Annotated in this window: 52 protein-coding genes, 2 tRNA genes and 1 other annotated feature (1 of these 55 only partly in view); of the genes, 22 read left to right on the forward strand and 32 right to left on the reverse strand. The window is 61.2% G+C overall.

The features are described 5' to 3' along the window. Positions 1–198 precede the first annotated feature (198 nt). From Q0063_RS05605 to Q0063_RS05620, 4 genes are all read right to left on the reverse strand, one after another. Positions 199–1167: a tRNA-dihydrouridine synthase gene (locus Q0063_RS05605; protein WP_297870995.1), complete on the reverse strand. Its 969-nt coding sequence runs from the start codon at positions 1165–1167 to the stop codon at positions 199–201. Then, positions 1164–1556, reverse strand: a complete 393-nt coding sequence (locus Q0063_RS05610) for an arsenate reductase family protein (protein WP_297870996.1) — start codon at positions 1554–1556, stop codon at positions 1164–1166. The genes Q0063_RS05605 and Q0063_RS05610 overlap by 4 nt, the downstream gene beginning before the upstream one ends. Before the next feature lie 43 nt (positions 1557–1599). Further along, positions 1600–2691 carry an aminopeptidase P family protein gene (locus Q0063_RS05615; RefSeq protein WP_297870997.1) on the reverse strand — a complete coding sequence of 364 codons (1092 nt, stop codon included), beginning with the start codon at positions 2689–2691 and terminating at the stop codon, positions 1600–1602. Positions 2692–2851: 160 nt separating this feature from the next. After that, the gene (locus tag Q0063_RS05620) at positions 2852–3142 is read right to left on the reverse strand and encodes a hypothetical protein (RefSeq protein ID WP_297870998.1); all 291 of its coding nucleotides are present in this window, start codon (positions 3140–3142) and stop codon (positions 2852–2854) included. 99 nt (positions 3143–3241) lie between these two features. Between Q0063_RS05620 and Q0063_RS05625 the strand changes: the two genes are divergently transcribed. Further along, positions 3242–3490 carry a helix-turn-helix domain-containing protein gene (locus Q0063_RS05625; RefSeq protein WP_297870999.1) on the forward strand — a complete coding sequence of 83 codons (249 nt, stop codon included), beginning with the start codon at positions 3242–3244 and terminating at the stop codon, positions 3488–3490. Between the two features lie 74 nt (positions 3491–3564). On the opposite strand, the gene Q0063_RS05630 is transcribed toward Q0063_RS05625, so the two are convergent. Together Q0063_RS05630 and Q0063_RS05635 are read right to left on the reverse strand one after the other, a co-directional pair. Further along, the gene (locus Q0063_RS05630; protein WP_297871000.1) at positions 3565–4017 is read right to left on the reverse strand and encodes a hypothetical protein; all 453 of its coding nucleotides are present in this window, start codon (positions 4015–4017) and stop codon (positions 3565–3567) included. Between the two features lie 4 nt (positions 4018–4021). Then, positions 4022–5626 (reverse strand): CTP synthase, encoded by a 1605-nt coding sequence (locus Q0063_RS05635; protein ID WP_297871001.1) that lies wholly within the window; start codon positions 5624–5626, stop codon positions 4022–4024. 485 nt (positions 5627–6111) lie between these two features. Here Q0063_RS05635 and Q0063_RS05640 point away from each other — a divergent pair, with 485 nt between their 5' ends. The 7 genes from Q0063_RS05640 to Q0063_RS05670 all read left to right on the forward strand — a co-directional run bounded on the left by Q0063_RS05640 (position 6112) and on the right by Q0063_RS05670 (position 13538). Further along, positions 6112–7143: an ABC transporter substrate-binding protein gene (locus Q0063_RS05640; protein WP_297871002.1), complete on the forward strand. Its 1032-nt coding sequence runs from the start codon at positions 6112–6114 to the stop codon at positions 7141–7143. A 148-nt stretch (positions 7144–7291) separates the two neighbouring features. Continuing rightward, a complete protein-coding gene (locus Q0063_RS05645; RefSeq protein ID WP_297871003.1) occupies positions 7292–8245 on the forward strand; it encodes an ABC transporter permease in 954 nt (317 codons plus the stop codon). Continuing rightward, the gene (locus Q0063_RS05650; RefSeq protein WP_297871004.1) at positions 8238–9032 is read left to right on the forward strand and encodes an ABC transporter ATP-binding protein; all 795 of its coding nucleotides are present in this window, start codon (positions 8238–8240) and stop codon (positions 9030–9032) included. Before Q0063_RS05645 ends, Q0063_RS05650 begins: the two co-directional genes overlap by 8 nt. Before the next feature lie 156 nt (positions 9033–9188). Next, positions 9189–9433 (forward strand) — a binding site (T-box leader). A 292-nt stretch (positions 9434–9725) separates the two neighbouring features. Then, complete coding sequence (locus tag Q0063_RS05655) at positions 9726–10754, forward strand: ABC transporter substrate-binding protein (protein ID WP_367180339.1); 1029 nt, start codon at positions 9726–9728, stop codon at positions 10752–10754. 97 nt (positions 10755–10851) lie between these two features. Next, positions 10852–11730 (forward strand): fumarylacetoacetate hydrolase family protein, encoded by an 879-nt coding sequence (locus Q0063_RS05660; RefSeq protein ID WP_297871005.1) that lies wholly within the window; start codon positions 10852–10854, stop codon positions 11728–11730. Between the two features lie 103 nt (positions 11731–11833). Next, positions 11834–12772, forward strand: a complete 939-nt coding sequence (locus tag Q0063_RS05665; RefSeq protein WP_297871006.1) for an ABC transporter permease — start codon at positions 11834–11836, stop codon at positions 12770–12772. Then, positions 12765–13538, forward strand: coding sequence for an ABC transporter ATP-binding protein (locus tag Q0063_RS05670; RefSeq protein WP_297871007.1), 774 nt, complete (start codon positions 12765–12767; stop codon positions 13536–13538). Before Q0063_RS05665 ends, Q0063_RS05670 begins: the two co-directional genes overlap by 8 nt. A gap of 120 nt (positions 13539–13658) precedes the next feature. Here Q0063_RS05670 and Q0063_RS05675 read toward each other — a convergent pair whose 3' ends face one another. The 3 genes from Q0063_RS05675 to Q0063_RS05685 all read right to left on the reverse strand — a co-directional run bounded on the left by Q0063_RS05675 (position 13659) and on the right by Q0063_RS05685 (position 16348). Continuing rightward, on the reverse strand, positions 13659–14543 hold the full coding sequence (locus tag Q0063_RS05675; protein ID WP_297871008.1) for a hypothetical protein: 885 nt from the start codon (positions 14541–14543) through the stop codon (positions 13659–13661). 321 nt (positions 14544–14864) lie between these two features. Next, entirely contained in the window at positions 14865–15569 is a 705-nt protein-coding gene (tsaA, locus tag Q0063_RS05680; RefSeq protein WP_297871009.1) for a tRNA (N6-threonylcarbamoyladenosine(37)-N6)-methyltransferase TrmO, read from the reverse strand. Between the two features lie 347 nt (positions 15570–15916). Continuing rightward, positions 15917–16348, reverse strand: a complete 432-nt coding sequence (locus Q0063_RS05685) for a hypothetical protein (RefSeq protein ID WP_297871010.1) — start codon at positions 16346–16348, stop codon at positions 15917–15919. Between the two features lie 626 nt (positions 16349–16974). Here Q0063_RS05685 and Q0063_RS05690 point away from each other — a divergent pair. Together Q0063_RS05690 and uvrC are read left to right on the forward strand one after the other, a co-directional pair. Next, positions 16975–17238, forward strand: a complete 264-nt coding sequence (locus Q0063_RS05690) for an HPr family phosphocarrier protein (protein ID WP_297871011.1) — start codon at positions 16975–16977, stop codon at positions 17236–17238. A 74-nt stretch (positions 17239–17312) separates the two neighbouring features. Then, positions 17313–19136, forward strand: coding sequence for an excinuclease ABC subunit UvrC (gene uvrC / locus Q0063_RS05695; RefSeq protein WP_297871012.1), 1824 nt, complete (start codon positions 17313–17315; stop codon positions 19134–19136). 91 nt (positions 19137–19227) lie between these two features. On the opposite strand, the gene Q0063_RS05700 is transcribed toward uvrC, so the two are convergent. The 4 genes from Q0063_RS05700 to Q0063_RS05715 all read right to left on the reverse strand — a co-directional run bounded on the left by Q0063_RS05700 (position 19228) and on the right by Q0063_RS05715 (position 21147). Beyond that, on the reverse strand, positions 19228–20103 hold the full coding sequence (locus tag Q0063_RS05700) for a YitT family protein (protein ID WP_297871013.1): 876 nt from the start codon (positions 20101–20103) through the stop codon (positions 19228–19230). Between the two features lie 247 nt (positions 20104–20350). Then, positions 20351–20659: a sigma-70 family RNA polymerase sigma factor gene (locus Q0063_RS05705; protein WP_297871014.1), complete on the reverse strand. Its 309-nt coding sequence runs from the start codon at positions 20657–20659 to the stop codon at positions 20351–20353. A gap of 66 nt (positions 20660–20725) precedes the next feature. After that, positions 20726–20962 (reverse strand): hypothetical protein, encoded by a 237-nt coding sequence (locus Q0063_RS05710; RefSeq protein ID WP_297871015.1) that lies wholly within the window; start codon positions 20960–20962, stop codon positions 20726–20728. Next, the gene (locus tag Q0063_RS05715; RefSeq protein WP_297871016.1) at positions 20959–21147 is read right to left on the reverse strand and encodes a hypothetical protein; all 189 of its coding nucleotides are present in this window, start codon (positions 21145–21147) and stop codon (positions 20959–20961) included. Before Q0063_RS05715 ends, Q0063_RS05710 begins: the two co-directional genes overlap by 4 nt. Before the next feature lie 99 nt (positions 21148–21246). Between Q0063_RS05715 and Q0063_RS05720 the strand changes: the two genes are divergently transcribed. The 4 genes from Q0063_RS05720 to Q0063_RS05735 all read left to right on the forward strand — a co-directional run bounded on the left by Q0063_RS05720 (position 21247) and on the right by Q0063_RS05735 (position 24295). Next, positions 21247–21322: transfer RNA gene (locus tag Q0063_RS05720), tRNA-Thr, on the forward strand. 9 nt (positions 21323–21331) lie between these two features. Beyond that, a tRNA-Tyr gene (locus tag Q0063_RS05725) sits at positions 21332–21415 on the forward strand. Between the two features lie 843 nt (positions 21416–22258). Further along, positions 22259–23014 (forward strand): helix-turn-helix domain-containing protein, encoded by a 756-nt coding sequence (locus Q0063_RS05730; RefSeq protein WP_297871017.1) that lies wholly within the window; start codon positions 22259–22261, stop codon positions 23012–23014. A 393-nt stretch (positions 23015–23407) separates the two neighbouring features. Further along, positions 23408–24295 (forward strand): tocopherol cyclase family protein, encoded by an 888-nt coding sequence (locus tag Q0063_RS05735; protein ID WP_297871018.1) that lies wholly within the window; start codon positions 23408–23410, stop codon positions 24293–24295. A 102-nt stretch (positions 24296–24397) separates the two neighbouring features. Here the strand turns inward: Q0063_RS05735 and Q0063_RS05740 are convergent, their stop codons facing one another. The 10 genes from Q0063_RS05740 to Q0063_RS05785 all read right to left on the reverse strand — a co-directional run bounded on the left by Q0063_RS05740 (position 24398) and on the right by Q0063_RS05785 (position 36329). Then, entirely contained in the window at positions 24398–25216 is an 819-nt protein-coding gene (locus Q0063_RS05740) for an SWIM zinc finger domain-containing protein (RefSeq protein WP_297871019.1), read from the reverse strand. Positions 25217–25260: 44 nt separating this feature from the next. Next, entirely contained in the window at positions 25261–27045 is a 1785-nt protein-coding gene (locus Q0063_RS05745; protein ID WP_297871020.1) for a DUF2201 family putative metallopeptidase, read from the reverse strand. Positions 27046–27052: 7 nt separating this feature from the next. Beyond that, the gene (locus tag Q0063_RS05750; RefSeq protein ID WP_297871021.1) at positions 27053–28111 is read right to left on the reverse strand and encodes an AAA family ATPase; all 1059 of its coding nucleotides are present in this window, start codon (positions 28109–28111) and stop codon (positions 27053–27055) included. 334 nt (positions 28112–28445) lie between these two features. After that, positions 28446–29606, reverse strand: coding sequence for an alanine racemase (gene alr, locus Q0063_RS05755; protein ID WP_297871022.1), 1161 nt, complete (start codon positions 29604–29606; stop codon positions 28446–28448). A gap of 212 nt (positions 29607–29818) precedes the next feature. Next, on the reverse strand, positions 29819–31186 hold the full coding sequence (locus tag Q0063_RS05760) for a Na+/H+ antiporter NhaC family protein (RefSeq protein ID WP_297871023.1): 1368 nt from the start codon (positions 31184–31186) through the stop codon (positions 29819–29821). 131 nt (positions 31187–31317) lie between these two features. Then, on the reverse strand, positions 31318–32541 hold the full coding sequence (locus tag Q0063_RS05765; RefSeq protein ID WP_297871024.1) for a PLP-dependent aspartate aminotransferase family protein: 1224 nt from the start codon (positions 32539–32541) through the stop codon (positions 31318–31320). A gap of 152 nt (positions 32542–32693) precedes the next feature. Then, complete coding sequence (locus Q0063_RS05770; RefSeq protein ID WP_297871025.1) at positions 32694–33863, reverse strand: UxaA family hydrolase; 1170 nt, start codon at positions 33861–33863, stop codon at positions 32694–32696. Positions 33864–33867: 4 nt separating this feature from the next. Beyond that, the gene (locus Q0063_RS05775; RefSeq protein WP_297871026.1) at positions 33868–34170 is read right to left on the reverse strand and encodes a UxaA family hydrolase; all 303 of its coding nucleotides are present in this window, start codon (positions 34168–34170) and stop codon (positions 33868–33870) included. After that, positions 34167–35456 carry a nickel-dependent lactate racemase gene (gene larA, locus Q0063_RS05780; RefSeq protein WP_297871027.1) on the reverse strand — a complete coding sequence of 430 codons (1290 nt, stop codon included), beginning with the start codon at positions 35454–35456 and terminating at the stop codon, positions 34167–34169. Before larA ends, Q0063_RS05775 begins: the two co-directional genes overlap by 4 nt. Before the next feature lie 204 nt (positions 35457–35660). Beyond that, positions 35661–36329, reverse strand: coding sequence for a GntR family transcriptional regulator (locus tag Q0063_RS05785; RefSeq protein ID WP_297871028.1), 669 nt, complete (start codon positions 36327–36329; stop codon positions 35661–35663). Between the two features lie 912 nt (positions 36330–37241). On the opposite strand from Q0063_RS05785, the gene Q0063_RS05790 reads away from it, so the two are divergent. Both Q0063_RS05790 and ilvC read left to right on the forward strand, forming a co-directional pair. After that, a complete protein-coding gene (locus Q0063_RS05790) occupies positions 37242–37949 on the forward strand; it encodes a FadR/GntR family transcriptional regulator (RefSeq protein WP_297871029.1) in 708 nt (235 codons plus the stop codon). 331 nt (positions 37950–38280) lie between these two features. Then, positions 38281–39279 (forward strand): ketol-acid reductoisomerase, encoded by a 999-nt coding sequence (ilvC, locus tag Q0063_RS05795; protein WP_297871030.1) that lies wholly within the window; start codon positions 38281–38283, stop codon positions 39277–39279. Positions 39280–39426: 147 nt separating this feature from the next. On the opposite strand, the gene Q0063_RS05800 is transcribed toward ilvC, so the two are convergent. Then, the gene (locus Q0063_RS05800) at positions 39427–41625 is read right to left on the reverse strand and encodes an ATP-binding protein (RefSeq protein ID WP_297871031.1); all 2199 of its coding nucleotides are present in this window, start codon (positions 41623–41625) and stop codon (positions 39427–39429) included. A gap of 53 nt (positions 41626–41678) precedes the next feature. Further along, a complete protein-coding gene (locus Q0063_RS05805) occupies positions 41679–43853 on the reverse strand; it encodes a GAF domain-containing hybrid sensor histidine kinase/response regulator (protein ID WP_297871032.1) in 2175 nt (724 codons plus the stop codon). 282 nt (positions 43854–44135) lie between these two features. Here Q0063_RS05805 and Q0063_RS05810 point away from each other — a divergent pair, with 282 nt between their 5' ends. Then, entirely contained in the window at positions 44136–46175 is a 2040-nt protein-coding gene (locus Q0063_RS05810) for a methyl-accepting chemotaxis protein (protein ID WP_297871033.1), read from the forward strand. Further along, entirely contained in the window at positions 46172–46615 is a 444-nt protein-coding gene (locus tag Q0063_RS05815; protein WP_297871034.1) for an FMN-binding protein, read from the forward strand. The genes Q0063_RS05810 and Q0063_RS05815 overlap by 4 nt, the downstream gene beginning before the upstream one ends. Before the next feature lie 322 nt (positions 46616–46937). On the opposite strand, the gene Q0063_RS05820 is transcribed toward Q0063_RS05815, so the two are convergent. The 7 genes from Q0063_RS05820 to Q0063_RS05850 form a co-directional block, all read right to left on the reverse strand. After that, complete coding sequence (locus Q0063_RS05820) at positions 46938–48527, reverse strand: methyl-accepting chemotaxis protein (protein ID WP_297871035.1); 1590 nt, start codon at positions 48525–48527, stop codon at positions 46938–46940. Positions 48528–48677: 150 nt separating this feature from the next. Further along, positions 48678–49913 (reverse strand): extracellular solute-binding protein, encoded by a 1236-nt coding sequence (locus Q0063_RS05825; RefSeq protein ID WP_367180340.1) that lies wholly within the window; start codon positions 49911–49913, stop codon positions 48678–48680. Between the two features lie 49 nt (positions 49914–49962). Further along, positions 49963–50259 (reverse strand): hypothetical protein, encoded by a 297-nt coding sequence (locus Q0063_RS05830; protein WP_297871036.1) that lies wholly within the window; start codon positions 50257–50259, stop codon positions 49963–49965. Positions 50260–50296: 37 nt separating this feature from the next. Then, the gene (locus Q0063_RS05835) at positions 50297–51157 is read right to left on the reverse strand and encodes a 4Fe-4S binding protein (protein WP_297871037.1); all 861 of its coding nucleotides are present in this window, start codon (positions 51155–51157) and stop codon (positions 50297–50299) included. Between the two features lie 3 nt (positions 51158–51160). Further along, positions 51161–51313, reverse strand: coding sequence for a CD1871A family CXXC motif-containing protein (locus Q0063_RS05840; RefSeq protein WP_297871038.1), 153 nt, complete (start codon positions 51311–51313; stop codon positions 51161–51163). Then, positions 51294–51896: a TlpA disulfide reductase family protein gene (locus Q0063_RS05845; RefSeq protein ID WP_297871039.1), complete on the reverse strand. Its 603-nt coding sequence runs from the start codon at positions 51894–51896 to the stop codon at positions 51294–51296. The genes Q0063_RS05840 and Q0063_RS05845 overlap by 20 nt, the downstream gene beginning before the upstream one ends. 67 nt (positions 51897–51963) lie before the next feature. Then, a complete protein-coding gene (locus tag Q0063_RS05850; protein WP_297871040.1) occupies positions 51964–52458 on the reverse strand; it encodes a hypothetical protein in 495 nt (164 codons plus the stop codon). A 47-nt stretch (positions 52459–52505) separates the two neighbouring features. Here Q0063_RS05850 and Q0063_RS05855 point away from each other — a divergent pair, with 47 nt between their 5' ends. The 4 genes from Q0063_RS05855 to cas8c all read left to right on the forward strand — a co-directional run. Next, a complete protein-coding gene (locus Q0063_RS05855; protein WP_297871041.1) occupies positions 52506–52856 on the forward strand; it encodes a hypothetical protein in 351 nt (116 codons plus the stop codon). After that, entirely contained in the window at positions 52853–54979 is a 2127-nt protein-coding gene (gene cas3, locus Q0063_RS05860; RefSeq protein ID WP_297871042.1) for a CRISPR-associated helicase Cas3', read from the forward strand. The genes Q0063_RS05855 and cas3 overlap by 4 nt, the downstream gene beginning before the upstream one ends. A 373-nt stretch (positions 54980–55352) precedes the next feature. Next, entirely contained in the window at positions 55353–56015 is a 663-nt protein-coding gene (gene cas5c / locus Q0063_RS05865; RefSeq protein ID WP_297871043.1) for a type I-C CRISPR-associated protein Cas5c, read from the forward strand. Beyond that, on the forward strand, positions 56012–56733 hold the 5' portion of the coding sequence (gene cas8c / locus Q0063_RS05870; RefSeq protein WP_297871044.1) for a type I-C CRISPR-associated protein Cas8c/Csd1. 1027 nt of this gene lie beyond the right edge of the window; only the first 722 of its 1749 coding nucleotides appear in the window; it begins with the start codon at positions 56012–56014; its stop codon lies beyond the right edge, outside the window. The genes cas5c and cas8c overlap by 4 nt, the downstream gene beginning before the upstream one ends.

Consider the following 56733-nt stretch of genomic DNA (forward strand, 5'->3'; position numbering starts at 1 on the left):
ACAGCCTGGGCGCAAAAAACAGCCTGGGCGCAAAAAACAGCCTGGGCGCAAAAAAACAGCCTGGGCGCAAAAAAACAGCCTGGGCGCAAAAAAACAGCCTGGGCGCAAAAAACAGCCTGGGCGCAAAAAACAGCCTGGGCGCACAAAAAAGGCCGGGACAGAGCCCGGCCCCTGCAGATTCGTTTTTCGTACGGAAGGCTACACCAGTTCCCCCGCGCTTTCCTCCCGCAGGGGCAGGGTCTGAAAAATCTCGGCCTCGATGCGCTCATAGGCCTCCGGCCCCCGGGAACGGCGCAGCCGCCCGCCCAGCCGCTCGCCGCCCCCAAACAGGTGAATCAGATAGAACCAGACTTCCTTCATCCGCTGGGAGGCCGGATGCTTCTGCCCGTACAGCGCCTGATATCCCTGGTACAGCGCCGCCGTAAAGGCCTCCAGCTCCACCCGGGAGGCGGGCGGTCCGCCCCGGAGCTTCCTGGGCAGGGCCGGGTCCGCCACGGCCCCCCGGCCAATCATCACCGCCTCCAGCGCCGGAAACCGGGCCTCCAGGGCCCGGACCTCTCCAGGGGTTCGCAGGTCCCCGTTGTAGCACAGAGGGATTCTGCCCTCCGCCATGGCCAGGGAAACCGCGTCCAGATGGAGGGGGCCCCGGTATTTCTCCGGCCTGGTCCGGGGATGAACGGTGAGGCAGGCGATGGGGTAGCGATTGTAAATCTCCAGCAGCCGGGGGAACTCCTCCGGGCTGTCATATCCCAGCCGGGTCTTCACCGACACCGCCGCCGGCAGGGGCCGGGAGAAGACCTCCTCAAAAAAGCGGTCCAGCCCCTCCGGGTCCCGGAGGAAGCCGGAGCCCTTTCCCTTGGCGGCAACGGTGCCGGAGGGGCAGCCCAGATTCAGGTTCACCTCGCCATAGCCCATGTCCGCCAGTATCTCCGCCGCCCACAGAAAGTCCGATGCCCGGCGGGTCATCACCTGGGGCACCACAGGCAGCCCCCGATTTACCTCTGGGTCCACCTCCTTCCGGTGCCGGTCTGTCAGAATGTGCTGGTCCGTGGGGGAAAAGAAGGGGATGAAAAACCGGTCCGCCCCGCCGAAAAATTCCTGCCACGTCCGGCGGAACACGGATTTGGTGATGCCGTCCAGAGGGGCGAAGTCTACCCGGGAGATCATCGCGAAGCTTCTCCCCATTCGGGGGGGTGGAACCCCACGCGGGAAAAAGCCTCTTCCCACTCGGCGGGCCGGAACCCCGTGAGGACAAATCCGTCCCCCACCAGAATAGGCCGCTTCACCAGCATCCCGTCCGTGGCCAGCAGGGCCAGCTGCTCCTCCTCGGACATCCCGGGCAGCTTGTCCTTCAGACCCAGGGCCTTATATTGGAGGCCGCTGGTATTGAAGAAGCGTTTCAGAGGCAGGCCGCTGGCAACCCGCCAGGCCCGCAGCTCCTCCGCCGTGGGATGATCCTCCTTGATGTCCCTGAGCTCACAGGGCGCGCCTTTTTCCTCCAGCCACTTTTTCGCCTTCTGGCAGGTGGAGCACTTGGGATAGTACACAAACAGCATGGCTCTTTCCTCCTTCATTTTCGCATTCCCGTTTTCTGCCGGCTCACAGAATCAGCAGCTCCCTGGGGGCCTTTGTCAGACTGCGGCTGCCCTCCGGGGTAATCTGAATCACGTTCTCGATGCGGACGCCCAGCTTTCCGGGGATATAAATCCCCGGCTCCGCCGAGATCACCGCCCCCGCCGGCAGGGGGCTTTCGTTGGTGGGGGAGGCGTTGGGGGCCTCGTGAATCTCCACCCCCAGGCTGTGGCCGAAGCTGTGGGTGAAGTATTCCCCATAGCCCGCCTCACGGATGACCTCCCTGGCGGCGGCGTCCACCGCCTTTCCGGTGACGCCGGCCCGGGCGGAGGCAATGCCCGCCTTCTGGGCGGCCAGAACCGTCTCATAGACCCGGCGCATCTCCTCCGTCGCGCTGCCCACCGCCACGGTGCGGGTCATGTCGGAGCAGTAGCCCTGATAAACGCAGCCAAAGTCCATGGTGACAAACTCCCCGGCCCGGATTTCCTTCTCCGAGGGAACCCCGTGGGGCAGGCTTCCGTTGGGCCCGGAGACCACAATGGGGTCAAAGGACATGTCCGACGCGCCATGGCGGAGCATCAGATACTGAAGCCTGGCGGCAATCTCCTTTTCCGTCACGCCGGGGCGAATCTCCTTCAGAATCTCCTCCAGGGCCCGTTCGGCAATGCCCTGGGCAGCCTCCATGGCGGCCAGCTCTCCCGCGTCCTTGCTGTGCCGGAGCTTTGTCACCAGGTCCGAGGCGGGGACCATCTCACAGGGGAATTTCCACTGGGCCATGGCCTTCTGAAAACGGCCGTGCTCCCGGACGCTCATCTCCGCGTCCTCAAAGCCCAGGCGGCGGATGCTTTTCAAAAAGACCAGGTCATGGAGCTGAACCGTCAGGCCCCGGCCCGTTTTGGTCTCCCGGAGCTCCGCGTTCTCCAGACAGCGGCCCGCCGCCTCGGTATACCGGGCGTCGGTGAAGAAATAGGCGGGTCCCTTCCGGGGCACCAGACAGGCGGCGTCGCCGCCGGGGGTGAAAAAGCCGGCGGCATAAAACCGGTTGGCCTGGCCTGTGAGCAGCACGGCGTCCAGGTCCTCCGCCGCCAGGGCGGCCTGTATGACTTTGATGTGATTCATAGCGGTCCCTTCCTGTCATGTTTTCATTGCCGGGGACGGACTTTGCGCCCGGCCCCTGTTATAGAGGGGCGCTGTCCCCTCCCGTTCTTCCGGGCCCTCCATGCTTCCGGCATACGGGCGGCCCCCGCATAAAAAATATACGCTTTGGACACCCCCGGCCCTACCAGTCGTGGCGCGAGCTTCCGAGCCAGTTTTCCTCCAACACATCCATGACCCGTTCAATCTTCCAGAAGCATTCCGGGTCGTCCAGGGTATCGTCGTCCAGCGCACGGGCAATCATCTCCAGCATCCGTACCGCTCTGGAATCCACCGCCCTGTAAATATCCTGCATCACCCCGGCCTGCTTCATGTAGGCCAAAACCGCCTCGCCAATGGACAGCGCCAGCATCGTTTCCCGTGTACGCCGCTCCCGATCGTCCAAATCCTCAAGCAGCACAAAATCGGAACCCATAAAAAGCCCTCCTTTTTGACATCCTGTGAATGTCATTTGTCCCTACAGGATATCATAAAATATCCAAAATGACAATCACTAAATGTCAAGGATGTTTTTATGTACAAGAATTATGCCCCAGATGGGAAACATAATCTTTGCGGCTCCCAAGTAGCCGCCTTGCGCAAGGCAAGAACGCCGAAGCTGTCCCAGCGGGGCCTGGCGGATCTGCTCCAGCTGGGCGGTCTGGACGTGGACAAAAACGCGGTTCAGCGCATTGAGAGCGGAGAGCGCTTCGTCACGGATATCGAGCTGAAAGCCCTGGCCCAGGCGCTGGGCGTCACAGTGGAAAAATTATTGGAACCGTAGGAGCTCCGGAAATCCGGGGCTCCTGCTGTTTTATTCTCCCTGCACAGCATTCCCCTTCGGAGAACGGAGGGCCCTCAGCGCGGGAGGGACTCCAGCCGGGCAAGGATCTTCTCCCGGTATTCCGCATGACGGGGCATCCCGCCCCCCAGCCCGCCCCGCTTGGGCAGCTGGAGCCGGAGAAAATCCCCGTTCCGGAAGGTGATGGAGCAGTTGACCGCGCCCATGATGGCCTTTTTGATTTCGCAGTGCCGGATATCTTCGAAGGGGAAGCACACGCCCACGTCCTCGGCCACCGTCTTCCGGGAGTCCCTGATTTTGGGATACGCGGCGGTCAGATATTGCCGTTCCTCGCATTCAGCAACCAGCAGATACTGCCCGGTGACGCCGATATACACGTCAAAATAGGATGTTTTTTTCTTGTTCACCTGCAGGGTGATGCCGTGAATGCCCGCCTGGAGAATCTCCCCCTCTGGCAGGCAGTCTCCCAAAACACGGTTCATGTTGGCCTCGTCAAATATACCTGCCATACATTCAGCTCCTTTCCGTCTCCAGCGCCGCCCTGACAAATCCGCAAAACAGCGGATGGGGCCGGTCGGGCCGGCTCTTGAACTCCGGGTGAAACTGAACGCCCACAAACCAGGGGTGGGCGGGAAGCTCTACAATCTCCACCAGCCGTCCGTCCGGGGACAGGCCCGCCAGAGCCAGGCCCTTTTCCTCCATCACGGTCCGGTATTCGTTGCTGAACTCGAAGCGGTGGCGGTGCCGCTCGCTGATTTCCGCCGTCCCGTAGAGCACCCGGCTCCTGGTCCCCTCACCGAGGATGCAGGGATACCGGCCCAGACGCATGGTGCCGCCCTTGTCGGTGACGCCCACCTGGTCCGGCATCAGATCAATGACGGGATGGGCGGCGGTCCGGTCAAACTCGGAGGAATGGGCGTCTGTCAGGCCGCAGACGTGGCGGGCAAACTCAATGACAGCCATCTGCATCCCCAGGCAGATTCCAAAATAGGGGACCCCGTTCTCCCGGGCGTATTTGACAGCGGCAATCATGCCCTCCACGCCCCGCTCTCCGAAGCCGCCGGGCACCAGCACGCCGCCGCAGCCCGCCAGCCGCTCCGCCGCATTCTCCGCCGTCAGCTCCTCGGAGTCCACCCAGCGGATGGATACCACGGCGTCGTTGGCGGTGCCGGCGTGGTTCAGGGACTCCACCACCGAGAGATAGGCGTCGTGAAGCTGGGTGTACTTGCCCACCAGGGCGATTTCCACCCGGCGGCGGGCGTTCTTCTCCCGCTTCACCATGGCGGTCCACTCCCGCAGATCCGGCTGGTGGGTAATCAGGCCCAGCTTCCGGCAGACCGCCTCGTCCAGGCCCTCCTTCGCCATCAGCAGGGGAACCTCATAGAGGGTTTCGGCGGTGGCGTTCTGAATCACGCAGTCCCGCTCCACATTGCAGAAAAGGGATATCTTTTTCCGCACATCATCGGATATGGGGGCGTCGCAGCGGCAGACCAGAATGTCCGGCTGAATGCCCAAGGAGGACAGCTCCTTTACAGAGTGCTGGGTGGGCTTGGATTTCAGTTCCCCGGTGCCGGGGACCTGAACGACAAGGGGAACGTGGATGAAGGCCACGTCTCCCCGGGGCCGCTCCGCTCCGATCTGTCGGATGGCCTCCAGAAAAGGCTGGGATTCAATGTCGCCCACGGTGCCGCCGATTTCGCAGATCACCACATCCACGTCTTCCTCTGCCATGCCGTAAACCCGGCGCTTGATCTCGTCGGTAATGTGGGGAATAATCTGGACGGTGGCCCCCAGATAGTCTCCCCGGCGTTCCCGGTTCAGAACGGACCAGTAAATTTTTCCGGAGGAAATGGAGCTGTTGCCGGAAAGGTCCTCGTCCACAAAGCGCTCGTAGTGGCCCAGGTCCAGGTCGGTCTCCGCCCCGTCCCCGGTGACAAAAACCTCGCCGTGCTGATAAGGGCTCATAGTGCCGGGGTCCACATTGATATAGGGATCGAATTTCTGATTCCGCACCCGGACCCCCCGCTGCTTCAGCAGCCTGCCCAGCGACGCGGCGCAAATGCCCTTTCCAAGGCCGGACACCACGCCGCCGGTGACAAAAACGTATTTGGTGGACATGCCGGTTCCCCTCCTTTGAATATCAGTATATCCCATTTCTGTCAAAAACACGGTTTAATATAGCACCAGTCCCCCCAGCTTGTCAACGGATCTTTGCCGGCATCCAGGGCCGCTGCCGGCCTTTCCGGCCGGACATGTTCTCTTTTCTCCGGCAGAGTGCATGACCTGCCGCGCCATTTTCGTCAGATTTTGTAAAAAACGCCCATTGACTTTATCCGTTTAAAGCTGTATAGTACAAAAGCAGAACAGGCCGGAGCGCAGAGAGGAGAGCATTTTATGAATACAAACATCATCGCCGCCGCTCTCACGGGTACGTATTTCCGCTTTATCAAGGTCCGCTATGCGGGCCGTTTTGAGCGTGGAAAAAAGGCGTCCGGCTGAACAGGTGCGTTTTTGCTGATGAAAAGCGGCTCTGTTTTCGGACAGGGCCGCTTTTTATAATGAATTCCCGCAAATCACTTGTAAATTTAAGGAGATTGGTAACGATGAAGAAGAAACTGCTTGCATGGATCCTGGCCGGCGCGCTGGCCCTGAGTCTGGCCGCCTGCGGCGGCAATTCCGGCGGAGACTCTGCCGGTTCCGGAGCTTCCGGCGACGCCGGGACCCAGGAGCCCGCCGGCCCCGCCCCCTCCGACGCCTCCGGCGAGACCTACACGGTGGGCATTTCCCAGTATGTCGTTCACGACGCGCTGGACGCCGCCACCAAAGGCTTTCAGGACGCGCTGAACGAGCTGCTGCCCGGTCAGGTGACCTTCGACTATCAGAATGCCGCCGAAGACACCGCTAACTGCGCCACCATCGCCAACGCCTTTGTGGCCGACGGGGTGGACCTCATCATGGCAAACGCCACCCCGGCCCTTCAGGCCGCTGCCGCCGCCACCGGCGACATCCCCATTCTGGGCACCTCCGTCACGGAGTACGGCGTGGCCTTCGGCATTGAGAACTTCTCCGGCACCGTAGGCGGCAACATCTCCGGCACCTCTGACCTGGCCCCCCTGGACCAGCAGGCGGCCATGATTCAGGAGTGGTATCCCGACGCCAAAACCGTGGGTCTGCTCTACTGCTCCAACGAGGCAAACAGCCAATACCAGGTGGACACCGTCCAGGGCTATCTGGAGGGCCTGGGCTTCGCCTGCACGCAATACCCCTTCGCTGATTCCAACGATATCGCGGCTGTCTGCCAGACCGCCGCAGACAACAGCGACGTACTCTATATTCCCACAGACAACTCCGCCGCCGCCAACAAAGGCAATATAGACAACATCTGCCGGGGCAACATCCCCGTGTTCTGCGGCGAGGAGGGCATCTGCGCCGGCTGCGGCGTGGCCACCCTGTCCATCAGCTACTATGACATCGGCTACAAAACCGGCGAAATGGCCGCTCAGATCCTCACCGGCCAGGCGGACATCTCCACCATGCCCATTGAGTACGCCCCTGAGTTCGTGAAAAAGTACAACCCCACCATCTGCGCCGACCTGGGCGTGGCGGCTCCCGCGGACTACGAAGCCATCGGCTGACCGGCTGTCCTTCCGGCGGACGGCGGAGCTTCCGGGCTCCGCCGCCTGCCGGGGCGTCCTCTCAATTAGGGGTCGGGAATGAGGAATGTCGGTTTCTGAAATTCCTGATTCCTGACTCTTAATCTCTTATTCTGAAAGGGGTTTTCCTATGCTCAACTTCATCGGCGCGCTGCCGGGGGCCGTCTCCCAGGGGCTCATCTGGGGCCTGATGGCCATCGGCGTTTACATCACCTATAAAATTCTGGACATTGCCGACCTGACGGTGGACGGCTCCTTCTGCACCGGCGGCGCGGTCTTCGTGGTGCTGTTCGGCCAGGGGGTCAACATCTGGGCGGCGATGCTGGCGGCCCTGCTGGCAGGGATGCTGGCGGGGCTGGCCACCGGCCTGCTCCACACCGCCTGCGGCATCCCGGCCATTCTGGCGGGCATCCTGACCCAGCTGGGATTGTGGTCCATCAACCTGGCCATTATGGGCATGAAGGCCAATGTAGCCATCAATGTCACCAACCCGGACAATCTTGACCGGCTGCTGGTGTCCCTGCGCTTTGTCCAGGACGTGGCCAAGGGAAACCGGCCCTTCATCCGGCACCCCATTTTGGTGGTGGGCCTGTTCACCGCCGCCGTCATCGCGGTGCTGTACGCCTTTTTCGGCACGGAGCTGGGGGCGGCCCTCCGGGCCACCGGCGCAAACCCCAACATGGCCCGGGCCCAGGGCATCAACACCGACACCGGCAAGGTGCTGGGCCTGATGATTTCCAACGGCCTGGTGGCCCTGTCCGGGGCTCTGCTCAGCCAGTATCAGAGCTTTGCAGACTCCAGCATGGGCAAGGGCGCCATTGTCATCGGCCTGGCGGCGGTCATCATCGGTCAGGTGGTCTTCGGCAAGGTCTTCCGGAACTTCGCTCTGAAGCTGCTGGCGGTCTCCATCGGCGCGATCATCTACTATATCGTCATTCAGGCGGTGGTAAGCCTCAGCAACATCAACACCAACTACCTGAAGCTGATTTCCGCAGTCATCGTGGCGGTATTCCTGGCCATTCCCTACTGGAAGGGCCGCTATTTCACCAAAACCAGCCATAAGGGAGGGTCCGCCCATGCTTGAGATCAAGGGAATCTGGAAAACCTTCAACGCCGGAACGGTCAACGAGAAGCAGGCTCTTCGGGGTGTGGATCTGACGCTGAAGGAGGGCGATTTCTGCACCGTCATCGGAGGCAACGGCGCGGGCAAATCCACCATGCTTAACGCAGTGGCGGGCGCCTGGGCCGTGGACGAGGGGTCCATCTCCATCGGAGGCGCCGACGTCACCCATCTGCCGGAGCACAAGCGGGCGGCCTACATCGGCCGGGTTTTTCAGGACCCCATGATGGGCACCGCCCCCTCCATGCAGATTATTGAAAACCTGGCCCTGGCGGCCCGCCGGGGCCAGCGGCGGGGTCTCCGCTGGGGCATCACACGGGAGGAGAAGACCCGCTATCAGGACATGCTGCAAAAGCTGGACCTGGGCCTTGAAGACCGGCTGACCAGCAAGGTGGGCCTGCTTTCCGGCGGCCAGCGGCAGGCGCTGACGCTGCTGATGGCCTCATTGAAAAAGCCCCGGCTGCTGCTGCTGGACGAGCACACCGCCGCCCTGGACCCCAAGACGGCGGCCAAGGTGCTGGCCCTGTCGGATAAGATTGTGGCGGAGAGCGGCCTGACCACCATGATGGTCACCCACAACATGAAGGATGCCATACAGCACGGAAACCGGCTCATTATGATGTACGACGGGAAAATTGTCATTGACGTCTCCGGCGAGGAGAAAAAGAAGCTCACGGTCCCCCAGCTGCTGGAGCTGTTCAGCAAGGTCAGCGGCAGCGACGAGGCGGACGATAAGCTGCTTTTGTCCTGAGTGAATGAGAAATTAGGAATTAGGAATTGGCCTCTGAACAGGATAAATTTCTAATTCCTAATTCTTAACTCCTGAGTCTTCGCCGCGTTAAATCGTTTTTGTGCAAATCGACAGTTGACAAATGTGCGCCGTCTGCGTATAATGCAAAGCAATCAAGGAAAACCTGTGACCAGGAGAAGTACCCGGGAAGGCTGCCTTTCAGAGAGCCGCGGATGGTGGAATCGCGGCAGAGAGCATTCCGGCGAATGGCCCTGGGAGGGCGGAGCGAACGGTCTTTGACCCAGTAGCGGCCGACGGGGACCGCACCCGTTACCAGGGCGGCGCGTATGAAGTACGCGGAGCGAGGGGGTGCGTTCGCACCAACTTGGGTGGTACCGCAGGATGAAAGTCTTGTCCCAAATTGGGACGGGGCTTTTTTATTTTTAATGAGAAATGAGGAATTTCTGATTTCCTCCCCACTTTCTCATTCCCAACTTAAGAAAAGAGGACTTTTCTATGAAGCTTTACACAAAACGATGGCGTTTCCGTTCAGAACGGTAAATTCCTCATTCCTCATTTCTGATTCCTGATTGAAGGAGGGCCCTTCCATGACGCTTCTGACAAAACGATGGCGTTTCCGTCCAGGACGGCAAACCCCAAATTTCTCATTCCTAATTCCTCATTCCTAATTTTGATAAGTAAGGAGAATCTATCATGACCAACATGAAAAAATTGGCCGCTCTGCTGCTGACCCTGTCCCTGACCCTGGCCCTGACCGCCTGCGGCGGAAAAGACTCCGGCGGTTCCGGAACCTCCGCGCCCTCCAACGGCTCCGGCAGCTCCGGCGAGGACGCCCCCCACTACACCATCGGCATCTCCCAGTATGGCGAGCACGGCTCCCTGGACAACTGCCGGATCGGCTTCCTTCAGGGTCTGGCGGAGGCCGGCATCGTGGAAGGCGAAAACCTCACCGTGGACTATCAGAACGCCGGCTTTGACGACAGCATCGCCACCCAGATCGGCCAGTCCTTCTCCGCCTCCGGCGTCGACCTGATGGTGGCCGTCGCCACCCCCTCCGCCACGGCCTGCTTCGCCGCCGCCGAGGACAAGGACATCCCCGTGATTTTCACCGCCATCACCGACCCCGTGGGGGCCAAGCTGGATTCCGGCAACATCACCGGCACCTCCGATGTGCTCCCGGTGGCGGGCCAGCTCCAGCTGATCCGGGACCTCCAGCCCCAGGCCAAAACCGTGGGCATCGTCTACACCACCAGCGAGGCCAATTCCGTCTACTCCGTCGGCGTCTATGAGGACCTGGCGGCGGACTACGGCCTTACCATCGAGACCGTGGGCGTCACCGCTCAGTCCGAGGTCACCCAGGCCGTGGACACCCTGATTTCCCGGGGCGTGGACTGCATCTCCAACCTGACGGACAACACCGTGGTGGGCGTTCTCCCCGCCATTCTGGAGAAAACCAACGAGGCCGGCATCCCCGTCTATGGCTCCGAGGTGGAGCAGATGAAGCTGGGCTGTGTGGCCGGCGCGGGCCTGGACTATATCAAGCTGGGCATCCAGACCGGTCAGATGGCCGCCAAGGTCCTCAAGGGTGAGGCCGCCTGTCAGGACCTGCCCTATGAAATCATCGAGAACTTCGACCTCTATATCAATCCCGAGACCCTGGACGCCATGGGACTGGTGATTCCCGAGAGCGTGTCCAGCAATGCCATTGACGTCACCGCCTAAAATAATGAGGAATGAGGAGTTAGGAATTAGGAATTGCTCTCCTGATTCAGAAAATCCCTAATTCCTCATTCCTAATTTCTAATTTTCAGGAGTCTTTATGAAGTTAGTTACCTGTTTATATGAGGGTCAGGAGCGTGTAGGACTGCTGGCCACAGGGGGAACTCTGGAAAAGCCCGCCACGGAAGTGGTCTTCCTGCCCTATCCGGACATGAATGCCCTGATTGAGGCCGCCGCAAACCCGAAGGTCCTGGACCAGCTGGGAGAGTATTACTACATCCAGGGCGTGCCCCTGGAGGATGTCACGCTGCTGGCCCCCATCCCCCGGCCCCGGCAGGACGTCATCTGCCTGGGCATGAACTACCGGGCCCACGCCGCCGAGGCCGCCCAGTACGACGCGGAGGCCTTCACCAAGGAGGCGCCGGCGGTGTACTTCTCCAAGCGGGTCAGCCGGGCCGGGGACCCGGAGGGGGTGATTCCCTGTTACAAGGGGCTGGTGAAGCGGCTGGACTATGAAGCGGAGCTGGCGGTCATCATCGGCAGGACCGCAAAAAACGTAAAGGCGGAGGACGCCGGGGATTATATCTTCGGCTACACCGTCCTCAACGACGTGTCCGCCCGGGATTTGCAGACGGGCCACAAGCAGTGGTATTTCGGCAAGAGCCTGGACGGCTTCACCCCCATGGGCCCCTGCATCCTCACCGCCGGCAAGGTTCCCTTCCCCCCGGCTCTGGACATCTCCTGCACGGTCAACGGCCGGGAGCGCCAGAGGTCCAACACCTCCCTGCTGATTCACGGCATTCCGGAAATCATCGAGGAGCTGAGCCGGGGCATGACCCTGCTGCCGGGGACCATCATCGCCACCGGCACCCCCGCCGGGGTGGGCATGGGGATGGACCCGCCGGAGTTCCTGAAATACGGCGACGTGGTGGAGTGCGCCATCGAGGACATCGGCACCTTACGCAGCACCATTCGTTAGAATTAGGAATTAGGAATGAGGAATTAGGAATTGCTTTCCTCATCCAAATCATTCCTAATTCCTAACTCCTCATTCCTCATTGATTTTAAAGGAGCCTTGTAATATGCTGGACCTTCTCATCAGCACCCTGACACAGGGCCTGATTTACGCCCTGATTTCCTTCGGGGTCTACATTACCTATTCCATTCTGGACTTCCCGGACCTGGGTGTGGACGGCACCTTTCCCCTGGGGGCCGCCGTGACGGCGGTGCTGCTGACTCAGGGGGTCAACGCCTGGCTGACCCTGCCCATCTCCCTGCTGGTAGGGGCCCTGGCGGGCCTGTTCACCGGCCTGGTTCACGTGAAGCTGGGGGTCCGGAACCTGCTGGCGGGCATCATCACCATGACCGCCCTGTTCTCCATCAACCTCCAGATTGCCGGGTCCAACCTGACGGTGGACCGGGGAACGGACACCATCTTCACCTCCGCCCCCGTCATGGCCCTGCTGGGGGACATGACTCTGATGGGCCGGAAGCTGGTGGTCTCCCTGGTGCTGGTGGCCCTGGTGAAGCTGGTGCTGGATGCCTATTTCCGCACCAGGTCCGGCCTGCTGCTCCGGGCGGTGGGCGACAACGCGGGCCTGGTCACCACCCTGGCCAAGGACCGGGGCACGGTGAAAATCGCGGGTCTGGCCCTCTCCAACGCCCTGGTGGCCCTGGGGGGCTGCGTGGTGGTCCACGAGCAGCGGAGCTTTTCCGCCACCATGGGCACCGGCCAGCTGGTTTACGGTCTGGCGGCGGTGATTATCGGCGTCTCCCTTACCAACTTCTTTGCCGCCGGGCCCCTGGCCCAGACCCTCCGGAAAACCAGGACCCTCCGCTGGCTGTCCCATCCCGCCGGAACCACGTCGGTGATTCTGGGCAGCATCCTCTATAAGCTCTGCATCCAGGCGGCCCTGAGCATGGGCCTGCCGGCCAACATGATGAAGCTGATGACGGCGGCGCTGTTTCTGCTGGTTCTGGTGGTATCAGGACGGAAGGGGGAGGAAATCATCCATGCTTGAGATTCGGGACATCACAAAGGTCTATAACCCCGGTTCCGTCACGGAACACCGGCTGTTTGAGAACTTTTCCCTCACCGTGGAGGAAGGCCAGTTCGTGTCCATCGTGGGCAGCAACGGCAGCGGCAAGACCTCCCTGCTGAACATCATCTGCGGCTCCATCCCCATTGAGGGGGGCGACGTGCTGGTGGACGGAACCAGCATCTCCAGACTGAAGGATTACCAGCGCTACGTCTCCATGGGCCGGGTTTACCAGAATCCGGCGGCGGGGACCTGTCCCAACCTGACCATGCTGGAAAATCTCTCTCTTGCGGACAACAAGGGCAAGTCCTTCAACCTCCGCCGGGGCGTGGACCGGAGGCGGGCCGAGGGCTACCGGGAGCAGCTCCGGTCCCTGGGTCTGGGGCTGGAGGACCATCTGGACGTGAAAATGGGGGCCCTCTCCGGCGGCCAGCGGCAGGCCGTGGCCCTGCTGATGGCCACCATGGCCCCCCTGCGCTTCCTGATTCTGGACGAACACACCGCCGCCCTGGACCCCAAGACGGCGGACGCCGTCATGACCCTGACGGACCGGGTGGTCCGGGAGAAAAAACTCACGGCCCTGATGGTGACCCACAACCTCCGCTACGCCGTGGAGTACGGCGACCGGGTGCTGATGATGAACCAGGGCCATGTGGTTCTGGACCGGGCGGGGGAGGAGAAGAAAAACACCTCCATCGACAGCATCCTGGGGATGTTCAACCAGATTTCCATTGAGTGCGGGAACTGAGCTCCCTGCAATGGAGCGCGAAAAGCATGAAAAGCGGAACGGCTTTACAGCCGTTCCGCTTTTTATGTACTCCGCCGCCGGTCAAATCAGGACGCAGCATCTGCCATTCCCCTTCCCGGCTCAGGCCAGCAGGTCCAGCTCCCGGTACGCCTCCAGCCGGGCGGCGATGCCGTCCCAGCTGGGGCCGGCCTTCAAAAACTCATAGTCGCTCCAGATGCGTTCCAGCTCCGCCCGGACCTGGGGAATCTCCCGGAGCTCTCCATCGGCGGTCCGGCAGTAGTAGCCCGTCAGCAGGGCGCAGGGAATGAGACCGGTCTCGGGGCTCCGGGCCTGGTCCAGACGGGAGTTGCAGGCCTCCAGATACAGGCTCAGCTCCGTCAGCGTGTGGGTTCCCTCCAGATCAAAGGCCTGGAAGGGGCCGCAAGGGCCCGGAATCTCCCCGTTCATGCGGAAATAGGCCGGGTCGTCCTCCATCTCCGTGACCCGCTCATAGATGACGTCCATGCGCTGGAATTCCTCCTCCGGCAGCTCCCCCCGGAAGGAGTGAAGGGCGATCTCCGCCGCCTCGTCCAGGCGGCCCAGGGCCTGGCAGCCCGGCAGAACCGCCAGGCGGTCCCCCAGCTTCCCCATCCGGGCCATGGTGAACAGGCTCCATATCCAGCAGCCGTCCTCCCCCAGCTCCTCGGCCCGTTCCTCCACGCCGGCGATGACCTCATTCAGCAGCAGGGGGGCCTCCTCCAGCCGTCCAATGCGGTCGGAGCAGTCGTCGGTCAGCGTGTCGCCCACGGCCTCATAAATCTCATCCCGGGCGCTGTAAATGGTATCCGCCTGACTGAGGCGCAGAAACGCCCGTTCCAGCTCTCCCCGCTCCATGTGCTCCACACCCAGGTCGTAGCAGGCACGGGCCAGACCCGTATCGTCTCCCCTCTGGCGGCAGTCCTCCAGCCGCTCCGCCGTAGACAGGGACGCCTTGCCCTTCTTTTGGAAAAAACCAAACATACTCAAGTTCATTCCTCTCTGTATCTGTGTCTCTGTGGTATCTGTGTATCTCTGTATCTGTATGGGGACTGTGGTTCCGCGCAGTCGTCTCAGTATAGCACAGCGCCGCCCCCGCCGTCAACCGGAAGCGTCCCGGCGGAGGCGTCCGCTGGCGCATTTTATCAGAAGATGGGGGCGGGCCTTACGCCTGCACCCTGCGGGGGCTGCGTCCCGTCTTATGGGGCTCCGGCGCTCCTGGGGAAATGGCCTGGTCAGGGGACCAGGCCCCACAGGGTGTTCTGCCGGTAGAAGAGGTATAGGGCCCGGCAGCACCGGTTAACAGCCCCCTCAGCCCTCCTCCACGTCCCGCACCCGGAGGACGGTCCCCTCCACGGAAAATTTGACCTCCAGCCCCGCGAAGCAAAAGCCGTAGACCCTCCGGGGGTCCTCCTGATACCGGGGCCGGGGATCCAGGGCCAGCACGCCCCGCAGGGCCTCCCGCCGCTCCGGGGGCACCCGCTCCAGCAGCTCCGGCGGGAACTCCACCGTCAGGGCCTCCCGGTCCGGCGGTTCTGCGGCAAAGCCCCCCAGGGCCTCCGGCACGCAGTCGGCATAGGGGATGTAGGGCTTGATGTCCAGAATGGGGGTGCCGTCCATCAGGTCCGCCCCCCGGATACGGAGCACCGGCCCCAGGTCCGCCGTCTCCTCAATCCCCGTCAGCGCCACGGCGGACAGGGCGATGGGATTGGGCCGGAAGGGGGACCGGGTGGCGAAGACCCCCAGCCGGGCGTTGCCCCCCAGCCGGGGAGGCCGCACCGTGGGAGACCAGGATTTCTCCCCGCTTTCCCGAACCGCCTGGTCGAAGACCCACACCAGCCACACATGGGAAAAGCCCTCCAGACCCCGGAGAGCGGCGGCGTTCCGGTATTCCGGCTCAAACACCACCGCCGCCTCCAGGGCGTCCACCAGACCGCTCTGACGGGGCACGCCGAACTTGCTGGAAAAATCGCTGCGGACCCGGGCGATGGTCCGCATATGGAAGTCCTGAGACATGGCCGTCCCTCCTTATATAAATAGCCGTCGAAAAGCTGTCGAAATAGCCGCCGAAAAGCTGTCGAAAAACAGGGAACCGGCTCCTTCAGCCTGCCGGAAACCGCCCGTCCGGCGGGTCACCGTCCAGACAGCCGGAGCAGGGAATGCACCGCCTTTCCTGACGGCTTCAAACTAGCCGCATCCGGCGGACAGATTGAACCGTCTCCCGGTCCCCCTCTTTTTTTCTGATTCCAGCATAACACAAAGCCCTTTCGGATACAATCATCATTATCCCGGACAGCGGCAGACCGCCGGAGCCGCTCCTTTCGGAACCGCACCGGCGGTCTGTCTGTCCTTTGAAACTGCTGTTAGAAATGCGTTTTGCCGGGGGTTGCGCTGTTTTCCATATCCGTCAGGTCTCCATCCCGGTCATGGACCTGGCCGTTCCGGACCATCTGTTTATAGTCAACGCCCTGGTTCTGCCGGACAGCTCCGCCGTCCATGGCATCCTCCACCAGGTCCCCGGCGCCGGTGAGGGCGTCCCGGGCGTCATCCGCTAAATCGCCGCCTATGCTGCCGGTCCGGTCGTTGGCGGCATTGGTTCCGCTCCGGTTCCGGCTGCTGTTTCCGCCAATCACACCGTCATTCCGTTCCCCTTTGGAAACGCCGTCCCGGTCTCCGGCGGCGGAATCATTCCAATCGCCTCCGGTTCCCTCGCTCCGGCTCATATCGCTGCCGCAGGCGGTCAGCGCCAGGGCCAGCAGAAGGGCTGTCAGCAAAAGATTCAGTCGTCTTTTCAAAAGGATCCTCTCCCTTCACACGGCGTCCGCCGCGTTTGTGTCGCACCGTGACACCCAGTGAATCCACAGGACTATTGTCTCCCCTCTTCTCCGGTACAGCCAAGGAACTTTCAGGAAGCGCATCCGATCTTTTGCTCCGTTTTCCGCTTTGCGAAAAACCGGCTCCTTACGGAACACATATGCCAGCCCTCCGCCGCCTCTATTGCAGAAACACAGACCTGTCCGGCGGCATACGGGGGCCGCCGTCCGCATACCAGTAAGCAGAGGCCCCGCCGGTTTTCTCCTCTTTTATGGAAAAAGCAGAAGCTGCGCGGAACCGGTAGCCCCGGAGCGGCGGAAGCTCCCTCTGTCCGGCGTCCGGGACGCAAAATCCCGGAATGTTTGTCCGCGGGGTAAAAACACCAAAATTAGTTAAATTTTTTTAAAAAACCGGAAGGTAATCGGTTTAACAACCGGCCTGAATGGTCTAAACTACCAAAAGAACGTTTTCTTGCCTGAATTTTTTCTCAAATGTTTGTCAATTTATCCATTGACGGCAAGGAAAAAAGCGGTTATGATGTTAGTACAATAATGTGACAGAATGCTGTTCGCTTCAATCTGGTATCATAGAAAAGGAGAGCTGCAATATGTATACACAGGAAGTCACCGTCAACAACGAGGTCGGCCTGCATGCCCGGCCCGCCACCTTCTTTATCCAGAAGGCCAATGAATTCAAGAGCGGCATCTGGGTGGAAAAGGAGGACCGCCGCGTCAATGCCAAGAGCCTGCTGGGCGTTTTGTCTCTGGGCATTGTGAAGGGCACCCCCATCATGCTGATTGCCGACGGCACAGATGAGAAGGAAGCTGTCAGCGCTCTGGCAGAGCTGGTGAAGGACAACTTCGGTGAGTAATTGGATGGAAACCGTCCCTGTGCTGCCTGTCAGCGCAGGGCGGTTTTTTTATCCCGACGGAAGGGAGGCACGCCATGACAAAGGATGAACTGAAGGAAAAGGCCAACGACCTGCCCCTGCTCCCCGGCGTCTATCTGATGATGGACCGGACCGGGAAGGTCATCTATGTGGGGAAGGCCAAGAAGCTGAAAAACCGGGTCAGCCAGTATTTCCAGGACAGCGCCTCCCACACCGCCAAGACCCGGCAGATGGTGTCCCAGATCGACCATTTCGACACCATTTTCGTCACCACCGAGTTTGAGGCCCTGGTGCTGGAAAACTCCCTCATCAAGCGGCACATGCCCCGCTACAACATCCTGCTCAAGGACGACAAGGGCTATCCCTTCGTCCGCCTCTCCCGGGAGTCCTATCCCCGGTTCTCCATGGTCCACAAATGGGCCAACGACGGCGCGAAATACTTCGGGCCCTTCGGGGGACGCTTTGAGACCCGCCAGGCCCTGGACGCGGTGCTCTCCGCCCTGCGGCTGCCCACGTGCAGCCGGAAATTCCCCCGGGATATCGGGGCGGAGCGGCCCTGCCTGAACTTCCACATGGGCCGCTGCGACGGCTTCTGCCGCCCGGCCCAGACGCAGGAGGAGTACAACCGCCGCATCCGTCAGGCCGTCCAGATGCTGGAGGGCCGGTCCAGGGAGCTGCTCCGGGACATGACCGCCGAGATGGAGGCGGAGGCGGAGGCCCTGCACTTCGAGCAGGCGGCGGTGCTCCGGGACCGCATCAACGCCATCAGCGCCCTGAGCAAAAAGCAGACGGTCATTGCCGGACTCTGCGCCGATACGGACATCTGGGGATTGTACCGGGGGGCGGGAAAATGCTGCTACGCCATTCTCCACATGGAGGAGGGCAATCTGGCGGGCCGGGAAACGGAGCTGTTCTCCTCCCCCATGGAGGAGAGCCAGGAAGACATGCTTTCCGCCCTGACGGCCCAGTACTACCTGCCCCGGGCCATTCTGCCCCACGAGATTCTCCTGCCCTTTGAAAGCGAGGGATACTGCGAAAGCCTCTCCCAGGCGCTGACGAAGCGGGCGGGGCACAAGGTCTGGGTCCACGTCCCCCAGCGGGGGGAAAAGGAGGAGCTTCGCCGCCTGGCCCAGCGGAACGCCGCCGAGGAGGCGGAGCGGGCCACCACGGCGGAGGAGCGGGTGGCCCACACGCTGGAGCTGCTGGCCAGAATGCTGGACCTTCCCGCCCCGCCGAAGCGGCTGGAGTCCTATGACATTTCCAACACCGGCGGCAGCGACATCGTGGCCTCCATGGTGGTCTACAGCGGCGCCCGGCCCCTGAAAAGCGCCTACCGCCGCTTCCGCATCAAGGAGCTGGAGGGAACCCCAGACGACTACGCCTCCATGCGGGAGGTCCTCCGCCGGCGGCTCCAGCGGGCCGCCGACGGCGACGAGAAATTCCTGCCTCTGCCGGACGTGTTCCTCATTGACGGCGGCGTCACCCACGCCCAGACGGCCCTGGGGGTCACGGAGGAATTTGGGGTCCGCATCCCCATCTTCGGCATGGTGAAGGACGACCGGCACCGGACCCGGGCCCTGGTGACCCCCGACGGGCGGGAGATCGGCATCGTCACCCAGCAGGCCGTCTTCTCCCTGATCGGCCAGATTCAGGAGGAGACCCACCGCTTTGCCATCACCTTCCACCATGAGAGCCACAGCAAAAGCGCCACCCGCTCCGCCCTGGACGGCATCCCCGGCCTGGGCCCCAAGCGGCGGGAGGCCCTGCGGAAGCACTTCGGCACCATCCGGGCCATCCGGGAGGCGGATGTGGACGCCCTGGCCGCCGTGGTGCCCCGGACCGCCGCCGAGGCCGTCTGGCGACACTTCCATAAAAATTAGGAATTAGGAATGAGAAATGAGGAATTGTTCCATCATTTCAATCATTCCTAACTCCTAATTCCTAACTCCTAATTCCTAACTCCTAATTGAATTATCCCAGCTTCCTGACAAAATTGCCGTACACCCGGACGTGTTCCTGCACGGTGACAAAGGCGTGCTCATCCATGGCGTGGACCGCCCGCATCAGTTCCTCAATCTCAAACTTGGACAGGCACACCGTCAGCACGTGGATGCCGGCCCCGGAATAGGCGCCGGTGCCCTCCCAGAAGGTGACGCCCCGGCCCAGCTTCTCGATGACGAACCGGGCCACCGCCGTCTCGTCCTCCTTGGTGAAAATCATGGCCTGAACATTGACGTTCTGCTGGTGCATCCGGTCCAGGACCATAGAGGTAAAGAAGTTGTAAATCACGGAGTAAATTGCCACCTCCGGGCTGAACAGCAGCAGGCAGGCGGAATAGAGCACGGCGTTGAAGCTCAGGGAGAACTTGCCCACGGTGAAGCGGCTCCCCCGCTTGCTCAAGCAAAGCCCCACAATGTCCAGCCCGCCGCCGCTGGCCCCGCAGGTCAGCACGATGCCGCTGGCAACGCCGCAGAGAATGCCCCCCAGCAGACAGGCCGTGAGATAGTCGTCCACAATGGGGGCCGCCGGCACCGGGATGATGCTGTAGAAAAAGGAATAGGCGCTGGTGCAGACAATGGTCTTGACCACAAAGGTCCGGCCCAGGGTCTTGTAGGCAAAGAGCAGAATGGGGATATTGCAGGCAAAATAGAGGATGCCCGCGAAGTCATAGCTGACGCCCATGCCGGACTGAATCAGCGACCGGATCAGCTGGCACAGGCCCATCAGGCCTCCGCCGTACAGATGCAGCGGCACGATGAACAGGTTCATGGCCGCGGCGGCGAGGAACTCGCCCAGCACGGCGAACAGTACCCGGAGCCAAGGGTTGTGCATGGAATTGTACAGCATAGCAATCCTCCATAGAGCCGTTCTCATCAGGCAGGCACGCGGATTTCCAAACGGCCTTGCCTGACGGAACCGGACTCCAGCGCTGTCAGGGCCGCCGCGGAGCCCAAATGGCGCTCCCTGCCGGCGCCGGTGTGTATTTACGTCTGATTATAGACGCTTCCGGAGAAAACCGCAAGGGGCAAACGCAGGCAAAAACGCCCAATTCATCGTCCCGGTCCGCCGTTTTTCTCCCTCCATCCCACAAAACTCACAACGTGTAGCGCAGGCACCTGTAAAGCCGCTCCCTGGCCCGGCGCAGGGTCCGGGAGACGGTGGACCGGTTCAGATCCAGCGCCCGGGCAATCTGAGGCATGTTCATGCCTTGGTCAAAATAGAGCTCCAGCATCTGTTTCTGCCGGGGCGTCAGCTCCTGTTCCCTGGCCCGCCGGAGGTTTCGCCGCAGGCGCTCCAGCTGTTCGCTGTTGTCCGGGGCGTTGGCCCGGAGCCAGACGGTCAGGTCCCCGGCCCACTCGCTGGAGCGGGTGTCAAAACGGTTGTCGGAGCGGGGTTTTCTCATGGCGTTCATCCCTCCTGTTCCCATTGTGTCCGGCGGGCCGCCGGGTCCCTGTGCTCTGCCCCGGGGTCAAAGGGTATACTTCTCATTCTTGTGATAGCTCCTGTCGTAATAGCGGGCCGTCAGACCGGCCAGCTCCCGGGCCTCCCGCCAGAGAGGCATCAGCGCCTCAATGCGGCGGCGGAGGCGAAACAGGGCGTCCGGGTCCTGCTCCGTCCGCTCCAGCCCCCGCAGCTCCGTGATGCGGCCATGAATGGCCTCGGCGGCGGCCCGGTACTGGACCGACAATTCCCCCAAACTCATCATAACGCCCTCTCCCTTCCCCGAATTTCACGGCAGGGGGCCAGCTCCCGCCGGGCCAGCTCCGGAAGGCACTCCCGGCAGGCCAGGCACCCGTTGCAGACCCAATATTCCTCACCTCTCACAATTTCCCGGCCGCACAGCGTGCAGCGCAAAACCGGCCGTCTCCGGCGGCCTGAAGCCTGTTCCAAGGACTTCCCTCCTGTTCTCCTGAAAAAATCAAAAAAATGTGAAAATTTCTGTTGACAAATTGCTCCTCCTCTGCTAGAATAAACACTGCTGTTGGAACTGCTGGTGTAGCTCAGTTGGTAGAGCAGCTGATTTGTAATCAGCAGGCCGGGGGTTCGAGTCCGTCCACCAGCTCCAATTTCATACGGAGGAGTTCCAGAGCGGTCAAATGGGGCAGACTGTAAATCTGTTGCTTCGGCTTCGGTGGTTCGAATCCACCCTCCTCCACCACGTCGGAGCAAGCTGCATATCGCTTGCTCCGACTTTTTTCAAAACTCAGAGCGCACTCATTCCGCTGCTCCTCCTCTCCAAACCGCAACCGCTCTGCTGGGTTGCAGTTTGGCTTTGGGTCCAGGCATTCCGGAAAAATTGATGATACCTGCTGACTCCAGCTCAAAAATTCCTGCCATTGTAACCTTTCCGGCTCTGCCGAAAACTGCACGATGGTGGGAATTTCTTCGTTTTCCGCCGCGGCTCGCCGGACTCGCGGCAGAGGGGAACGGGGAACGCGCGGGGGCTGAACCACCGGTTCTGTCCGCCTGTTCCGGCTTTTCAGTCCGGGCACCCCCGTCCCCCCTCCGGACCGCGACCGCTTTCCACGGTCTGGTTTTGGGCGCATGCCTGCCGAAGCGGACGGATTCTGCCTGCTGACTCCAACTCAGAACTTCCCGCCGCCCTGGCATGTTTGCCCCAGGGCGGAAATACACTCTAACAGGAATTTCTTCATCCTTGGCCGCGATCCGCTTTGCCGGGTCTGCGGCCAATTTTTTGCCTGCGCCTCCCTCCCCAACCGAAGCCGGTGCGCCGTGTTTTTTTGCTTCCGATTTTTTGCTTCCGATTTCTTGCATCCGTTTTTCTCGCTTCCGATTCTCACTGTCCGGCCGGAGCGGCATCCGGACAGGCCACATTCTTTGTTGGTTTGCTTGTGAATTCACAGGTTTCTTGTCGACACAGCCTATAGTAGCACAAATGTTCTATCGTGTCAAGAGGGAGTTACAAGATTCTTGTAAAAAATCTTTGACAGCGGTCCGGGATGCTGATACAATGGGAGCATGAAAAAAGGAGGACAGTTCCATGAGATTTGGCACGCGCGTCCGGGCCCGGCGGGAGCAGCTGGGCCTGAGCCGGGGGGATCTGGCGAAGCGCCTGGGCGTTTCGCCCTCCGCCATCGGCAACTATGAGACCGGCGTCAGCTTTCCCAAAGAGGACATCATGCTCCGCCTGTTCGACTGTCTGGACACAGACCCCAACGAGCTGTTTCAGGACAGCTTCCAGTCCGGCGGGCAGGTGCTGACCCACCGGGAACGGACCCTGCTGCGGGAGTATCGGGAGCTGTCCGCCCTGGGACGGGAGAGCGTTCACGCCCTGATGGACGCCCTCCGGGCCTATCGGGATGAGGCGGAGGCCTCCCCGTCGGCGGCGGAGCCCAGGATGATTCCGCTGTACCGCACGCCTGCGGCGGCGGGGTACGCGGCCCCGGCCTTCGGCTCGGACTTCGACTACATCCCCGTGAAGGGGGACGTGCCCCCGGGGGCGGAGTTCGCCGTCCGGATTCAGGGGGATTCCATGTCCCCGTTGATTGAGGACGGCTCGGTGGTCTACGTGAACAGGGACCCCCTGAAATCCGGGGATGTGGGCATTTTCTGCGTGGACGGAGACATCTTCTGCAAGCAGTACCACAAGGACCGGGCCGGCATTGTCTACCTCTTTTCCCTGAACCGGGAGCGGTCGGACGCGGACGTGATTCTGACCGCCGCGGGAGGCCGGTCCCTGGCCTGCTTTGGCCGGGTGATTCTCCGGCGGACGCCGCCCCTGCCGGGAATGGCATAGGGCGCGCCTCCCTCCTTCCAACATTTCCCTCCGACAGGGACGCCGCCGGGGCAAACAGCAGTCCGGCCAAAGGGACCGAAGGCACAGCCTTCGGTCCCCTTCTGTTCTGCGGCGAGGCGGGCGCTGCCGGACATTCCGGCGGACACCCCAGACGGAATGGGGCCCATGGGCTTCGCCCAGACATCCGCGGCAGGAATGAGGCCCGCATCCATATATAGTCAGCACAGTTGAAAACCGGCAGATACCGATTTTCAACCAGCGGCGGAGCCGCTGACGGGTAAGGTAAGAACCCCTTGTGCTGACTATGAAGTCCACCGCAAGGCCGTTTTGCGGCCTGTGCGGCGACTATAAAATCCCCGGATTCAGGGAACACTGAACCCGGGGTGATGAATCATGAACTTTTTCCGCGGCACAGGGAAAACCGGCCCCTATTTTGAAGGCTGGTATTTCAAGCACCAGAACCGGCAGGGGCAGACTCTGGCGCTGATTCCCGCCTTCCATATCGACAGGGAGGGACGCCGGACCGCCTCTCTTCAGGTCATTTCCGGCGGCAAATCGTGGTGGCTGGAGTACCCGGAGGCCCAGGTCTCCCGCCGGCCCCTTCAGGTGCAGGTTGGACAGTGCAGCTTTGGCAGCCGGGGCATGGAGCTCCATATCCGGCGGGAGGGCCTTTCCCTCCGGGGCGCCCTGGGATACGGTCCCCTTACCCCCCTGCGCTCCGACATCATGGGGCCCTTCCGGTTCTTCGCCGGGATGCAGTGCTCCCACGGCGTCATCAGCATGGGCCATTCCCTGAGCGGAACGCTGGAGCTGAACGGTGAGCGTCTGGATTTTACCGATGGAATCGGTTATATCGAGACGGACCGGGGCCGCTCCTTCCCCAGCAGATACCTGTGGACGCAGTGCGTCTGGGACGGGGCGGAGCAGGGCAGTCTGATGCTTGCCATTGCGACGATTCCCCTGCCTGTGGGCAGCTTCACCGGCTGTATCTGCTCCGTGCTGTACCAGGGCCGGGAATACCGCCTGGCCACCTACCGGGGGGCCCGTATCGAGGCCTGGTCCCCCTCCGGCGCGGCCATCCGTCAGGGAAAGTACCGCCTGGAAGCGGAGCTGCTGAACGAACAGCGCCAGCCCCTCCGGGCTCCGGTGGAGGGCCGCATGGAGCGCACCATACACGAGAGCCTCCGGGCGGAGGTGCGCTGCCGTTTCCGGCAGGGGGACCGTCTCCTGTTTCAGCACACGGAGCCCTGTGCCAGCTTTGAGTACTCCCAGGCGGACTGACCGCCGCCGGAAAACCGCCGTCAGGGGCGGGGGCGCTTCGGCCAGCGGGCTGTTTTTGAGGGCCCGCCGGCCGGAGAGCGGAACGGGGGGCAGGCTCCGGAATTACCGGAACACCAGACTGCCGGTGGTCTTTCCCTCCATGACAAAGTCGTGGAACGTGCTTTGACTGATGACCGCGGCGTAACCGCCCTGATTCCAGTCGAAGCCGTACTTCTCTTCCAGCAGCTTCAGCGTCTCCCGCAGCTGGAGCATGGCGGCGACGCCGTGCTTGCAGGGATAGACGCAATAGCAGCCGCAGGTGAGGTTTTTAATCTCGCCGCTGCCGTAATCAAATTCCAGCTCATAGGCAGAGGTGCCCTCCACGATTCCCCGCCCGCAGCCCCCGTCCAGGCAGAGATAGACCACCCGGTTCTCCATGAAATAGGCATGTCCCCGGTCCTCCATGGCGGCCCCGGCCTTCATCCCGCTGAGATCCTCCAGCCGGAAGCCCCGGCCGCCGCTGCCGGATACATAGACGTCGTCCTCCCTGTCAGGGGCCTTGAACCAGGTAATCACTTTTTCATAGGGGATGGTTCCGGGGTCAAAGGCCGCCAGATAGGAACCGGCCATATGGAGTTCGCCGGAGATATGGGTGTCCGCCATGGCGATCACCCGCTTGTAATCGGAGAGCCTGATTTTAAAGCTGTATTCCACATCTGTGACCTGACCCCGCAGTCCCTCCAGCTTGCCGTCCACAAAGACGATGTCCCCCACATGGAGGTCGAACCGGTCGTTGTAGTAGGCGAGGTTCATGCCCCGCGCCGGAAAATAGACCTGTACCAGAGACTTTCTGGGCCCGGCAGTGGTGTTTTCAGAGACGGGCCGGACGCCGCTCCCGCCGTTTTCCTGACGCTCCGCCTCAAAACCGATTTTCCTTTTCATCCCTCATTCTCCTTTTTATAGAATTCCGACGCCTGTCCGGGCCCTCAGTCCCCCAGATAAAACACGGGGCCCTTGGGCGGGAAGGGCAGGCTTTTCCCCCGGGGTACCAGAAAGGCGTGGTCCCGGCCATAAAGGTTCAGCCGGTCGCACTCGCAGTCGGTGATAATCAGCAGAGGGGCCTCCCGGGGAAAATCCCGGGCCTGCTCCAGCAGCTCCACTCCGGGCTGGAGAACCGTCCCGCCCCGGCCCCGGACCCTGACGCTGCCGGCAATATCCGCCGCCTCCATATACCCCTGGTCATAGGGGGCGGCGTCGCAGAAGACCACCCGCACCCGGTTCACGTCCCGGGCGGCGCTGTAGCTGGCGATGGCCCCCAGGGCGGCGGCCAGCAGACTGCGGCTCATGGAGCCCGAGGTGTCCAGCAGCACGCCGAAGGTCCGCCCCGCCCGGGCCGCCTCCTCCACCCGCACCCGCCAGGAGGGCCGGGGGATGTCCGGGGTGGCCGTCTGCCTCCGGCTGAGGCGGGCATAGGTGCGGCGCTTCTCCAGAGGCTCAAAGCGCTCGTCGAACCACCGGGCCAGCTTCACATCCCATGGGATGGGCGGCTGGGACAGGGCCCGTATCTCCTCCACCAGACCCTCCGGAAGACAGCCCCGCCCGTGGACCTGGTGGTAGTCCAGCCCCCGCTGAATGGCGGAGCGGCACCAGGCGTCCAGGTCCACAAAGTCCCTGGACCCCTGCCAATCAGGGGGACCAAAGAGAATGTCCCGCCGGGCCATGCGCCTGTATTTGCGCAGGTTGGCCGCCAGCAGATCATAGACGCTCTCGGCGGACAGGCCGCTGAGCTCCGGGTCAAAGAGAAGCCCCTCGGGCATATGGCCCACCTCCATGTCCCGGAGCCACTGGTTAATCACGTAGTCGCAGGCCGCGTTCCACAGCTCGGGGTCCCGCCTGCCCAAACGCTGCTCGTGGCACAGGGCGGCGTGGAGATACTCGTGGGCCAGAACGAAGCGCCATTCCTGCTCTGTGAGGCCGGCGGCCCGGTTGATGTAAATTTCCCGCATATGGACCGAGATGGCCGCAATGGGAATGTCCATCCGCTGGACGGCCAGGGGGTCGTCCACCAGCCGGAAGCCCGCGGCCACGCCCCCCAGCAGGGGATAGCTGGACAGGAACCACTCCTGCGCCCGCTGAATGGGGCCCATTTTTTTGTGCTCCCCCGCCTGGGTCCGGACGCCTCCGGCGTAGTCCACCGCCGTCCGGAGGGCGTCCCGCAGGCTCTCGGCAAAAAGCTGCCTCCAGTCGGTGGGGCCGCTCCACCAGCGGCGGGCCTCCCCCCTCCAGACCATGTCCGCCCGGCCTCCGCTCATGGTGGAGAAGCGGAAATAGTCCGGGGTGTGGTGCTCCCTCAGCCAGCTGCAGAGGGCTTCCTCCTCCCGGGCGTTGGAGGGCGGGGTCCCGGCCAGCTCCCCCGGGGGCGCGCCGACGCGGAGGTCGGCCAGATACCGGACGGCCACACAGTCACAGGCGGCGTTCCAGAAAGGATCCCGCTCCCGGTCCTCCCGGATGTGGCCGAGGGCCAGGTGGAGCAGGCAGTGAGCCAGCACATAGGCCCACTCTGCCGGCGCGGCCCGGCGGCGGCTGTTGGCGTAGATATGCCCGTCGGAGGTCACCCAGGCCCAGTCCTCTTTCGCCATGGGGTAGCTGTCGTCAAAATGGAGGTCCGCCCGCTCCATCAGAGGGGACAGCACGGGATTCTGATTCACCAGCCCCCGCCCGGCCTGAAACGCCTCCAGGGCCGGGTTGACCTTCTTCTGTTTTCCCTTCATGCCGCCCTCACCCGTTGCGCTTGTCCGCCAGCCGGGGCAGGTCCCGGAAGAGCTCCACCACAAACCAGTCGGGCAGCTCTCTTCCGTCCTCTGGGGTCACCGCCATCCGGGCAATCTCCAGACTCAGGTCCGCCAGCTCGGTGAGCCGGTCCTTGGCCTGGAGAACCAGGGCGCGGCTGTCGCCGCTCAGCCTGCTCCGCTCAGGGGGCAGCTCCTTGACCAGCCGGGCCCGGAGGGACTGGGCCAGGAAGTAGAGCACGTCCCGTTCCTCCGGACCGGCGGGCCAGGGCTGTTCCCCGGAGAGAATTTTGTCCAGGGCATACTGGCTGCGCACCTGGCGGATGTAGGCCATGAACTGGGTGGCGTGCTGGGGGCTGAGGGACCCCGCCGCCAGCACGCGCAGGGCCTCCTCCCCGATGTCCGGGCCATAGCTGCGGATGGCGTCGCTGAGCATATGCCAGGACCGGGGCGTGGAAAAAGGCTCCTCGCTCTTGGGCGGCCTGGCCCACAGGTGGTCCGGACGGCTGGAAATGTAATCGTAAATGTAAGGATGAATCCCGTTTTGGGCCGCCCACTCCAGCCACAGGCGGGGGCTGGCGGTGAGCTCCACATGAAACATCCGGTTTACCAGGGCGGAGGACATGGGCCGTGTGATGGCGTTGTCCTGGGCCCGGTTTCCCGCCCCCACCACAATGGAGCCCTCGGGGAGGCAGTATTCCCCCACCCGCCGTTCATGGATGAGGGAGTAAAAGGCCTTCTGCACCTCTGTGGAACAGGCATTCAGCTCATCCAGAAAAAGGACGTAGGGCTCGCTCCGGGCAATGGTCCGGGGCGGGCAGAACCGGCTGAAGCCGTCCTGAATCTGGGGGACGCCGATGATGTCCTCCGGGGCCAGCTGGCTGCCCAGCAGGGAGACGCACTCCAGCCCCAGAGAGCTGGCGAACTCCTGCACAATGGCGGATTTGCCGATGCCCGGCGCGCCCCAGATGAACACGGGCCGGATGAGGCCCACATTCAGCAGGACATCCAACAGCTGTTTTTGATTGACGGTCACGGTTAAATTCATCTGCGGCTCTCCATTTCTGACGGAATCGAAGCGTGTCCCTCTCCGGAATCAACCGTATTATACACCTGAATCCTCTCCCGCGCAACCGGCCCCGGTTCACATCCCGGGCATTCCGCCGGAATTTTCCGCGCCCCGTCCGCCTCTTCGCAGGTTCCGGACGCGGCGCTGTCCGGCGTCCTGTCCGTGAAGCGGACGCGTCAGAGGCCCGATTCTCTTCCCCCGGGCCGGCGGATGGACGGAACCGCGGGCTGCAAAAGCGCAGACAGGCGCAAAAGGAAGGGACGTCCCCGAAGAAACGTCCCTTTTCTGTTTCAGTAAACTCCGCCGGAGGGCTTCAGGTCCGCGGGAGGTAAATCCGGGGCACCCGGCCCCGCACGCCGCAGGTGATGGCGCTGGGCCCCAGTCCCAGCGGACCATACAGCCACCGGCAGGGGACTGCGCCGGGCCCCGTCCCGCCCAGAAGCACCACTTCGTCCCCCTCGGAGACCTCCGGAATCCGGGAGACGTCCGCCATGAACATGTCCATGCAGACCCGCCCCACCACGGGACAAATCTGCCCCCGGATGCTGACCCGGCCCAGGTTGGTCAGGGACCTTGGGTAGCCGTCGGCGTCGCCGGCGGAGATCACCGCCAGCTCCATGGGGTCCTCCGCCGCGGCCTGGCGGCCATAGCTGACAGGCGTTCCCGGGGAGACGGTACGCCGCTGGACCACCCGCGCCTTCCAGGTCATAACCGGCCGGAAGGAGGTCGGCCGCACCATGGCGCTGTCAGGGAGCAGCCCGTACAGAACCGTCCCTACCCGGCACAGCTCCAGGGCGTACTCCGGCGTGTTGACGGCGGCGGGGGAATTGCAGCAGTGCCGCAGCCCCGGCGGAATGCCCGCCTTCTCCAGGGCCCGGCAGAAGGCAAGAAACCGGCTGAACTGCGTCCGGGTATAGTCCACGTCCTCCGGCGCGGAGCCGTAGGAGCTGGAAAAGTGGGTATAGATTCCCGTGACCTTCAGCGCGGGCGACCGGTACGCCGCCGCGGCCTCCGCTATGGCGGAGGAAAGCGCCTCGCCATAGCCGGAATACCCGATGCGGGTCATGCCGGTGTCCACCTTCAGGTGACAGGACACCTGCACGCCGGCGGCCCCGGCGCAGGCGGCCAGGGCTCTGGCATACCCGGGGGAAAGCAGCGTCTGCGTAATGCCCCGCCGGGCCAGCAGCTCCGCCGCCTCCGGCGGCGTGAAGCCCAGAATCAGAATCTCCTGCCGGTTTCCGCTCTCCCGCAGCTCCAGGGCCTCGGACAGACAGGCCACGCCGATCCAGTCCTCCGGCCAGGCCCCGTCCAGAACCCGGGCGGCGGACACCGCCCCGTGGCCATAGGCGTCCGCCTTTAAAATGTGCATCAGGCGGCAGCCCCCGGGTATGAGCCCGTGGAGCGTACGGGCGTTTTCCAGCAGCGCGTCCAAATCAATTTCCGCCCAGCAGCGGCTGGTATTCAAATCCATCATTGCACCTCCCGGCAGTTTTCAATTCCCATGCGCACAGGTCGAAGCGCGCTTCCACCATAGCCCGCCGCCTTCCGGAGGGCCTTCCCTCACCGGCGGAACTCTCCCCGTTCACCCATGGGTTCTCCCCGCAGAGGCGGCCCTGAAACGGACAGTGCCGGCGGCCAAACCGGCCTGCCGGCACTGCCCCTGAACAAGAAGGGAGAGAGTGGTAATTATTTTAAGATGACGTCGTGGGTCTCGGCGTCATACATGGGAATATTCTCCCGCTCCTCCCTGGTCTTCAGCAGACCAAAGATAATGGTGCAAAGGGTGACTGCGGCGAGAATGAACACATAGTAGTTATGTCCCGCAATAGCGAAGGGGGAGAGCTCCGTCAGGCCGATGCAGAGGATGATCTGACCGCCGTGGGGGATGACGCCCTGCACGATGCAGGAGAAGATGTCCAGCAGAGAGGCCACGCGCTTGGGGGCGATGTTGTGCTCCGCGGCCATTTCCCGCACCAGCGGCGCGGCCATGATGATGGCAATGGTGTTGTTTGCCAGAGCCAGGTCAAACACGGAGACCATGCCCGCCATGGACAGCTCCGCGCCCCGGCGGCTCTTGACGTTGCTGGTCATTTTCTCAACCATCCAGTCGATGCCGCCCAGATCCCGGACCGTGCCGGAAATGCCCCGCATCATCAGGGTCACAATGACGATTTCGTACATGCCGGACATGCCGGACACCGCACCCTGAGCCATTTCCACAAAATTGATGCTGCCGGTGGCGATGCCGATAGCGCCCGCCACGCCGACGCCCGCCAGCAGGAGGATGAACACGTTGCAGCCGGTCAGGGCCACCAGGAGAACGAAGATGTAGGGAATCACCTTGATGATGTCGTACTCGAAAACGCCCTCCAGCTGGCCGGAGCCGCTGGTCAGGGTCAGAATCACCATGGTAATCAGCGCGCTGACCGCCGCCAGCAGGCCGTTCATCTTGAACTTGTCCCGCATCTCGCAGCCCGCGCCCCGGGTGGCGGCGATGGTGGTGTCGGAAATCATGGAAAGATTGTCACCGAACATCGCGCCGCCCAGCACCGCCGCAATGGCTACGCCCATATTGATGCTGGAGCCCTCCGCCACGGCCACCGCAATGGGGCCCACGGCGGAAATGGTGCCCATGGAGGTGCCCATGGCAGTGGCGATGAAGGCGGAAATGAGGAAGATGCCCGCCATCAGGAACTGCTGGGGAACCAGGGACAGGCCCAGGTTCGCCGTGGCCTCCACGCCGCCCATGGCCTTTGCCACGCCGGAGAAGGCGCCGGCCAGCAGGAAGACCATAATCATAATCATGGTGTCCGCGTTTGCCATGCCGTGGCAGTAGGCGTCCATGCGGTATTCAAGGTTCCGCTCTTTTCCGCCCATGCACAGGCAGACCAGCGTGCCAATCAGCAGGGCAAACACCCGGGAAATCTGCTTGAAGGAATCTCCGCCATAGCTCATACAGGCAAAAAAGATGCCTGCGCCCAGGTAAATAGCCAGGAAGATCAGCAGGGGGGCAAAGGCTGAGAAGCCATACATTTTTTTGTTTTTGTTTTCCATAATTGTCTCCCTATTCACACAATATCGCTTGAACTCTCATTGGTCACATGGGTATTGCAAAGGGATTTGGCCTCTTCCCGCAGGGAAGAGGCCAAGGAGAGCGCTGCGCTCTCCTTGGCCCGAGGCCGCCGTTAAAGCGCGGCGAAGGCCTGCTCAAAGTCGTTGATGAGGTCCCTGGCGGATTCCAGACCCACGGAGAGGCGGATCAGTCCGTCGGTGATGCCCGCGGCCAGACGGGCCTCGGGGGAGACGCCGGCATGGGTCATGCTGGCGGGGTGCTCAATCAGGGTGTCGGGGTCGCCCAGAGACACGGCAATGGCGGGAATGGTCAGGCTGTTCAGCAGCTTTTTGCCGGCCTCAAAGCTGCTCAGGCCCTTGACGTCGTCCTTCAGCTCGAAGCTGAGAATTCCGCCGAACAGACCGTTCTCCATCTGTCTGCAGGCCAGCTCGTGACCGGGGTCGCTCTCCAGGCCGGGATAGTAGACATGCTTCACATAGGGGCTGCTCTCCAGATATCTGGCGACGGCCATGGCGTTGGCGCAGTGCCGCTCCATCCGCAGGGCCAGGGTCTTCATGCCCCGGAGGACCAGATAGCTGTTGAAGGGAGAGGGCGGGCAGCCGTTGATCTTGGTCATGCAGTTGTTGCGGACCAGGGCCATGTCGGCGGCGGAGCCCACCACAACGCCGCCCAGGGCATCCCCATGGCCGTTGATATATTTGGTGATGGAGTGCAGAACAATGTCCGCGCCCAGCTTCAGGGCGTACTGGAGGGGAGGAGGCGCAAAGGTGCCGTCCACAACCACCCGGATGTCGGGGCCGGCCACGGCCTTCACCGCCGCGATGTCGGTAACCTTAATCATGGGGTTGTTGGGGGTCTCAAAATAAATCATTTTGGTATTGGGGCGGATGGCCGCCTTCAGGGCCTCCCGGTCGGCGGTGTCCACCCGGGAAATCTCCACGCCCAGCTCCGGCAGATTGGTGGTGCACACGAAATTGGTGCCGCCATAGACCGAGTCGTCAAAAATGGCGTGATCGCCGGGCTTCAGGAACGCCAGCACCACGGAGCCCACCGCGCCCATGCCGGAGGCCATGGCCACAGCGTCCTCGCCGCCCTCCATGCAGGCGCATTTAAGCTCAAAGGCCCGGGTGGTGGGGTTGCCGCTGCGGGAGTAGACCGGATGATAGCCGGGGACCTGCTTGGCAAACTTCGCCGCGCCGTCCTCCACCGTGTCGAAGCAGAAGGTGGACGTCTGGTAAATGGGCGTCGCCAGCGCGCCATAGGCGCTGTCGTGTTCCTGTCCCGCGTGGATAATCATGGTCTCGAAGTCCACGGAGCTCATGTTGATTTTGCTCATAGAAATTCCTCCCTTTTTTCAATTAAACTCATCAGATATCGGATGTCTTATATCTATAGTTTAGAACATTTTCCTGCTGCTGTCAATTCCGCGAATCGACAAACATAAATCCTGCGTTTTGTGAAAAAGCACAGATTTAATCAGAACTGTCGTCAGATGACCGGTCCCATGCAGTAGATGTCCATGGACTGGCTGTAGTAAATGGTCTCCCCTTTGCACTGCCCTCCGGAGAGGGTTTTCAGCAGCTTTTGGAACAGCTCCTCCCCCACTGCCTCAATACTCGCCTCCCCCAGGATGACGCGTCCGGCGTTTATGTCCATGTCGTTGACCATCCGCTCATAGGTATGGGGGTTGCCGCAGATTTTGATGACCGGCAGAATGGGGAAGCCCTGAGGCGCGCCCCGGCCGGTGGAGAAGGTGATGCACTGGGCCCCGCCGGCGGCCATGCCGGTGAGAATTTCAATCTCCCGGCCCGGCGTCTCCTTAATCCAGAGACCCTTCCGCCCCGCGCTCATTTCCGCATAGTCCAGTACGCCCTCAATGGTCCGGGAGCCGGATTTCATAATGGCCCCCAGGGATTTTTCCTCAATGGTGCTCAGGCCGCCCTTGATGTTGCCGGGGGTGGGCTGGCCCTTCCGCATGTCGCAGCCCAGGGATTTGGCCCGGGTCTCCATGTCCAAGACTATTTTCAGAATCTTCTCCCCCACCTCCGGCGTCCGGGCCCGCCGCGCCAGGATGTGCTCCGCGCCGATGAACTCTGTCACCTCACCGAACATCACCGTGCCGCCGGCGTCCACAATCCTGTCCGCCACATAGCCGATGGCGCAGTTGCTTGCCAGGCCGGAGGTGGCGTCGGAGCCTCCGCACTTGATGCCCATGACGAAGCGGGACAGATCGGTTTCCCTCCGCTGCATGCCGGAGATCGCCATGGACAGACGCTGGGCTTTTTTGATGCCGTCGGCAATGGCGTTGGCCATGCCGCCAATCTCCTGAATCCGGACGATATCATAGGGCTTCCCGGATTGTGCGGCGGCCTCCAGCAGCCGGTCCACGTCGGTGCCCTCGCAGCCCAGGCTGACAATCAGCGCCGCGCCGGTGTTGGGGTGGCAGATGAGGGAGACCAGGGTGTCCGTCACCCGGTCCAAATCAGGGGGAAGCTGGCAGCAGCCCTGGTGATGCAGCAGGGGCCGGCAGTTCATCACCTGATTGCCGATGGCCTGGGCCACCTCGTTGGCGCAGACCACGCTGGGAACAATGGCCACATAATTCCGGGACCCCACCTTCCCGTCCGGCCGCTCATAACCCCAAAAAGTGTGTTCCATGTCCTCACTCCTTCCAATCGCCGCGGGCACGGGCGCTGTCCAGATTATGGACATGCACATAGTCCCCCCGCTTGATGTCCTTGGTGGCAATGCCGATAGACTCGCCGTATTTCCAGACGGTTTCGCCGCCGGGAATGTCCGCCAGCGCCACCTTGTGTCCATAGGGAATGTCCTCATGGACGGCAACCGCGTCCAGACTGCCGTCCCGGGCCATGACCTCCACGGTGTCCCCGGCGGAAACCTCCGCGAAAATGGACGCGACATTGTCCTTTGGCTGCACCTGAACTGCCAGTTTTCTCTCACTCATGCTGGTTCCTCCTCCTGTTTTCGTACAATGACCGATACGCCGTCCGGAATGACGGTCACGGATGCGCTGCCGCCTCTGAGCCGGAAGGCCGTGCTCAGCGCCTCGTCAAAGCTCCGGGCCGCCAGAAAACCCATATGTTCCAGCTCCCGGAGGTCCATGTGCTGCGTGACGATGATGATGGGATGCCGCAGCATCAGCTCCGCATAAATCTGTGCGCACCACTGTTCCGGAATGGACTCCCTGGGCGGTATGGCCTCGATGGTCTTCTTGATGGCCTGCGGCGAGCCCAGACGCATCAGCTTTTCAAAATTGGTTCCGCCGATGCCGTCGCACAGGGACGCCCCCAAAATCAGGACGCCCCCCTCCGCGGCGCAGGCTGCGGCGGCAGAAACCCCTTTGGGGGTCTGATACAGGTTTTGGTCCAGGGGATAGCCGCCGTTTGTTGTGATGACAATGTCGCTCTGAACCCGGTCCACGCCGCACATGCCCGAAACAAAGGCGCAGCCCCGGGCATGGGCCTCGATGCAGTCCCCGGCAAAGGCGGCGACAATCCGCTTCTCCGCGTCCATGGCCACATTCAGAATGAAAGCCAGTCCCACCCTTCGGGCCGCGCAGGCCATATCCTCATGAATGGGATTCCCCTCCAGAACGCCGGTGACGGCGTTGGGGTGGGAAATGGCCCTGGCAGAATGGTTCTCGTTCACCGTCTCCTTGGAGCAAATCGCCGGCAGGATGCTTTTCCTGCCTCCGCTGAACCCGGCAAAGAAATGGGGCTCGATAAAGCCCTCCGCGACAATCAGGTCGCTCTCCAGGGCCAGACGGTTAACGCTGAGCTCCGCCCCGGAGGGAAGGCGGCAGACATACCGCATATCCTCGGCCCGAAAGGCGTCGTGGACCACAATGGTCTCCCGCTCCACAATCTCCGGCCCGAAACGCTCCAGCATCTCGTCCCGGGTTGTGGGGCGGTGCAGGCCGGTGCCGATGAGGATGGTAATTCCGGCGTCCGGCTGTCCCCGCCGGATCTCCTCCAGCAGAAGCGGCATGGTGATCCCCGAGGGCATATTGCGGGTATGGTCCGAGGTAATGACCAGAATCCGCCGCTTTCCTTTGGCCAGCTCCGACAGCGGCGGCGTTCCGATGGGCGCCTTCAGCGCCTCCCGGACAATGTCCGCCTGGCCACGGCCGCTGCGGAAGCGGTCCGCGTGATTCACCAGAACGTGTTTCAGGTTTTCGTCCGGAACACGCAGCGGCAGGGTTCCCTTGTAGTATGGAAGCTGAAATTCCATAGGCTCCTCCTCTCGTTCCATCGTACTAATTCTGTATTTTTAATTCATAATACATTTTTTGTTTTGTTCCGTCAAGAGAGGAACCACAGAATTGCGCCCCGCTTTTTTGTGCAAAGCAGACAAAAGCCGTGCCGCAGCTGTCTTCACAGCCACGGCACGGCTTCATTCGGTTTCATGGTATTTCAGCATGCCTGCGGGGCCCCGTCACGGGGACGCCTGGTTTTCAAGCAGGAACAGGACCCCCTTTTCCGCTTCGTCCAGATGGGTCTGCAAAACGGAGGCCGCCCGGTCCGGGTCCCTGGCGAGGATTCCGTCGATGATGCCGATATGCTCCGTGATGGAATGCTCATAGCGCTTCCGGGTGTGGAGCGAAAACAGGCGCACGGGCTGCAGAACATTGTACACCCGGCTGGTCAGCTCACGCAGGAACTGGTTGCCCGAGTACAGGATGATGCTGTCGTGGAGCTCGCTGTCCAGCTGAACGTATTCCTCCATATCACTGTAGACCCGAAACGCCTCAAAGCGGCTCCGCAGCGTCAGAAAATGCCGTTCTTCCTCCTGCGTCAGTCTGGAGACGGCCTCCCTCAGGGCGAACTGCTCCAGCAGGCTGCGCACCTGAAAGATGTCCTTTACATTGAGCGGCGTCAGCGCCTTGACAAACAGGCCCTTCCCGCTGCCAGAGTCCAGCAGGCCGTCGTCCTTCAGCATGTTCAGCGCCTCCCGGACCGGCGTGCGGCTTACCTGAAACAGCTCGGCCAGCTCGGTTTCCTGGACCCTGGCGCCCTGGGAAAGCTGTCCGTTGATAATCATGGTCTTAATGCCCTCATAAACCTGCTCCCGGATGGTCCGAATCTTTGGTATGGTTAAGTTCATGGTAAAATCTCCTAAATTTACTTGCCTTCTATTATAACGCTTCCCCCGCCGCATTTTCAAGCTTCCTTTTGCCTTTTGTGCCGGACAGGGACGGTTTCAGATTTTAATTGATGGGAGACACGGCCCATGCTATAATGAAATTGCTGAATCTAAATTTGCGGAGGAGACCGGCGGCGATGATAGAACCGAACACATTCAAGGCAATCCTGGCGGAAAACGGGGGACGCCTTCCCCTGCTGACCCTTGATGAATTTTTCAGCGGGAACACAGAAGAGGACTCCATCGCCCCAAACCAATGGGGATATGGCCGCCCCACCCTCTCCGAGCTGTGGGATGTCCTGAAAAAAGTGGAATCCTTGTCCGAAACCGCATGGGTTCGCGTCGCCCTGCACGACGACACGGCAATCGCGGAACGCGGCGGGGACGAGGCATGTCAGCTGGTGGGAGACGCAATTGTGGTCTGCGGGGCTGTTCTACCGGCCGAACTGGAGGCATTTGTAAATTGTGAATGGCTGTGCTCGGACGGAGTCATTCAGGTCGAGGCTGATACCCTCGGCATGTATTCCCGGGTCCCCCCATTCCGGAGCACCTCGCGTGTCTGGAAATCGTGTGGGACTAATCTTCGGCGCTCCCCCCCGCCGGGCGCCGGACCGTCTGCCGAAACCCCGGTATACTTAGAGAATGGGCGGGCACAGAGGCCCGTCTCCTGCACCTCATCCTGATAAAATGCGCGAATGGACACGGCCGATTTCAAGAAAACAGTTGTCCGCGCCGGAAAAATATGTTAAACTGAGTGATATCTATCAAATCTGTCTCACGCTCTGAGCATCCGTCCGCCGCGGTCCGGGACGCCGGCGAAGCGGCGGAGGCAGGGAGACCGTCCCTACACAACTAAAACAGGGAGGCGATTTCATGCAGGTTCCGGCAGCACGGCAGCAGCGGAAAAGTTTATCCCGTCAGGTGATGGAATCCATCGAGAGGATGATTTTGGAACAGGATCTGCGCCCTGGAGACCCCTTGCCCACGGAGGCGCAGATTGCCGGGGAGCTGATGGTCAGCAAAAGCAGCGTCCGGGAGGCCGTCAAAATGCTGGAGGCCCTGGGCGTTGTAGAAATCCGCAGAGGGCTCTGCACGGTCATCAGCGCCAGCCCGGAACAGGGCTATATGAATGTCATGCTGTCCCATCTGTATCTGAACGACGGCAGCGCGGAAGAGCTCCAGGTCTTCCGCCGCACGATTGAGACCGCCTATACCGCCCTGGCCATCGACGCGGCCTCGGAGTCGGATCTGGCGGCCATCCAAAAGGCCCTGGAGGCCTTTCGGGAGAAATACCAGGCCAACACCCTGGAGGCCTCCGACGATGTCGCCTTTCACAATCAGATTCTGCTGGCCACTCACAACGCGTTCCTCATCAGCCTGGGCAGCGCGCTGAACGAGCTGTTCTCGGAGACCATCGCCGTCTCCATCAACCTCAATCCTCAGATTGCCGTGTCGGACCACGAGGAAATCTGCCGGGCCATCCTCTGCCGGGACAAGGAGGCGGCCTCCGCGGCCATCCGCAAAAGCGCAGAGCAGTGGGCCGCCGCCTACAAAATCCAGAAACCACCGCTGGAGCGGTGAGCAGCATGCCGGAGGCCCCCGCCTCCGGCATGCTTCCGCTTCCGGAAATTCCTGGAACCTGTCTTCACAGCCGCTGACCGCTGTCTGAACGGCCTTTTTCCCGTCATACCGCGTCGATTTTCCCTGCAATCCGTCCGGATTGCTGCGGGCGCAAAAGAGCTTCTTGTCTGACAGGAAAAATCCTCGCCCATCCAGCGACCCCCGGCTATGAATACAGATTCTTAGAACCGGAAAAAAGGGGATTGACAAAATGCCGAATCCTGTTATAATTTAAACATCAGATGTCTTATGTCTTTTACCGCACAATGTGAAAATTATGAGGAGGACGATTATGGGCAGGGTTTATTACGATCAGGACGGGAATATCGGGGCAGTTCAGGACAAGGTAATCGCCATCATCGGCTATGGAAATCAGGGCCGTTCCCAGGCGCTGAACATGCGGGATTCCGGCGTGAAGCACATCATTGTGGGCAGCATTCATGATTCCTCCTGGAACACGGCCAACGCGGACGGCTTCCAGACCTATTCCATTGCCGAAGCGGCCAAACGGGCGGATATCGTCTTTTTGCTGCTGCCGGACGAGGTGGCCCCGGAAATCTATGAAAAGGAAATTGCGCCCAACCTGCATCCCGGCGCGGCGCTGAATTTCGCCTCCGGCTACAACATCACCTATGGATTCATCAAGCCAGCCGCCGACCTGGACGTCATCATGGTGGCCCCCCGCATGATTGGCAAGGGCGTTCGGGAGACCTATGAGAACGGAACCGGCTTCCCCACCTTCGTCGTGGTCAATCAGGACGCCACCGGCCACGCCAAAGAAATCGCCGTGGGTCTGGCCAAGGCCCTGGGCTCCACCAAGGCCGGCGCCATTGAGGTTACCTTCAACGACGAGACCTATCTGGACCTGATGAGCGAGCAGGCAATCTGGCCGCTGATTATGAACGTCCTGGTGACGGCCTTCGACTTCTTCCACGAGAAGGGACTGCCTGCGGAGGCCATTCTGACGGAGATGTACATGTCCAAGGAGCCCATGGTCATGATGGAGAAGATGGCCGACATGGGTCTGTTCAAGCAGCTTCCCCTTCACAGCCGCACCAGCCAGTACGGGCAGATGTCCCGCTTCAAGATGGTCGACAACAGCGCCATGCGGGCTTTTATCGAAGAGCAGTACAATCACATTGTCAACGGCGACTTTGCCAGGGAATGGGAAGAGGTCAAGGCCGGCGGCATGAAGGAATTCGACCAGCTGTGGGCTGAGACGGAAAAACTGCCCATCTCCGTGGTTGAGGCGGAGGTCCGCAAAAATCTCTCCGGCGGAGCGAAGGACTGACCCTTTTCACGGGCTCCGGCGGCCAGCGCCGGAACACCATCCGGATATTTATGCAGAACGGGAGGGCGTATGCCCTCCCGTTTCCCGCTGTTTTCGTCCCATAAACCGGCGGCCCCGGCTCCTGCCGGGGTCCGCGTCTCGTCTCTCCTATTTCAGATATTTCTTCAAATTGCAGGTAACCGCCTGAATATCAATGGGCTTTGCCAGATGGTCGTTCATGCCGCACTCCAGGCACCGCTGAATGTCCTCGGAAAAGGCGTCGGCCGTCATGGCGATGATGGGAATGTCCGCGTCCGCCCGGTCCAGCCCCCGGATGGCGGCAGTGGCCTCGTAGCCGTCCATAACCGGCATCCGGACATCCATGATAATTGCGTCATAAAATCCAACCGGGGATTTCCGGAATTTCTCCACGCAGATTTTCCCGTTTTCGGCCCAGTCCAATTCCAGCTCAAGGTCGGAGAGCAGCTCGCTGGCCACCTCCCAGTTGAGCTCGTTGTCCTCCGCCAGCAGAATGTGCTTGCCCTTCAGCTCCACATCCCCCGCTCCCTCGGAGCCGCCGGCAGCTTCCGACGCCCTGCGGCTGGGCGCCGCCGCCCGCTTCAAATCCAGCACCACATGAAACTCGCTGCCCTGTCCCTGTTCGCTGCGGACGGAAATCGTTCCGTCCATAGCGTCCACGATATACTTGCTGATGGACATGCCCAGACCGGAGCCCTCCGTCTTCCGGACGCGGGTGTTGTCCTCCCGGCTGAAGGACTCGAAGATTACCTTCTGATACTCCTTTGACATGCCGATGCCGGTATCGCTTACCAGGAAGTGGGTGCGGACCCGGTCCCCGTCCTCCGGCAGCGCCTCCTGATACACTGTTATCCGAACCGAGCCCTTCTCCGGGGTAAACTTCACGGCGTTCCCCAGCAGATTGATCAGCACCTGATTCAGCCGCACACCGTCGCAGTACACGTTTTCCGAGAGGATTTCCCGGACATCGGCGGTGAATTGCTGGTTTTTCGCCGTCACCTGGGGCTGCATGATATTCACGATGCTGTCTATCGTCTCCCGCAGGGACATCGGCTCCACATTCAGCGTCATTTTGCCGCTCTCTATCTTGGATATATCCAGTACATCGTTGATGAGCCCCAGCAGGTGCTTGCTGGACAGGGCGATCTTGCCCAGGTAATCCCGAACGCGCTCCGGGTCGTCCGTGCTGTCCAGCGCCAGGGAGGTCATGCCGATAATGGCGTTCATGGGGGTGCGGATATCGTGGCTCATGCTGGACAGGAAATCCTGTTTGGCCGTGTTGGCCTGTTCCGCCTCCTTCTGGGCCTGCTCCGCAGCCTTCCGCGCCGCGTCCATCTCTATATTCATGCGCTTCAGCTCGGCCACCTGGTTTCTGAACAGCTTCAGGTACCGGAGGAATATGTAGAGGAGCATCGCAATCACCGCCAGGGACGCGGCGTAGACAATGGCGAGCCAGCGGCTCCCCATGCCTGAAATGGCGTCGTCCAGCCCCTCAAAGGGGAGGACCGTCACCAGATACCACTCACAGTAGGGAAGATTGGTGCAGTATATATGGCGGCGCGATCCGCCGTTCTTCACAATCGCGGAATAATCCTCCCCGGTCTCCATGGCGGTCTTCAGCTGCTGGATGCAGGTCTCCGCCTCCACATCCTGTCCGTCAAAGATGTCGTAGAGCCTGGTGAAATAGTTTTTGTGGGCGTCGTTTTCGTTTCCCACCACATAGCTGCCGTCCTTCCGGATGACGAAGGAATAGCTCAGCGACTTGTCTGAGTCCAGAAACAGCACCTCGCCCATATACTGGGCGGAGAGTCCCACCACAATCGCCAGGCTCTCGCCTCCGCCGGACATGGGATATTCGCAGGGAACGCCGAACAAAATCACGCCCTCGCCGCCGCTGCCGGCGGTGGAGGCCGCTTTGCGCTCTCCGTTCCGCAGGCTCTCCAGAAAGGGCTCCGGGTGGTTTGGCGCAACGGGGTCCCCGAAAATCATCTCAATTTCACCGTCGGAGGAGTACAGGGCGGCGCACAGAAAATGCCGGGCTCTGGCGCCGTACTCAATTTCCTCCCAGGTTCCGAAATCGGAATCCCCGTCCCCCTCCGCAATGTGAGCGATGGACTCCGCCATGGTCAGGCGGAGCTCAATAATCGTCTTAAAGTGCAGCGATACCTGCTCGTTCATTCCGGACATGTAGTTGGTGCCGATCTCCTCAATGGTGCCCTCACACATATTGTGAATAAACGCCCCCAGGAGGGAAAACACGAAGACCGTCAAACAGATGACTGCCACGATGCTGGTTTTCAAAGAGCGCAGCAAGGCTTTGTTGTTCATATCCTTTCCATCTCCACAGTATTCAATAATTTGTATCATCTCCATACAGCCGCCTAACGCTCTTTCAGCCTGCTCATAACCTGAAACATTCTGCGGACGTCCACCGGCTTTGCCAGATGCTCATTCATCCCTGCGTCCTTTGCCAGCACGATGTCCTCCTCAAAGGCGTTTGCCGACAGCGCTATGATGGGCACCGTCTTCGCGTCCGCCCGGTTCAGGCCCCGAATCACCCGGGCCGCCTCGTATCCGCTCATAACCGGCATCATCAAATCCATCAGTATGCAGTCAAACGTTCCCGGGGCAGAGGACTCGAAGGCGTCCACGGCGGCTTTCCCGTTGCTGGCGGTCACAGCCTCCGCGCCTCCGTCCCGCAGCATGAATTCCACAATCTCACAGTTGATCTCATTGTCCTCCGCCAGAAGAACCCGCATCCCGGAAATATCGCTCCGTTCTTCCTTCTCGGGGCGCGTCTCCCGGGCCTGATTCACCCGCATGGGCAGGGTGATCCGGACCACGCTTCCCTGGCCGGTCCGGCTGCTTATCTCAACCGTTCCGCCCATCTGGTCCACCAGCTTCTTCACAATGGACATGCCCAGCCCGGCGCCGTTATAGTTGGTCCTGGCGTCCTGGCGCTCCTGGGTAAAGGGCTCGAAAATGTGCTGTCTGAAGTCCTCCCCGATGCCGATTCCGGTGTCTTCAACGACGAAACGGCAGACGGCGGTCCCCTCCTGAAAGGCGGTTTCCTCCGCCCGGACGAATACGGAGCCGTTGGGCCGGTTGTATTTCAGGGCGTTGTCGATGACGCTCATCAGAATCTTCTTGACGTGCAGCGGATTCCCGACGACTCTGCTGTGCCGCAGGCCGGACGTCTCCAGCTCCAGCCGGACGGCCTGCTCCTCCGCAAGGGGGGACAGCACGGTGACACAGTCGTCCAGCACGGTGCAAAGGTCAAAGGGCTCCGACACCGCCGCCGCCCGCCCGCTCTCCAGCTTGCTGATCTGGAGGACGTCGTTCACCAGAGACAACAGATGCTCCGCCGACACGCGGAGCTTTCTCCGGCACTCTCTCTGCCGGTCCGGGTCATCCTGGCTTTTCTCCAGAATGGCCAGCATCCCCAGAATGCCGTTGATGGGCGTGCGGAGATCGTGAGACATGTGGGAGAGGAATTCGCTCTTGGCGGAGTTGGCCCGCTTCACCCGTTCCAGAAGCTCCATGATGGACTGCTCCTGCTTCTTCCGCACCGCCATGGTCTCCGTGATGTCCTGATGGTATCCGTTCAGGCAGACGCCGGGCTTTTGAAACGTCCGGTCCGGCACGCCGCCGCAGCGGACATAAATCTTGCCCAGCTTGGGATGATTCCAGGAATAAATCACCTCGGACCGTCCGGCCTCCAGAATCTCCCGCACCGCCTCCTCCACCATGCCCACATAGTCCGGCTCAATGCGCTCAAACCAGTGCCGGTAGCACGCTTCCGGCCCGATGCTGTCCGGCACCCCCAGGAGAATCCTCATGGTCCGGTCCGCATACATTCTGGGCGGGCAGCCCTCCTCCAGCTCGATGGTCCAGATGCCCGTTCTGGCTCCCTCCAGAATTCCCTCCAGGCTCTGCCGCCCCTCCAGGTAGCTCCGCTTCTGAAGCTCCCGGAACAGATTGCGCCGCTTCAGGGAGGACACGATAAAGTATGCCGCCGTCTGGAGGATATTCGTCGCGTATTCCAGGGACTTCACAGGGGGATTGTCCACGCCGTAAAAGCCGATGATCCGCTTCTTGTCATACAGGGGCACCACCACAAGGGACTGAATGCCCTGCCGCTTCAGGTTCTCATACTGAAGCGGCTCCGTCTCCCGAATATCCTCCACGTTCTGAATGACGATGTGCCCGCCGACGCTGAAATTCCGGTACCAGCTGGCGCACACCTCCGGAGGGACATTCTGAAGATTCTCCCGTTCCGGCTCCACCCCGTCGGCCACCCACTCATAGGTATTGTCGTCGCCGCCGGACTCGTTCTGCTCAAATATATAGGTCCGCTCTCCGTTCAGGGCCTTTCCCAGGTGCTCCAGCAGCACCTCCAGCGCCTGGTCCGGAGTCTCCTCCAGCAGAGCGGCACGAAGGCCCTCATTGATGACGGCCTCCAGATTCTGAACGCTTTTCATGCCGCTGTGGGGCTCGTGCGCCTCCATAACCGGCGCGCCCTCTCCGGCCTGTAAAATTTCCTCTGCATACTCCATCTGCCTGTCCTCCGCTTTCTCCTCACAGCCTCGCTTCAAAAGTCAGAAAATCCTAGACATAATACCATATGGACCCAGTTTCGTCAATGACAAGATGCGGAAAAATACATACACCGCCGGAAATGAAAAAATACTTCCCATAACCGGAAATCTATGGTATAGTAATCCCAAAGCCCACCGCCCATCAAACCGGCACGGCATGCAGGTTCCGGTCGAGATGGAAGGAGCGGCTTTTCCTGCTGTCTATTAGCAAAAACCATCCAGAAAAGGAGCGACGGAAACGTGACGGGAAAACGCGGGGGCTCTCCTGCCAGACGGGGAGCCAACATGAGCCTGAACAGGCGAATTTTACGGAATACCATACTGAATATTCTGGCTTTGGTGGTCATATGCTGCATCATTATGGCCATGTCCCTTCAGTCTCTGGCCAACAGCATCCTGCTGGACAGCCTTCAGCCTATGGCCCGGCAGTCGGCCAAGACGGTGGAGGCCAACGTCCACATGCTGGCCGACCGCATGATGACCATTGCCGGCGACTCCCGGCTGGTGCCGGCGACCGTCCCCAATCCGGACGAAACCCAGCCCCCCCTGCCGGACGCCGCCGCCACCAGAGCCGGACGGACGGCCGTGCTGGAAGAGGCCGCGGAGATCTATGAGCTGTACACCATCGCCCTGTATGACCTGGAGGGGCGTCTGGTGCAGGGGCTCGACGGCGCTCCCGCCAGCCTGGACGGCAGCTTCCTTTCCCTTTTAAAGGAGACGGACAATCTGACCATTGATTCCTCCACCATCTATCAGGGGAAGCTGGGGATTGTAATGGGGATGCCGGTGAAGGAAAACGGCGAAACCGCCCTCTATTTGTCGGGCGTCTATAAATACGACCTGCTGAACGATGTCATCAGCAGCATCAATCTGGGAAGAAGCGGCATGGCCTATATGGTCAACCGGGAGGGTATTGTCACCGGACACCCCGATCAGTCCCTGGCCCTCAATCAGAGCTCGCTGGTCCAGCTCAGCGGCGGCAACGGGGACGCGGCGAAACGGGTTACCACCGGAGAGACCGGCGCGGCGGAGTTCCCCATTGACGGGGAAAAGATGCTGGTGGCCTTTTCTCCCATCCGGGGAACCCAGTGGTCTCTGGTCATTCAGATACCCAAGTCGGATTACAGCCACTTTATCAACGGAGCCATGCTGATCTCCGTCTTTGCCACCCTGGCAGGCCTTATGGTCTCCATGCTGCTGATTCTGCGCTTTGCCCGCTCCATCTCCCGCCCGGTGAAGCGGGTGACGGACCGGATGGTAGCCCTCTCCAACGGCGATCTGCACACGGACGTGCTCCCCGTCCGCACGGGGGATGAGCTGGAGGTCATGACGCAGACCCTGGACGATACGCTCCAGAGCGTAAACCGGTACATATCGGATATTCAGCAGGTGCTGACCCATGTGGCGGACGGCGACCTGCGCACCGAACCTCAGGTGGACTACAAGGGGGACTTTGCGCTGATTCGGGGCAGCCTGCAAACCATCACCCGGTCCATGAACGAAACCCTTCTGGGCTTCCGGGCCGCCGCCGACCGGCTCACAGCAATGGCGGAGCAGCTCAGCGGCCAGTCCGCCCAGCTGCATCAGGCGTCCATGGAGCAGAATCAGTCCACCGAGGAGCTGGTCCACAAGGTGACCCACGTGAAGGAGCGGCTGGCCGACGTCACAGACAGCAGCGGCCGGACCCGTTCCCAGACGGAGGAGATCGCCCGCCGCATCCAGAGCGCCAACGAGCAGATGGCCGCCCTGTCCTCCGCCATGGACAATATCAGCTCCAATGCCCAGCAAATTACAAAAATTGCGAAAGACATTGAAGATATCGCCTTCCAGACCAATATCCTCTCCCTCAACGCCTCTGTGGAGGCGGCCCGGGCCGGAGCCGCCGGAAAGGGCTTCGCCGTTGTGGCCAACGAGGTCAAGCAGCTGGCGGCCAAAAGCGCCGAGGCCGCCCAGAGCGCCACGGAAATGGTCAACAACACCAAGGCCATCATCCAGACCGGCGTGGTGCTGACCGCCGACACCGCCGGTTCCCTCCAGGCGATTTCCGACGTCTCCGCCCAGATCAGCACCATTTCGGACCAGCTGGCGGCAGCCGTGCAGGGGCAGGAGCTGGCCCTGGCGGAGATGGAGGAACGGATTTCCGTCATTTCCGGCATCGCGGACCGCAATCTGCAAAACGCGGGGGAGACGGAGCAGTCCAGCGGCTCCCTGGCCAGGGAGGCCGAGGCGCTTCAGGCCCATGTGCAGAAATTCACTTTGAAGGAGACGTGCAGCCAATGAAACGGATCGCTGCCATACTGCTCAGTCTGCTGCTGACGGCCCCGCTGCTGGCAGGCTGCGGAAGCCAGGCGGGGCTTCAGGATGGATATTACACCGCCCAGGCGGCTGAATTCAGCCACGGCTGGAAGGAGTTTATCACCATTCTGGTGAAGGACGGAAGCATTATTTCCGTGGAATATAATGCGGAAAACGCCAGCGGATTCATTAAGAGCTGGGACAACGCCTACATGCAGACCATGCTTCATTCCAACGGAACCTATCCCAATGAATACACCCGATACTATGCGAACCAGCTCCTGGAGGGGCAGGGTCAGGGAAGCATCGACGCAATCACCGGAGCCACGTCTTCCCACGCCTCTTTTCAGATACTGGCTCAGGCTGTGCTGGAGCAGGCCCGGAAGGGAGATTCCAGCATCGCCATTGTGGATACGGCCCACTAAAAACCTGTATTCACAACCGTTAACGCTGTCTGAGGGGTCTTTTCCCCGCCGTACCGCACCGGTTTCCCTTGCAATCCGTCAGGATTGCAAGGGAAACCTTCTTGTATGAATACAGGCTCTAAGAGCCTTCCGCGCCCGGCGGGATACAGGGCGGGCCCTCCGCCTGCCGCCGAAGGCGGAACCCCACGGAAACGAATCAGCCATCAAGATTATGCGGGCCGTCTGTCCTTGTCAGGACAGACGGCCCGCATGACGTTGAAGCCGGATTTCCTCTTGTGCGTTCCTCTCCCCGGCGAAAAACGGAACCGTCTTCGGGGGGGAATTACAGATTTGCGAACCGGTCCATCTGCCTTTGCAGCTCCCCGACGATTTCCTGATTGGCGTCCATCCGCTCGGTGATTCCGCCCATGTCGTCTGCCAGAATGCGGGTGCTGCCGGCGGCGCCGTTGATGCCGGAGGCCGTTCCGTCGATGGAGCCGGAGATGCTGGAAATGGAAACGGCAATCTGGTCGATTGCAGTTTTCAGCCGTTCCACCCGTCCGTTATACTCCTCCATGGCCTGGCCGATGTAGTCCGAGTCCTCCCGGTACTGCTGCCCGGCCTGAATGGAGCGCTCCAGCTGCTCCGTGATGACCCTGCTCAGGTAGCTGGTCAGCTCACGGGCGCTGTTGGCCAGATATTCCACCGCCCCTGTGACAACGCCGCTGACCTGCTGAATGTGGCTGGCGGTCTCGGCGCAGGAGTCGGCCAGCTTGTGGACCTCCTGGGCCACAACGGAGAACCCGGCTCCCGCCGCCCCCGCCCGGGCGGCCTCAATGGAGGCGTTGACGGCGATGAGGTTGGTGGAGGAGGATATATTGAGGATATCCTCGGTGAGGCTTTTGATTTGCTCCACACTGTGGCTTTTCTCAATGGCCTGGTCCAGCATGGCCATAATCTCCCCGGTCTTTTCCCGGATCACCGCCGTCTCCTCCCGGGCGGTGCGCTCCATCTCCTCGGCCCGCTCCCGCATCTCGGCTGAGTAGGCCGTGATGGCGGAGCACTCCTCCGCCATGCTCTGGGTGTCCTCCTGCGTGCCGGCAGTGCTGGCGGTGATGATGGCCGCGGCGCTGCCCGCGATTTCCTCAAAGGCGGCGGAGAGCTGCTGCGTCAGCCTGGAAAGGCTCTTGACGCTCTCATTGGAGTGCTTTGCCCGCCGGCGCACCTCCCCCACCACGCCACTGATTCGCTCGGAGCTGTCCTGAAGCGTGCCCATTGTGTCCCGAATGGGGGTGAGGACGTATTTCCGGATAATCCGAAAGGCCGCCGCCACCAGGAAAATGCCCACGATTAAGGTGACGGCGCTGGTGATAAGGGAAATGATGTAAACCAGGGTGAGCCGTTCCCGGGCCTCTCCGGCCTGAGCGCTGACAGCGGCGGAAAGGGCGTCGATCTCCGACTCCGCAGCTCCGCTCCAGCGGGCCACGTCTCCGTTGGCTGTGGAATAGGCCTCCTGGGTCTTGCTGTCGGCGCTGGCGCTGACCAGGCAGACCAGGGCATGTTTGAATTCAGCATAGCTGTTGAGGAGAGACTGATAGGTCTCCCCGTCCTCCCTGGAAACATATGCCTCGTAGCCCTCCAGCTTCTCATCCAGGGCGGCCTCCTCCGCCTTGATCTCCTGCACCAGCTGAATCATGGTGGCGTGGTCCGCCGCCACGATATGGGACAGGGCCAGGCGGTGGATATTCATGACGGACCGCCTGATATCCTCCAACCGCTCCTCGCTGACCATGCTCCGTTCCACAATCGTTCCCGCGTTGGCGTGGACATTGTTGATGCTGAATACCGCAAGGATATTGGACAGCAGGGTAATCAGGCCCAACAGAATGATGGGCAGAATCAAGCGCTGCTGCAATGTCAGTCTGCCTTTCATGTGATTTCCTCCTGATGATTGTCTCCGAATTCTGAATCCGGAAATCATGACATTTGATTGAAACCGTTCTGCCCGCCGCCCCTGGGGGCCCGCAAAGCATGGCGTATATGACCTTTCCTGTTCGGAAGCAAGACAGTCATTATGATGTACTCAGCGCTGGATTACGCCTTCAACCATCCGGTCCAGCTGGGCCTGAAGGGACGTGCCGGAGGGGTTCCCCTGGGCCATGCTGGCGGAAAACTCCGCCACGGGGTCCCAGAACTTTCCTCCCACCCGCTGAAGCTGAGAGTAGTTGGACTGCTCCAGCAGGGCGGCAATCGCGGGAGAGGACTGGACCTGAGGAGAGTTGGCGGCGTTGACATTGGCCGGTCCCTGTCCCCGCACCTCAAAGCGCAGATTCTGGTTTTCCTCTCCGGTCATCCACTCCGCCAGCCGGGCCGCCCAATCCGGGTGCTTGGAATAGGCGTTCACGCCGATGAGCTTACAGCCGGAAAAGGACGCCATCTGCACCTGCTGCCCTGCGCAGGTATATGCAGGAAGCTTGGCGGCTCCCATGCTGCCGCCCCATGCCTCCTCCACGGCCAGGGCGTTCCACACGCCGCTGACGCCGGCAATGACCGTGCCGTCCCGTACACCGGCAAGGAATTCCCCGTCCGGGCGGTTGGAGAAGGCGGGACTGGCCGCAATATTCAGCATGGATTGGGCCACGTCCGTTCCGCGGATGGGACCCTCCGTGCTGTTCCAGGTGCAGTAATTGGTCAGCCCGTCTTCATTGAGGCCTATCTCCAGCCCGGTGTTGCCGAAGAAGGCATAGACATACCAGGCGGAGGACCAGTCCATGGACACCCGCTTGCCGGCCTGGGCGGCCACCTCCAGCATCCTGTCCAGGCTCTGGACGTCCTCCTCCGTAAAGTAGGCCTTGTTATAGTACAGGAAATATCCGTTATCTGCCGTCAGCGGGTAGGCATAGAGGGTCCCTCCCACGCTGGCCGCCTCCACCGCGGCGGGAAGGCAGTCGCTGCGGATGGCCGCGGCATCCGCGATGGGGTCCAGTCCGCCGGCGGCGGCCAGCGCCGCCACCTGGTCGTCGGCAAAGGCGAAGACGTCCGCGCCGCCCTCCAGATCAGCCAGCAGGGCGTCCTTGCAGTTTGACTCGCTTTGGGGCTGATAGGTAATCTGAAAGTCAGCCTGTCCGGCGTAGTGCGTTTTGAATGAGGAGAAAATCTGCTCCAGCAGCGCTTCGTCCTCCTCCGCGCCCCATACGGTCAGGGCAACGGTTTCCTTTGCGGACAGGCTTTCATCCGGAGGGGGCGTCTGCCCCGCGCAGGCGGTCAGCAGGAATGCCAAACAGGCGGATATCGCTCCAAGAAAAATCTGTTTTCCCACGGTTTCCATTCCTCCTATCAATTGCTGAAACATTATAGCATTCCGCGCATCAGATTTCAACCAAAATCCACCAGCGGCAGATGGATTTTCCGGCAGGTTTTCCCGGATGGGCGAGGAACCGAATGGGCGAAGGTTTTTCTCGTCGGACAAGGAGATTTCCCTTCCCACACTGACGTATGGCAAGGGAAATCGACACAGTATGGCAGGAAAAGACCAGCCAGACGGCGTGCGGCGGTTGTGAATACAGGTTCCGACCCGGAAGGGAATCCGCATTCACCGCCGTGCTCCGCTCCGCAAACCGCAGTTCCTGCCGGCCCAGCCGTGCGTCCAACTCCAGGTTATTCATGCTCTCCAGCATCTTATCCGGCAGAACTGCTCCGGGGTTAGGATGACTGCGATTCCGCGGAATGATATCCGGGGCTGGCTGTGAAATGCAGGCAGTCCTTGGGACAGGCCTCCACGCACTTCCCGCAGCGGATGCACTCCGGGGAGCGGGAGATTTCCTGTAAGGACAGCGCCGTGGGGCAGGCCCTCTCACAGGCCCCGCAGGAGATGCACCGCTCCTGCTCCCAGTGAATCTGCACCAGGCTGAAGCGGTTGAACCAGCCGTAAATGGCCCCCAGGGGGCACAGATACTGGCAGAAGGGCCGAAAGACCTTGACGGACAGCAGGACTATGGCAAGCAGAATCCCCAGCTTCCAGAGGAACAGCCCGCCGGCCTGACTCCGCAGCGACTCGTTGGCGCTCAGCAGGGGGAGGGCCCCCAGCAGGGTGCCGGAGGGACAGAGGTATTTGCAGAAGGCTGGGACCTTGGCGAAGCCCCCGAACAAAAACATGGACCCGATTCCCACCAGCAGAACCAGCGCCGCGTATTTCCCGTGCTTCAGGACACGGTGGAAGGGCAGGCGCTTTTTCTTTTTGAACAGGGGGATTTTGTGCAGAAGGTCCTGAACCAGCCCGAAGGGGCACAGCCAGCCGCAGACAAAGCGGCCCAGTACGCTTCCGAACAGGAAGAAGAAGCCCAGGGCGGCGAAGGGGACCTGAAAGCCCCGCTGGTTCAGCAGGGCCTGCAAGGCTCCGATGGGGCAGGAGGCCACGGCCCCGGGGCAGGAGTAGCAGTTGAGGCCGGGGACGCAGGCATATTTCAGACTGCCCTTATAGATGTTTCCCCGCAGAAAGCCGTACAGATACCCGTTGGTCACGATGGTGTACAGCAGCTGCACGGTCAGACGGATTTTTTTCATGGCTCACCCAATCCCGATGCACTCCAGGCAGATCATCACTGCCTTTCTCCAGATCACTGCAAACTGCCCCTGAGCGGCGCCCAGCCCAAGAAGGAGGACCCCGGCCAAAACGCCCCCCGCCCAGGCATAGCGGCTGTTATTCCTCCAGAAGCCCATGAATGATCTCCTCCCAGTCCGACTTTTCCGCGGCTCCGACAATGCCGCCCAGATAGGCCCCCTCTCTGTCAAAGAAGAAGGTGGTCGGCACGCCGCTGACGCTGGACAGCAGCGCCTGATCCAGAGAGGCGTTGGCCAGCAGGTGGGGGTAGTCCGCCCCGGTCTCCTGAACCAGGTCCTCCACAAGCGTCTGGTCCTCGCCCTCCCGCACGTCGCTGACGACGCCGATGATCTGGAACTCCGACGGGTCGTATTCCGCCGCCAGCTCGCCCAGTCCCGGCATCTCGCTCAGGCAGGGATTGCAGTAGGTGGCCCACACGTTGACCATGGTGAGACCGGACTGGGCGAAAACCTCCTGAGAAACCGCGTTTCCCTCCAGATCGGTTCCCTCAAAGGTGATGTAAATGGGCTCTTCCTCCGGGGGCGGCGTTTCCTGTGATTCTCCCTCGGGAGCGGCGGCGGCCGGCGGTTCCGCTTCAGGGGCGGTCCCGGCGGCGGTTCCGCCGCTGTCCCCGCCGCAGCCGCACAGCAGAGCCGCTGTCAGCATCAGATAGCCCAAAAGCACAATGAATCGTTTACGCATGTCTGTTCCTCCGTTTTTCATAAGGTTGTCTGCCCTGCCGGAAGACCGGGCCCGAGCAGGGGCGGCGTCACCGACCTTTCGATGGTCCCGGCGGGACTCCGTTTCTGTATCTGGCTTCTATTGTAACCGATTTGCGGCGAATGCGCAAGAATGGACCGGACATATTTGAGCCGCCGTCCGCCGGGGGAAGCTCCTGCCTGCGGATGCGGAGGGTTTCCCTTGCGGTGCGGCGAGTCTCTGTCATCAGCCCCGCATTTTTCGGCTTGGTGTACTCCGGCAGAGTGTTCACGATGTCCATGCCCTGACGCAGATCAAGAACATCCATGTGCCCGGATTCCTCATGCCAGGAACTCCTTACCTCTTTGAGATACGCTCGAATCAGTGTGAGGCTCAGGTCAACCATATCCGCCTCGTGGCTGAACCGGTCATCAAAGGGGACATTGCCGGAAAGGTTATAGAAATCCCGTTCCTCCTCGAAGGGTATGATGGTGCCGGACATCTTCCGGATGGAGCAGATACGTTCCTTCTCCTCCCTGACGCCGGCTTTTCCGGCGTTCGTCATCGACTCAAGCGGGATCTACCGGCGGGCGTTCTGATGACCCGTCAATCGTGATTACAAACCATCCATTCCGATGGCTTCTTTTTCTTAAATCAGTATGGCTGGCATTGCCCATACCGGCCGTGCAGAATGGCGGAATCGGTGCTGCCGGCAGTCGTCATTTGAAAAACTTTACATTCGTCCGTGAGGGTGTTAAAGTTAGAACCTGTATTCATAGCCGGGGGATGCTGAATGGGCGTGGATTTTTCCTATCAGACAAGGAGCTTTTCCGCAGCAATCCTGGCGGATTACAAGGGAAATCGACACAGTATGGCGAGAAAAAGACCGTTCAGACAGCGTTCAACGGTTGTGAATACAGATTCTTAACCCATAAACTTGCAGGAAGGAAGAACACAAAATGACATATCTTGCTCATATTGCCCAGGATGATCGCAGGCAGACGGTCTTGGAACACCTGAATGGAACCGCAGAGCTGTGTGCCGGGTTTGCCGCCGCCTTTGGAACGGAGGAACTGGGAAGGCTCGCCGGACTATCGCATGATTTGGGAAAATATTCTGACGCCTTTCAGCGGAGGCTGCAGGGGAGTCCGGAACATGTGGACCATTCCACAGCCGGTGCAGCGGAATGCTGCAAGCTGGGGCAAAGCTGTGCGGCCTTTGCAGTGGCGGGGCATCACGGCGGTCTGCCCGACGGCGGCGGGCAGGGGGATCACTACGAAGAAAAGACCTTCTTCGGCCGCATGAAGAAAGCCGCCATGGGGAAACTGGAGCCCTGCGATGCCTGGCAGCGGGAAACCCGGCTTCCCACAGTCCCCCAGCGGACGTTCTCAGGTCCGCTGGAGGAGATGTTTTTTACCAGAATGCTTTATTCCTGCCTGGTAGACGCAGATTTCCTGGACACAGAGACATTTATGGCAGGAAGGGAACGGGAGCGCGGCGGAGGAGACCCGATGGAGATACTGGAGGATAAACTCCAATCTTATGTCTCCGGCTGGTTTCCTCCAGAAACGGAGCTGAACCGGGAACGCTGTGAGATTTTGGAGCATTGCATAGAACAGGGGGAGCGCCAACGTCCGGGGCTCTTTACCCTGACCATCCCCACCGGCGGCGGCAAAACCGTGGCGTCCCTGGCCTTTGCCCTGTGCCACGCCCGCACCCACGGACTGCGCCGGATTATCTATGTCATCCCGTATACCTCCATCATCGAGCAGAATGCCCAGGTCTTCCGGGAAATTCTGGGGGATGAGAATGTACTGGAGCATCACTCCGGCATTCTCTATGACATAGAGGACGAGGCCGGGCCGGAGAACGCCAGACTGGCCAGAGCCACTGAAAACTGGGATATGCCGGTGGTGGTGACTACGGCAGTGCAGTTTTTTGAATCTCTCTTTGCCAGTCGCTCCTCCCAGTGCCGCAAGCTGCACAACCTGGCCAAAAGCGCCGTCATCTTTGACGAGGCGCAGATGATGCCCGTCCCCTATCTTCGTCCCTGCGTCTTTGCAATCGCTCAGCTGGTGAAGAATTTCGGCGTTTCCGCTGTGCTTTGTACCGCCACACAGCCTGCGCTGGACGGAATATTCCGGGAATTTCTGCCGGACCGGCCCGCCGCAGAGCTGTGCCCGATGTTCCATCGGGAGACATTCCGGCGCGTCATCTTCCGGCGGGAGGGAAAACTGTCCTGGGAGGCCGTGGCAGAGCAGATCAACGGGCAAAAACAGGCCCTGTGCATTGTCAACAGCCGAAAAAGCGCACAGACAATCTATAATCTGCTGGACAAGGACGGGGCCTTCCATCTGTCGACTCTGATGTACCCTGCCCACCGGAAGACAATACTGGAGGAAATCCGGACGCGTCTGAAGGACGGCTTACCCTGCCGCGTGGTATCCACCTCCCTCATCGAGGCCGGGGTGGATGTGGACTTTCCAGCGGTGTTCCGGGAAGAGGCGGGACTGGATTCGATTCTCCAGGCGGCGGGCCGGTGCAACCGGGAGGGAAAGCGGGCTGCCGGGGAGAGCGTTGTCACCGTATTCCAGAGCGAGACCCCGCCGCCGTCTCTGTTTGAAATTCCCGTGGCCGCGGGCCGCCGGGCGCTGAACCGGTATGACCAGCCGGACAAGCCGGAGGCGATTCGGTATTATTTCCAGGAGCTGCTGGGTCTGAAAGGACCGGAGGCCCTGGATCAAAGGAACATCCTCAAAATCATGGAGCGGGAATTCATGCCCTTCCGGAAAATCGCGGAGCGGTTCCACCTCATCGACAGTGAGACCAGGACCGTGTACATCCCCCTGGGCGAAGGAGAGGAGCTGATCCGGCGGCTCCGCTCCGGCCAGGGCGGCAGGGCGCTGTTCCGGGCGCTGGGTCAGTATGGCGTCTCTGTCTATCCGCAGCACTTTGCGGCCCTGGACCTGGCCGGGGACGTGGAGGTGCTGGAGGACGGAAGCACGGTCCTGACCAACCTGTCACTGTATAATGACAGCACCGGACTGTCGCTGCGTGCGGACGAAGGAAAAGCTCTATTCATTTAAAGCAAGCATCATCATTCCCGGCAGGCGGGCCGGCCAAGAGCCAGCCCCTACGGGCGGACCTGTAGGGGCAGCCGCCTTCGGCGGCCCTTTGTTCATAATTTTGAAGATTGCTATCATATACATAGCTGGGGCGGCAGACAATTCTGCCGCCCCGCACTATATAAAGCAGCCTTTCTTATTCACCCCGCACCCATGCTGCACGGAAGACAGAATTGATGGCAGCACAACTTTCCCCCTCATTCAAGCATAAAAAATTTCGCGAATCCTGTCTTTTCAATTTTACAAAACCCAAAATATGTGATATAGTACAAAACAGAAGCGAATAGAGTCGAGAAAATTAAATATTTTAACCAATGCGAGAGGAGTGAACGCCATGCCGATTTCATTGGAGGTGTGGGGAGACTACGCCTGCTTCACACGTCCGGAGATGAAGACGGAACGGGTCAGCTATGATGTGATGACGCCCTCTGCCGCTCGGGGCCTGCTGGAATCCATATACTGGCACCCGGGCCTGCAGTGGGTCATTGACCGCATCCATGTCTGTGCCCCCATCCGCTTTACCAACCTGCGGCGCAACGAGGTAAAATCCACCGCCAGCGCCCGGGCGGCCCGGACGGTGATGGAGCGGGGAAAGGGAGAACTGTATCTTGTCACCTCCCAGGACATCCAGCAGCGGGCCGCCATGCTGCTACGGGATGTGCGCTATGTCATTGACGCCCATTTTGATATGACCGGTCAGGCGTCAGCCAGCGACAACGACGGAAAATTCCAGGATATTATCAAGCGCCGGATCAGGCGGGGACAGTTTTACAGCCAGCCCTATTTTGGATGCCGGGAATTTCCCGCGCAGTTCAAGGCGTGCGAAACCCCGCCGCCCTGTCCGGAGGAGCTGAAGGGCGTGCGGGAACTGGGGTACATGCTTTGGGATCTGGACTACTCTGATCCCGGGAACATTGCCCCCCTGTTCTTCCGGGCAGCACTTCGGGACGGTGTGCTGGCGGTTCCCGCCCGGGACAGCGGGGAGGTGATCGGATGATCTTACAGGCGCTTGCGGAGCACTATGAGGACCTGGCCGCTCAGGGCAGGCTGGCCCGTCCCGGCTGGAGCAACGCCAATATCTCCTATGCGCTGTATATCAACGACGACGGAGAGCTGGAACAGGCGGTTTCCCTCAAGCAGGAGGAGGAGCGCGGAAAGAAAAAGGTGCTGGCGCCCCGGCCTATGTCCCTCCCTGCCCCGGTCAAACGGTCCAGCGGAGTGGCCTCCAATTTTTTGTGGGACAACTCCAGCTATCTTCTTGGAATCGACGAAAAGGGAAAGCCGCAGCGGAGTTTGGAGTGTTTCACTGCCTGCAAAGTGCTCCATCACCGGATTTTAAACGGAGTAGACAGTCCGGCAGCCCGGGCGGTGCTGGCCTTCTTTGACCGCTGGGACCCGGCAACAGCCAGGGAGCATTCCGCACTGGCGGACAAGCTGGAGGATATTCTGGCGGGAGCAAACCTGGTATTCCGATATGACGGCGTTTATCTCCAGGACGACGCCCTGATTCGGCCGGCGTGGCAGGCCCATTACGACTCCGCCGGGGATGGTCCTGAACTGGTGTGCCTGGTTACCGGAAAGAAGGGAGCGGCGGAGGCCGTTCACCCCTCCATCAAGGGAGTGGCCGGAGCCCAGTCCAGCGGCGCGGCCCTGGTGTCCTTCAATGGCGACGCCTTCTGCTCCTACGGCCGGGAACAGAGTCTCAACGCCCCCAC

This window comes from uncultured Oscillibacter sp., from assembly GCF_947654275.1.
Lineage (GTDB): Bacteria > Bacillota > Clostridia > Oscillospirales > Oscillospiraceae > Oscillibacter.

Coding starts and splice junctions, on each gene's coding strand:
- Q0063_RS05760 (WP_297871023.1), bottom strand. CDS start 31,186: ATGGAAAACAAAAACAAAAAAATGTATGGCTTCTCAGCCTTTGCCCCC.
- cas5c (WP_297871043.1), top strand. CDS start 55,353: ATGCCGATTTCATTGGAGGTGTGGGGAGACTACGCCTGCTTCACACGT.
- Q0063_RS05665 (WP_297871006.1), top strand. CDS start 11,834: ATGCTGGACCTTCTCATCAGCACCCTGACACAGGGCCTGATTTACGCC.
- Q0063_RS05805 (WP_297871032.1), bottom strand. CDS start 43,853: ATGGAGTATGCAGAGGAAATTTTACAGGCCGGAGAGGGCGCGCCGGTT.
- Q0063_RS05800 (WP_297871031.1), bottom strand. CDS start 41,625: ATGAACAACAAAGCCTTGCTGCGCTCTTTGAAAACCAGCATCGTGGCA.
- Q0063_RS05690 (WP_297871011.1), top strand. CDS start 16,975: ATGTATACACAGGAAGTCACCGTCAACAACGAGGTCGGCCTGCATGCC.
- Q0063_RS05705 (WP_297871014.1), bottom strand. CDS start 20,659: ATGAGAAAACCCCGCTCCGACAACCGTTTTGACACCCGCTCCAGCGAG.
- Q0063_RS05605 (WP_297870995.1), bottom strand. CDS start 1,167: ATGATCTCCCGGGTAGACTTCGCCCCTCTGGACGGCATCACCAAATCC.
- ilvC (WP_297871030.1), top strand. CDS start 38,281: ATGGGCAGGGTTTATTACGATCAGGACGGGAATATCGGGGCAGTTCAG.
- Q0063_RS05790 (WP_297871029.1), top strand. CDS start 37,242: ATGCAGGTTCCGGCAGCACGGCAGCAGCGGAAAAGTTTATCCCGTCAG.
- Q0063_RS05640 (WP_297871002.1), top strand. CDS start 6,112: ATGAAGAAGAAACTGCTTGCATGGATCCTGGCCGGCGCGCTGGCCCTG.
- Q0063_RS05650 (WP_297871004.1), top strand. CDS start 8,238: ATGCTTGAGATCAAGGGAATCTGGAAAACCTTCAACGCCGGAACGGTC.
- tsaA (WP_297871009.1), bottom strand. CDS start 15,569: ATGTCTCAGGACTTCCATATGCGGACCATCGCCCGGGTCCGCAGCGAT.
- alr (WP_297871022.1), bottom strand. CDS start 29,606: ATGATGGATTTGAATACCAGCCGCTGCTGGGCGGAAATTGATTTGGAC.
- Q0063_RS05700 (WP_297871013.1), bottom strand. CDS start 20,103: ATGCTGTACAATTCCATGCACAACCCTTGGCTCCGGGTACTGTTCGCC.
- Q0063_RS05635 (WP_297871001.1), bottom strand. CDS start 5,626: ATGTCCACCAAATACGTTTTTGTCACCGGCGGCGTGGTGTCCGGCCTT.
- Q0063_RS05670 (WP_297871007.1), top strand. CDS start 12,765: ATGCTTGAGATTCGGGACATCACAAAGGTCTATAACCCCGGTTCCGTC.
- Q0063_RS05625 (WP_297870999.1), top strand. CDS start 3,242: ATGTACAAGAATTATGCCCCAGATGGGAAACATAATCTTTGCGGCTCC.
- Q0063_RS05740 (WP_297871019.1), bottom strand. CDS start 25,216: ATGAAAAGGAAAATCGGTTTTGAGGCGGAGCGTCAGGAAAACGGCGGG.
- Q0063_RS05615 (WP_297870997.1), bottom strand. CDS start 2,691: ATGAATCACATCAAAGTCATACAGGCCGCCCTGGCGGCGGAGGACCTG.
- Q0063_RS05835 (WP_297871037.1), bottom strand. CDS start 51,157: ATGAAAAAAATCCGTCTGACCGTGCAGCTGCTGTACACCATCGTGACC.
- Q0063_RS05785 (WP_297871028.1), bottom strand. CDS start 36,329: ATGAACTTAACCATACCAAAGATTCGGACCATCCGGGAGCAGGTTTAT.
- cas3 (WP_297871042.1), top strand. CDS start 52,853: ATGACATATCTTGCTCATATTGCCCAGGATGATCGCAGGCAGACGGTC.
- Q0063_RS05610 (WP_297870996.1), bottom strand. CDS start 1,556: ATGCTGTTTGTGTACTATCCCAAGTGCTCCACCTGCCAGAAGGCGAAA.
- Q0063_RS05815 (WP_297871034.1), top strand. CDS start 46,172: ATGAAACGGATCGCTGCCATACTGCTCAGTCTGCTGCTGACGGCCCCG.
- Q0063_RS05830 (WP_297871036.1), bottom strand. CDS start 50,259: ATGAATAACCTGGAGTTGGACGCACGGCTGGGCCGGCAGGAACTGCGG.
- Q0063_RS05660 (WP_297871005.1), top strand. CDS start 10,852: ATGAAGTTAGTTACCTGTTTATATGAGGGTCAGGAGCGTGTAGGACTG.
- larA (WP_297871027.1), bottom strand. CDS start 35,456: ATGGAATTTCAGCTTCCATACTACAAGGGAACCCTGCCGCTGCGTGTT.
- Q0063_RS05710 (WP_297871015.1), bottom strand. CDS start 20,962: ATGATGAGTTTGGGGGAATTGTCGGTCCAGTACCGGGCCGCCGCCGAG.
- Q0063_RS05655 (WP_367180339.1), top strand. CDS start 9,726: ATGACCAACATGAAAAAATTGGCCGCTCTGCTGCTGACCCTGTCCCTG.
- Q0063_RS05775 (WP_297871026.1), bottom strand. CDS start 34,170: ATGAGTGAGAGAAAACTGGCAGTTCAGGTGCAGCCAAAGGACAATGTC.
- uvrC (WP_297871012.1), top strand. CDS start 17,313: ATGACAAAGGATGAACTGAAGGAAAAGGCCAACGACCTGCCCCTGCTC.
- Q0063_RS05770 (WP_297871025.1), bottom strand. CDS start 33,863: ATGGAACACACTTTTTGGGGTTATGAGCGGCCGGACGGGAAGGTGGGG.
- Q0063_RS05820 (WP_297871035.1), bottom strand. CDS start 48,527: ATGAAAGGCAGACTGACATTGCAGCAGCGCTTGATTCTGCCCATCATT.
- Q0063_RS05750 (WP_297871021.1), bottom strand. CDS start 28,111: ATGAATTTAACCGTGACCGTCAATCAAAAACAGCTGTTGGATGTCCTG.
- Q0063_RS05645 (WP_297871003.1), top strand. CDS start 7,292: ATGCTCAACTTCATCGGCGCGCTGCCGGGGGCCGTCTCCCAGGGGCTC.
- Q0063_RS05845 (WP_297871039.1), bottom strand. CDS start 51,896: ATGCGTAAACGATTCATTGTGCTTTTGGGCTATCTGATGCTGACAGCG.
- Q0063_RS05735 (WP_297871018.1), top strand. CDS start 23,408: ATGAACTTTTTCCGCGGCACAGGGAAAACCGGCCCCTATTTTGAAGGC.
- Q0063_RS05850 (WP_297871040.1), bottom strand. CDS start 52,458: ATGACGAACGCCGGAAAAGCCGGCGTCAGGGAGGAGAAGGAACGTATC.
- Q0063_RS05765 (WP_297871024.1), bottom strand. CDS start 32,541: ATGAGCAAAATCAACATGAGCTCCGTGGACTTCGAGACCATGATTATC.
- Q0063_RS05630 (WP_297871000.1), bottom strand. CDS start 4,017: ATGGCAGGTATATTTGACGAGGCCAACATGAACCGTGTTTTGGGAGAC.
- Q0063_RS05620 (WP_297870998.1), bottom strand. CDS start 3,142: ATGGGTTCCGATTTTGTGCTGCTTGAGGATTTGGACGATCGGGAGCGG.
- Q0063_RS05730 (WP_297871017.1), top strand. CDS start 22,259: ATGAGATTTGGCACGCGCGTCCGGGCCCGGCGGGAGCAGCTGGGCCTG.
- Q0063_RS05745 (WP_297871020.1), bottom strand. CDS start 27,045: ATGAAGGGAAAACAGAAGAAGGTCAACCCGGCCCTGGAGGCGTTTCAG.
- Q0063_RS05840 (WP_297871038.1), bottom strand. CDS start 51,313: ATGGGCTTCTGGAGGAATAACAGCCGCTATGCCTGGGCGGGGGGCGTT.